Origin of the sequence: Micromonospora sp. HM5-17, assembly GCF_003762835.1 — a bacterium.
Taxonomy (GTDB): Bacteria; Actinomycetota; Actinomycetes; order Mycobacteriales; family Micromonosporaceae; genus Plantactinospora.
This window is the reverse complement of sequence record NZ_RJWA01000001.1, coordinates 1,035,132-1,090,735: the sequence shown is the minus strand read 5'-3', so window position 1 is coordinate 1,090,735 and position 55,604 is coordinate 1,035,132. Positions and strand designations below refer to the sequence as shown.

The window sequence follows — 55,604 nt, the reverse complement described above, 5'->3', positions numbered from 1 at the left end:
GGGTCCATCCTGCGACAGGACGCGCTACTGGCGTGTGACGGTCTCCCGTGGCAACGGGGACAGGGCCGCGCCCACCCGCTCTACGAGCAACGCCATCTCGTAGCCCACCTGGCCCACGTCGCAGTTCCGGGCGGCCAGAACGGCCATCGAGGAGCCGTCGCTGATGGACATCAAGAACAGGTAGCCACTGTCCATTTCGATGACGGTCTGCAGGACGCCGCCGGCGCTGAACATCCGCGCGGCGCCGTCGGTCAGGCTGACCACGCCGGAGGTGATGGCCGCGAGCTGGTCGGCCCGGTCCGGCGGCAGGTCACGTGAGGAGGCGAGGAGCAGACCGTCCGCCGAGACCGCCACCACGTGCGCGATCCCCGCGACGCTGTCGGCAAAGTTGGTGAGCAGCCAACTCATGTCCTGCATCGCTGCTGGCCTGTTCATCCGCTCGTCTCCTTGGTTGAGGTCATGCCGTACTGCTCTACGCCGGCCGTCCGGCCGCGCTGGACCCCGCGGTGGTAGGCCGACAGCAGACCGCGTACTTCATCCGGACTCCGCCGGGTCCGCTCCCGGGGCTTGACGTCGACGCCGCCGGGCACCAGCTGCGCCTGCGGCACCCGCTTTGGCAGACCGGACCGGGTGGTACCACCGGTGGTCGGCTGCGCGGCCCGGCTGGCCAGGGCCCAACCCTCGTCGGCAGCCGTCCGCCAGGCACCGGCGGGTGGCGTGGTGGGCTGTGCCGCCGGGGCCGGTGCGGCCGACGGAGTCGATGGTGGAGTGTACGGGGCCGGAGGCGGTGCCGACTGCCCCGGAGTACGGGTGGTCAACGGAGCCCGGCCCGGGGTCGCCGTGCCGGATGACGTCGGGGACGCCGCCGGTGCGGGGGGTTGCTGGTAGCCGTCGGCCGGAACGGTGAAGATCGCGGTGGCGTCCGACCCGTGCGAGCGGAACCAGACCGCCTCCATCTCCCGGAAGATCGGCGCCTCGCCGCTGTCCTCCACGCGGGGGGCGACGCTCGCCGGACTGGTGGCCGGCGAGCCCGCGACCGGCCCCGCCGGCAGGCTGGGACTCGACGTGGTCGCCGGGGTCAGGCTCTGCCCCGCGATCGGACCCGCCGTCCCGGGCGTGCGCTGCGGCAGCGAACCGACCGTCGGGTACGCCAGCGTCGGCGCGCTGACCCCGGATCCGGTGGAGAGGTCCGGCTGCGGCGTGTTCTGGCTCGGGAGCACGGTCTGGTACGTCGGCGTGGGCGTCCCGGACAGTTGTGTCGCGGTCAGCTGCGTCGCCGGCTGGGCGGGCGAGGGCCCGACGTTGACCGGCATCGGCCGCGACGGCTCCGGGGTGGCGGGGGTCTGCCGTTGCGCCGGTACCGCGCTGCGCCACTGGTCGGTCAGGGTCGGGGTACGGGAGGCGCTGGTCGTCGCCAGCTGGTCTGACCAGCCTCCGCTCGGGCTCGGGGCCGCCGTGGCGGCCGACGGCCCGGGTTCGACGGCGAGCGGTTGCCGCGGCCGGCCGAGGATCTGCTCCCGTCCCCGCGGCTTGGGCAGCACGATGACGCTGGACGGCAGGGTCACCTGGGCGACGGTGCCCCCCTCCACGTTGCGCCGCAGGTCGACCCGGATGCCGTGCCGGTGGGCGAGCCGACCGACCACCGCCAAACCCATCAGCCGGAAGGTCGCCACGTCGACGGCGGGCGGCTCGGCCAGCCGACGGTTGAGGGCGTCCATCTGCTCCTCGCTGAGCCCGAGGCCCCGGTCCTCCACCTGGATCAGCACGTAGTCGCGGATCCGCCGGGCGTCGGCGACCACGGTCGTGTGCGGCGGCGAGAAGCGGGTCGCGTTGTCGAGCAGCTCGGCGACGAGCCGGACGACGTCGTTGACGGCGTGCGCCGCGACCGAGATGTCGGGGTCGACCGTGCCGAACTCGATCCGGTTGTAGAGCTCCACCTCAGACTGCGCGGCGCGCAGCGTGTCGATCAGCAGCGCGTCCTCGCGACGGGGCGCGGTGGAGTCGGCACCGGCCAGCACCAGCAGGTTCTCGTCGTTGCGACGCATCCGGGTGGCCAGGTGGTCGAGTTCGAAGAGCTTCGCGAGCCGCTTCGGGTCCTCCTCGCCACGCTCGATCGCGTCCAGTTCGCCGATCATCCGGTCGACCAGCGTCTGGCTGCGGCGGGCCAGGCTGAGGAACATCGCCGAGACGCTGGTCCGCAGGGCCGCCTGCTCGGCCGCGATCCGTACCGCCTCCTTGTGCACGACGTTGAAGGCGAGCGCGACCTGGCCGATCTCGTCCTTGTTGGGCAGCCGGATCGGGTCCCGGACCTGCCGGACGATCTCCTCGACCCCGCCTTCGCCGATCGTGCCGACGTTCTGCAGCCGCTTGACCGCCTCCGGCAGGTCGTGGTTCGCCACCGACAGGGCGCCCTCGCGCAGCCGCCGCAGCGACTGGTTGAGCGAGCGGGCCAGCACGACGGCGAGCGCGATCGCGACGAGCAGGGTGATCAGCACGATCACCGACTCGACGATGGCCTGCTGGACGACCTCGGACCGGGCCTGGTCGGCCTGACGGAGCAGGTCCGCCTCGAGCTGGGTCTCCGCCCAGCGCATCAGGTCGTTGACCGAGCCGATCGCGATCGCGGCGGAGTTGGCGCTCATCGGCGCCCGCTGGCCGACGGACCGGGTCAGTTCCTGGGCGACCTGGTCGGCGAGGAGCACGGCGTCACCGGTGACGGCGCCGTCCAGGACCTCCCGCTGGCGGGCGCTCGCGGAGGCGCTGAAGGCCAGGAGCGCCTCCTGCTGGCCGGTCAGGGTCGCCACGAAGGCGGAGAACTGCTCCTCGTCGAGCTTGCCACCGGCCAGAGCGCTGTAGACCACCGCCTCCTCCTCGGCGACGGCCTCCTTGGCCTGGGCGAGCGCGGAGAGGGTACGGAGGCTGTCCCCGACGGGGCCCTCACCGGAGAGCTCGCCGAGGGCGTCGCCGTACGCGACGAGGGCGCTGACGATCACGCCGTACCGGAGTGCGGCCTCGGCCGGGGCCATCTGCCGCCGGTCCAGCACCTCCTGGCGGGTGCCGTTGAGGGTCGCGAGCCGGTCGTCGATGACGTCGAGCCGGGCCTCGACCGAGGCGGGAATGTCGCTCAGCTCGCCGCGCCGGTCGTTGTAGGCGGCGATCCGCTCGTCGGTGCGCCGAACGAAGGCGTTGTACGCGTCCGCGTTCGCCTTTGGATCGGCGAGCAGCCGCGCCGCCGCCATCCGTTCCTTGTGGATGTCTTGGGTGAGCGCCGAGACGTCGGTGGAGAGCTCGGTGAGCGAGCGCACCACCGTGGCCTCGTACGCGCCCTGTCCAATATCGACCAACCGGATCGATGCCAGCGCGATGACCGCCGCGACCGGCACGACGAGGATCAGCGCGAGTTTCGACCGGATTCGGGCATCCCGTAGCCGCGGGATCCACCGCCGTCGTGCGGTCCCCTCCCGCGGGCCTTTGGCGGGCAGGGTCGTAGGTCCGGTGCTCACGACATCGCCTCCGTCGTTTCTTTACGTGACCCTTCGACCGATGCCTGCTGCAGCGGATCGAGCCGCACGCGGCACGGCCGCGATTTCATCAGAAGAAGGCCGCTTTGGGAAGCGACGGTAGGGTAGCGAAGGTCGGGCATCCCGTGTCCACTACCCTCGGGCCCGACGGATCGAGGAAACAGCAAGTCTCTGATCAGGGCATATATCACGAGAGTGGTCGCTTGATTCTGGAAAGTTACGCTCCACCCGTACCCCCTCTTATCACTATGTGGGATCCATCGTCCCGAAACCGTCCGGGGCTATCCTGCGCTTGACCCAGACGCCCGGCATTGGCAAGGTTTTGCGGGTTTGAAGGCTTCGCGCGAACCGTACGCCAGAACCGCCTCCCGATCCATTGTGGAGGACGGCGTCGGCGACGCGGACAGGCCCCCCGCCGCGCCGCAAACATGGAGGACTGAGTTGAGGCCCATCCGCTCCGCGATACCCGCGTTGCTCGCGTCGGTCATCATGGCAACCTCGTTGACCGGTTGCCAGTTCGGCGACGCCGAACAGGAAACCGGCGAAATCCTGATTGGTGCCGATCTGGAACTTTCCGGCGCAGCGGCACAGGTCGGCAAGGCCTACCAGCGCGCACTGGAACTCAAGGTGGAGCAGGTCAACGAGTCCGGCGTGCTCGGCGGCCGCAAGCTTCGGCTGGACGTCCGGGACAATCGGTTCGACCAGAAGGTGTCCGAGAGCAACATCGGCGAGTTCACCAGCAACCCGGCGACCACCGCCATCATCATGGGCAGCTGCAACGAGTGCGCCATCAGCGCCGCGAAGACGGTGAACGACAAGCGGGTGCCGACCATCGCCCTGGCTCCGGCCAGCGACGTCGCCGCCCCCGCAGCCGAGCGACGGTACATGTTCAAGCTGGGTCCGAACGCCCGGGACAACGCCGCCGCCATCGTCACCGAACTCCGCACCCGCAAGGCGAAGAACGTCGCCCTTCTGCACACCGACGACAAGTACGGGCAGGAGGGTCTGCAGACCCTGACCGCCGAACTGAAAAAGGCAGAAATCGACCTCGTCGGCGCCCGTGCGGTCCAAGCGACCGACACCGACGTCAGCCAGGCGGTCCAGGCGCTGGTCGCGCTGGCGCCGGACACCGTCGTCGTCTGGGCCCCGGCCGAACAGGCCACGCTGGCGAGCGCCAGCCTCGCGGAAGAGGACTTCGAGGGCGACGTCTTCTTCGACGGCGTGGCCGCCGGTGACCTGTTCATCGGCGGCAACTCCCGGGCGGCGGAGAACACCACCATGGTCTTCACCCAGACCATGGCGATCGACGACGTCATCGCGACCACCCCGGCGAAGGCCGCCCGGAAGCAGTGGTTCATGGACTACACCGCCCGGTTTGGCGGCTACTACGGCTACTCGTCGTTCGCCGCCGACGCGGTGCAGCTGATCGTCGACGCGATCAACCGGGCCGAGGCGGAGGACGGCACGCCGGACCGGGACACCATCCGCGCGCTGCTGGAGACGGCGGAGACCGACGGCCTCTCCGGCCCGATCCGGATGACGCCCGAGAACCACTCCGGGCTGATGCCGCAGGCCCTGACCCTGCTGGTGGCCCGCGGCGGCCGCTGGCGGATGGCCGGCTGAGGTGACGGCCCGACCGTGGGGAGCGACGGGCGTTCCCGGCCCGTCCTCCCCACCGGCATCGACCGACGTACCCCGTGACCCGACCCCGGCGGCTCCGGCCGGTGTGCCCGGACGCGGTAGCCCTGCTCGCCGGCCAGGACGCCTCGGGATAGCCTGTCCCCCACTGTCGACGGTGACGAATGAGGTGACTGAGCGATGATCCGACTCACCGGAGTCTCCCGGACCTTCGGCGGTCGGTCCGGATCGGTGGAGGCGCTGCGCGGCATTGACCTGGAGGTCGCGGAGGGCGAGTTCGTCGCGGTGGTGGGCCGCTCCGGCTGCGGCAAGTCCACGATGCTACGGCTGATCGCCGGCCTGATTCCGGTCACGGCGGGCGAGGTACGGGTCGGGGGCACCGTGGTTACGAAGCCCCGCCGGGACATCGCCATGGTCTTCCAGCGTCCGGCCCTGCTGCCGTGGCGTTCGGTCCTGGACAACGTGCTGCTGCCGGTCGAGATCTTCGGCTGGTCCAAGTCCGAGCATCGGGACCGGGCGCGGCAACTGCTGGAAATGGTCGGGCTCAGCGGGTTCGAGAAGCGCCTGCCGCACGAACTCTCCGGCGGTATGCAGCAGCGGGTGTCGCTCTGCCGAGCGCTGATCCAGCAACCCAAGGTGCTGCTGATGGACGAGCCCTTCTCGGCGCTCGACGCCCTCACCCGGGAGGAACTCTCGGTCGAGTTGCAGCGGATCCACATGGAACACTCGGCGACGATCGTCTTCGTCACCCACTCGATCGACGAGGCGGTGCTCCTCGCCGACCGGGTCGTCGTGCTGAGCCCCCGGCCGGGGCGGATCCGCAAGGTACTCGACATCGACATCCCCCGGCCCCGCTCGCTTGGGCGCAACGCGCACTTCGAGGACGTCGCTCGGTGCAGTGCCGAGCTGCACGAACTGCTCCTCGACCACGAGCCCGCCCTGACCGCCTGAGGTCCGGGGTTGTCCCGGCCAAACCGGCCACCGGCCCGGCCGGGACAGCCCGGTCGGGTTCGCGGGGGCGGGCTGGCGCGCCGGTTCGCCGGCCCTACCCCGCACCGACCGACCGCGCCGGACCGGGACGCGGAGCTCGCTCAGGCTATCGGCAGGTAGAGCCGCCCGCCCGCGGCGACGAACTCGTCGGACTTCTCCCTCATCCCCCGCGCCGCGTACTCCTTCAGCTCCTGCGTGATCTTCATGGAGCAGAACTTCGGCCCGCACATCGAGCAGAAGTGCGCCGTCTTGGCGGGGGCGGCCGGCAGCGTCGCGTCGTGGTACGACCGCGCGGTCTCCGGGTCGAGCGAGAGGTTGAACTGGTCCTCCCAGCGGAACTCGAAGCGCGCCTTCGACAACGCGTCGTCCCACGCCTGAGCCCCGGGGTGTCCCTTCGCCAGGTCGGCCGCGTGCGCCGCGATCTTGTACGCGATCACCCCCGCCTTGACGTCGTTCCGGTCCGGCAGACCCAGGTGTTCCTTGGGCGTGACGTAGCAGAGCATCGCCGTGCCGTACATCGCGATCATGGCAGCGCCGATCGCCGAGGTGATGTGGTCGTACGCCGGGGCGATGTCGGTGGTGAGCGGGCCGAGGGTGTAGAACGGCGCCTCGTGGCAGACCTCCTGCTGGAGGTCGACGTTCTCCTTGATCTTGTGCATCGGCACGTGCCCCGGCCCCTCGATCATCACCTGGACGTCGTGCTCCCAGGCGACCGTGGTCAGCTCGCCGAGGGTGCGCAGCTCGGCGAACTGCGCCTCGTCGTTCGCGTCCGCGATCGAGCCCGGACGCAGGCCGTCGCCGAGTGAGAAGGTGACGTCGTACCGGGCGAAGATCTCGCAGAGCTCGGCGAAGTGGGTGTAGAGGAAGTTCTCCTCGTGGTGTGCCAGGCACCAGGCCGCCATGATGGAGCCGCCCCGGGAGACGATCCCGGTGACGCGGTTCACCGCCATCGGCACGTACGCCAGCCGCACCCCGGCATGCACCGTCATGTAGTCGACGCCCTGCTCCGCCTGCTCGACGACGGTGTCCCGGAACACCTCCCAGCTCAGCTTCGCCGGGTCGCCGCCGACCTTCTCCAGCGCCTGGTAGATCGGCACCGTGCCGATCGGCACCGGCGAGTTGCGGATGATCGCCTCCCGGGTCTCGTGGATCCGCTTGCCGGTGGAGAGGTCCATCACGGTGTCGGCGCCCCATCGGGTCGCCCAGGTCAGCTTCTCCACCTCCTCCTCGATCGACGAGCTGACGGCGGAGGTGCCGATGTTGGCGTTCACCTTCACCAGGAACCGCTTCCCGATGATCGCGGGCTCGCACTCGGGGTGGTTGACGTTGAGCGGCAGCACCGCCCGCCCGGCCGCGATCTCCGCCCGGACCACCTCGGCCGGCATCCCCTCCCGGATGGCGACGAACTCCATCTCGGGGGTGATGATCCCGGCCCGGGCGTACCGGAGCTGGGTCGGCCGGGCACCGTCGCGGCCGGCCAGCGGGGTCCCGGCGCCCCGGACCGGGGCGACGTCGCCCCGCTCCGCGATCCACGTACCCCGCAGCGGGGGCAGCCCCTCGGCAGGGTCGGATCCCGGACCCGACGTGTCGTAGAGCCGCACCGGCGGTTCGTCCCCGGTCAGCTCCACCTCGGCGAAGGGGACCCGCAGGTCCGGTCGGCTCCCCTCGACGTACACCTTGCGACGAGCCTTCACGCGTCCAACCTCCCTACTGAGGGACCCACCGGGTCCGCCTGGTCGTCCCCGCTGGACCACCCGTGGTGGTCCAGCGGTCCGTGGCCGCCGCCCAGGTCCCACCTGCGGGCCCCGCGCAACGCCCGGCTGACGTACTGCTTGGCGAAGGCGACGGCCGCCGGCACCGCGTCGCCGAGGGCGAGCCGGGCGGCGATCGCGGCCGAGAACGAGCACCCGGTGCCGTGGGTGTTCCGGGTCGCCACCCACGGCCCGCGCAGCAGTCGCACCTCGGTGCCGGTCCAGAAGGCGTCGACCGCGGCCTCAGGTTCCCGCCCGGTGTCGCCTGCCGCGGCATCGCCGCCGGTTACCACCACGTACCGGGGGCCCCGGTCCGCGAGCAGCCGGGCCGCCTCCGCCATCTCCGCCACCGTGGTGACCGGCCGACCGAGCAGCGCCGCGGCCTCCGCCCGGTTCGGGGTCGCCACCAGCGCGTACGGCAGCAGCCGGGCCACCGCGTCGGCCGCGCCGAGCCGGTGCCCGCTGGTCGAGACCAGCACCGGGTCGACCACGAGGTTCGGCAACAGGCCGGCCCGGGCGGCCTCGGCCACCGCCTCGGCGACCGCCACACCGCCGAGCATCCCGGTCTTCACCGCCACCGGCGGCAGGTCCTCGACGAGCGCGGTGAGCTGCTCGGTCACCATCTCGGCCGACACCGGCGAGACGGCGCGGACCGCGCGGGTGTTCTGCGCGGTGACCGCGGTCAGCACCGAGGTGCCGTAGACCCCGAGTGCGGCGAAGACCTTCAGGTCGGCCTGGATCCCCGCCCCCGCCCCGGAGTCCGAGCCGGCCACGGTGAGCACCACCGGCGGGGTCATCCGGCCCACCTCCCGTCAACCGTCGTCTCGGCCACCGCGGCGACGAGGCTCCGAACCAGCCCGGCCGGGTCGTCGGCCCGCATCACCGCCCCCATCACCGCCACGCCGGCCACCCCGGCGGCGTGACAGGCCGCGACCCGTTCCGGGGTGTCGACACCACCGAGGGCGAGCGCCGGCACCGGCGTACGGGTGACGAGCCGGGCCAGCCCGGCGGGCTCCAGCGGCGGGCCGTACCCGGGCTTGGACAGGGTCGGGAAGACGGGCGACAGGGTGACGTAGTCCTCGGTCGAGAGCCGGCGCAGCTCGGCCTCGTCGTGGCAGGAGCGGCCGACCAGCGGCAGCGCCGGCGGCGGGTACGGCCCGGCGGCGGCCAGATGCACGGCGTCGCCGTCCAGCGGGTCCGGCCCGGCGACCAGCAGCGTCCCACCGACCGGGGCGAGCAGTTCCCGCAGCCGCCGGGCCAGCGCCAGCCGTTCGGCGCGGGGCAGGTCCCGTTCGCGGAGCAGCACCCACCGCGCCCCACCCGCGACCGCGGCCCCGATCACCTCGGGCAGCGGCTGTCGCGCCTGCCGCCGGTCGGTGACCACCACGATCCCGCGCGGCGTACCCCCGTCGCCGCCGCGCGGGGCGTCCTCGTGGCTCCCGCCCCCGCCGGTCTCCCGGGTCGCGCCGGGAATTCCCGGACCGGCACCCCCGCCGGGAATCCCGAAGCCGGCGACCGCGTCCCTCCGGTCGACGGTGGCGGTCGTGCCGCGGGCGCCCCCGCCCCGCCGGCTCACAGCTCCGGCCGCCCTTCGTCCGGAGTGGACGCCAGGGCGTGGAACCGGCGCGGGATCCGACCCGCCCCGGCGGCGAGCCGTCCCGCCTCGACGGCGTGCCGCATCGCGGTCGCCATCCGTACCGGATCCGCCGCCCGGGTCACCGCGCTGGCCAACAGCACCGCGTCACACCCCAGCTCCATCGCCAGCGTCGCGTCGGAGGCGGTGCCGATACCGGCGTCCAGGATCACCGGTACGTCGACGCTCTGCCGCAGCAGCCGGAGCTGGTGTGGATCGGTGATGCCCAGCCCGGAGCCGATCGGCGCACCCGCCGGCATCACCGCGGCGCAGCCGAGGTCGGCGAGTCGCCGGGCCAGCACCGGGTCGACGGTGGTGTACGGCAGTACGGTGAACCCGTCGGCGACCAGCCGTTCGGCGGCGGCGACCAGCTCGACGGCGTCGGGGAGCAGGGTTCGGTCGTCGCCGATCACCTCAAGCTTCACCCACGACGTTCCGAACGCCTCCCGGGCGAGTCGCGCCGTCGTCACCGCCTCGGCGGCGGTACGGCAGCCGGCGGTGTTCGGCAGCAGCCGTACGCCGCACCGGGTGAGGACGTCCAGCAGGCCGCCGCCCATCGTCGCGGTGCTGTCCACCCGACGCAACGCCACCGTGACCAGCTCGGTCCCGCTGGCCCGGATCGCCTGCTCCAGCAGGTACGGGCTGCTCACCCCGCCGGTGCCGAGGATGAGCCGGGACCGGAACGTCTCCCCACCGAGGACGAACTCGTCGGCGGCCGTGGCGGGCGGCCGTTCCACCGTCGTCACCGCGCTCACCCGCCCTGGGCCGCGGTCAGCACCTCGACCCGGTCGCCGTCGCGCAGCACCCGGGCCGCCCAGCCGGCCCGTGGCACGACCTCGCCGTTCACCGCGACCGCCACCCCGCGACTGTCCGGGGTCAGCTCGGTGACCAGCTCTGCCAGGGTGGTGGCACCGGGCAGTTGGCGTCCGACTCCGTTCACGGTCAGCTCCATGGTTTCCTCCCGGCTCGGGACGACTCAGGTTCGGCACCCCCGCCGGCCCCGACCGGGTCGCAGGTCGAACCGGTCATGTCGAACCGGTCCGGGGCGAGCGGGGCGAGCAGCGGGTCGGCCACTCCGGTGGCCAGCAGGTCGGCGACCAGATCCGCGGTGAGCGGGGTCAGCACGATGCCGTTGCGGTAGTGCCCGGTCGCGACCAGCACGTCGGGCCGCCCCGGCAGCGGACCGACCAGCGGCGCGTTGTCCGGCGTGCCGGGACGCAGCCCGGCGCGGGCCTCCACCAGTGCGTACTCGTCCAGCTCCGGCAGCACGTCGGAGGCGGCGCGGAGCAGCTCGAGCACGGCGCCGGCGGTGACGTCGAGGTCGCCGCGCTCCTCGACGGTGGCCCCGACCACCACCTCCCCGTCGGTCCGGGGCACCAGGTAGACGGAGCGCCCGTCGGCGTAACCCCGGATGACGTGGCGGAATCCCGGTGCGGCGCCGCCGGGCGCCCGCAGCCGCAGGATCTGCCCCTTGACCGGCCGGACCGGTACGCCGGTGAGGGCGGCCGTGCCGCAGCCGGCGGCCACCACCACCCGGCCGGTCGCCGGTAGCTCGGCGAGCGCGGCGACGGGCTGGGTCACCATCCGGACCCCGGCCGCCTCGACCGCGGCCCGCAGCGCCGCCACCAGGCGACGCGGGTCCACCTGGTGGTCGTCGGGGGCGAGCGCGCCCCCGCGCAGCCGGGGCGCCAGCAACGGCTCCCGGGCCCGCAGCTCCGCCGGCCGCAGCGGTGTCACCGGCAGGCCGAGGTCCCGCTGGTACGTCCAGAGCCGCTCCGCCTCGGCGAGGTCGTCGCTGGTGAGGGCGACGAAGAGGGTGCCCTCGGTGCGGTAGCCGAGTTCCCTGCCGGTCTGGTCGGCCAGCTCGGCGGCGAAGTCGGGCCAGCGCGCGGCCGCGGCGACCAGCAGGGCGGTCAGCGTCCGCTCGCCGAAGTGCGCCTCGGTGACCGGGGCCAGCATGCCGGCCGCCACGTACGCGGCACCCGAGCCGGGGGCCGGGTCGTACAGCGTGACCTGCATGCCCCGGATGGCGCAGCGCCAGGCGACCGCCAACCCGATCGGGCCGGCGCCGACCACCGTGACGTCGGGTCGCCGGCGGCTCAGCATGCCGCCACCCCGGCGGAGTGCGCGCCAGCGCCTCCACCGGGTGGCGGACCGGGATCGGATCCGGTCGCGGCGACCGGAGCGGGATCGCCGCTCGGACGACCGGGGACGGCATCCAGCGCGGCGAGCAGCTCGGCGGTGGCCCGGGCCGGGTCGGCGGCCTGGGAGAGGGCGCCGACCACGGCCACGCCGTACGCTCCGGCCGCCCGCAGTGCCGGGACCCGGGCGGCGGTGATCCCACCGATCGCGATCACCGGGACGGAGACCGCCGACGCGACCCGGCGGACTCCCTCCGGGCCGATCGGTGCCGGGAGACCGTCCTTGGTGGCGGTGGCGTGGCAGGGCCCGACGCCGAGATAGCTGGCCCCGGCCGCCACCGCCGCGATCCCCGCCTCCCGGTCGCGGGCGGTCGCGCCGAGCACCGCCGCCGGGCCGAGCAGCCGCCGGGCGACGTCGACGGGCAGGTCCCGGGCGCCGACGTGCGCCCCGGCGGCCCCGACCGCGAGCGCCACGTCCAGCCGGTCGTTGACCAGGCAGGTCGCCCCGACCGGAGCGCAGAGCGCGAGGATCTCGCCGGCCAGCTCGTACGCCGTCCGGTCGTCGACGTCGTCCTCGACCCGGACCTGGACGACCAGTTCGGGGCCGGCCACCGCGAGTGCGGCCCGCACCGTCGAGAGTGGATCCCGACCGGGCCGGGTGTCGGTGATGAGATGAAGTCGGCCGAGAGACGGCATGGCAACGCTCCTCCCTGCGCCGGCATTACCCGGATCAGGTTCGACGGTCGGGGGCTCTAGCCCCCCTCTCAGCCCGGTACACCGGGCTCCCGTGGGTTACTTGTCGGCGACGATACGCGCTCGGTAACGCTGCCGTAAAGAGTCGTGACCCGACGCACACGCGACGGACGACGAGATCAGGGCCGGCGTGGGGGGCTCCCCTGGCCCGCACGGCTCGGGGCGCCCCCGGCCCTGCGGCGGGTCAGAGGAGGGCGCGCAGCGCGGCCAGGTCGTCGGGCGAGGGCCGCCAGCGGCCGGCCGCCGCGTTGGCGCGTACCTGCTCGGCGGTGGTGGCACCGGCGATCACCGAGGTCACCCCGGGCTGGGCGGCCAACCCGCCGATCGCCACGTCCAGCATGGACAGCCCGCGCTCGGCCGCGTACTTCTCGATGGCCTCGATGGTGTCCCACGGGGCGGAAGCCAGCCGCTGCACGTACCGCGGGGCCGTGCCGGCCAGCCGGCTGCCCTCGGGTGGTGCGGCGCCACGCTTGTACTTGCCGGTCAGCAACCCGTCGGCGAGTGGAAAGAACGGCAGCACACCCAGCCCGAAGCGCTGGGCCGCGGGTACGACCTCCGCCTCGACGTCCCGGTGCAGCAGGCTGTACTCGTTCTGAGCGCTGATGAAGGGCGCCCAGCCGTGGGTTCGGGCCGTCCAGGCCGCGTCGGCGATCTGCCAGCCGGCGAAGTTGGAGTTGCCGAGGTAGCGGACCTTGCCGGCCCGGACCAGGTCGTCGAGGGCGCTCAACGTCTCCTCGATCGGCGTACCCGGATCGGGTTGGTGCATCTGGTAGAGGTCGATCCAGTCGGTGCCGAGCCGGCGCAGCGACGCCTCCACCGCCCGGACGATGTACCGGCGGGCGCCCCGGGCGCCGTGGTCCGGCCCGTTCAGTCCGCCCATGTCCATGCCGAACTTGGTCGCCACCACCACGTCGTCGCGCCGGCCGCGCAGCGCGGCTCCGAGAAATTCCTCCGACCGGCCCTTCGGCTCGCCGTAGATGTCGGCGGTGTCGAAGAAGTTGATCCCGACGTCCAGCGCGGCGTCGACCACCGCCCGGGTCCCCGCGGCGTCGAGCTTCCGGCCGAAGTTGTTGCAGCCGACGCCGACCACGGACACCACGAGGCCGGAGTCGCCCAACCGGCGATAGGTCATCTCACTCATAAGATCAACTCTACGCGCGCCGCGAGTCGGACGGCCGCTTCCCGCCGTTTTCGACGGCGGATCAGCCCCGACGCGCCGACCACCGGCGGTCCGGCGACGCCGCGGACGTCCTCCCAGTATCCAGGCAGGAACGAGAGGTGCATCGCCCACCCGACGACAATTCACGTCACCACCCGTCGAGAATTGCCGGATACACCCTGACCGCCGTTCCGGCGCGCCCGGCGTGATGCCGTCGGCGGACGTGACCTGGACACGGGATCAAACGCGTCGAGAATCCCCGGACAGCCGTTCCGGCAATTCGTCGACACCATTTCCGAATCCGACTCGCGAAATCGCCTCACGACACGGCGAATCGCCGTACGGCGACGTGGCGAGCATTTTCCGGAGGCTGCTATATGGTGGGCACGAATGCGACGACCATTTGACTCCCTGCCCTTCCCCGATTGTTGCGGCGACGCTCGGAGGCGTGGGTTCCCATGGCGGTGACCGGCCGATTCGACCATTCCGGTGCGGACCTCCCGCGGGTCCCGGCGCAGCTTTCCCGGGACGACAGCCCGGGCCTCGACGTCACGGTCGTCCTGCCCTGCTACAACGAGCAGGCGCACGTTCTGGCGGAGGTGGAACGGATCACGGCGGCGTTGGACGCCAGCGGCCTCCGGTACGAACTGATCGCGATCGACGACGCGTCGACCGACGACACCCTGCGGATCCTGCGCGAGGCGAGCCCGCGCTTCCCGCACCTGCGGGTGCTGGCCTTCCACCGCAACGGCGGCTCCGGCACCGCCCGCCGGATCGGCACCCAGCAGGCCCGCGGCAACGTCGTGGTCTGGACCGACGCCGACATGACCTACCCGAACGAGCGGATCCCGGAACTCGTCCGACTCCTGCTCGCCCAGCCCCAGGTCGACCAGGTCGTCGGGGCGCGGACCAGCGAGCAGGGCAGCCACCGGCTCCTGCGGATCCCCGCGAAGTGGCTCATCCGGAAGATCGCCGAATGGCTCGCCGGCACCCGGATTCCCGACCTGAACTCGGGGCTACGGGCCTTCCGCCGGGACGTCTCGCTGCCGTACCTCCGGCTGCTGCCGCCCGGATTCTCCTGCGTCACGACGATCACGATGGCGTTCCTGCACAACCAGCACGAGGTGCAGTACGTCCCGATCGAGTACGCACGCCGGTCCGGGACGTCCAAGTTCCACCTCGTCCGGGACGCCTACCGCTACCTCCTGCAGGTGCTGCGCATGGTGATGTACTTCAACCCGCTCAAGGTGCTCATGCCGCCCGCGCTGTGGCTGCTCGCCATCGGCACCGCCAAGATCGGGTACGACCTGGTCGTGCACCCGGTCCGGATCGCGACCAACACGGTGCTGCTGCTCTGCGCCGGGCTGATCATCGCCGCGGTGGCGCTGCTCGCCGACCTCATCGTCCGGTCCAGGGTCGACTGGCCGAGCGGGAGTCGCCCGTGACCACCGCCGACACCGGCCCGGGGCCGGCCACCGGCACGCCGGCCAGCCCCGGCGCCACCGCGACCTCGCCACCGCCGGCCGGACCGAGCCGCGCGTCGGGCGCGGCCAGCCACGGCGAGCCCGGTTCCCGGCCCGGCCACGACGAGCCCGGCCCGCGGCGCCGGCGCGATGACCGACGCGGGTGGTACGCCGTCGCCGCCCTGACCGGCCTGGTCGCGCTGACCTGGCTGCCCCGCCTCGACGCGCCGTTCGGCGACGACCACCTGGGCCGGATCGTCGGGCGCTACGCCCTGCACCTGCGAAACGTCCAGGAGCGGGGCCTGCTCGGCTCGCACTTCGGCGCCGACTGGGAGCCGTACGCCCCACTGCCGTACGCCCACCATCCCCCGCTGCTGAACCTGCTCACCGTGCTCTCCGGGCTGCTCCCCGGAGACGGGGAGTACCAGGTGTGGCTACCGCCTTACCTGCTCGCCCTGCTGATCATCCCGTCCGGGGCCGCGCTGCTGCGCGGGTTCGGGATCCGGTGGAGCGCCGTCCTGCTCGCCCTCGGGCTGATGGTGGCCACGACCTTCTACTGGGTCTACGGCCCGCTGATGATCGACCTGGGCCCCATCCTGGCGCTCTCCGCCGGGATCGTCCGGCTCCGCCGGCAGCCCGAACCATCCCGCCGGCTGGTGGCCGCCACCTGTGTCGCCGCCCTGCTCAGCGCGCTCGTGTCCTGGCCCGGCGTCACGCTGGCGGCGCTGCTCGGCGGCTGGCTGCTCATCGCCCGGCGCCGCCTCGACCGGGTGGTGCTCCTGGTCGGCGTCAGCGTGCTGGTCGGAGTCGCGGTGAGCCTCGCGTTCGTCGTCGCGGTCACCGGGCTGACCCTGCTCAGCGACCAGGTCGAGCTGCGCAGCAGCGGCAGTGGTTACACACCGCGGCAGTTCCTCCACCAGCAGTGGCGGTACGCCCGCGGTCTGCTTCCGGTCTGGTACCTCATCGCGCTACCGCTCGGCGGACTCGTCGGGCTACGCGACCGACGCACCCGTGGCTACCTGGCGCTCGCCGTCGCCTTCACCGCCGCCTGGATCCTGGTGTTGCACAACGGCGCGTTCATCCACACGTACTGGTCGTACCCGGTCCTGGTGGTCGGCCTGGTGGGGATGGGCGTCCTGCTCGACCGGCTCGCCGCCGTACCCGCCGTGGCGGTCGCCGTCCGGAGGTGGATCCTGGCGCTCACCTGCGCCGGACTCGCGGCGTACCTCGGGATGCTGGTCCTCGGTCCGGTCGGGCAGCGGCTCGTCGCCGAACCCGCCCGGGCCGGTCGACTCGTCGCCGAGCACCAACCCCCGTCCGGCCAGCGGTACGCCTGGGTGGTCGGCAGTCGGCTGAACACTCCCCGCTGGCTCGCCTACTACTGGGACCTGCAGCCGAGGCTCCTCACCCGTGCGGAGCTGTTCGCCGCCACCGCCCGCCCCGACGAACTGGTGCTGATGGATTTGGCGAGCCGGCCAGCCTGGCTGCCGGAATCCGTCGCGGCGGACGCGGTGGCTCGGGACGGGCGCTACGCCCTGGTCCCGGTCGCCGCTGTCCGGGCCGCCGTGGGCGCGCGCTGAGCCGGGACGGTCAGAGGGCGACCGCCGCCGGCGCGCGGCGCCAGGGTTGCCGTGGTCGACCACGACCGGTTCCGGTGGGGGCGGGGTCACTCCGGGCGGGTGGCGACCGCGACCAGACCAGGCCCACGATCCGGTCGAATCCGCTGGAGCGCGGCGAACGGCGCCACGGCCAGCTGGATCACGCCGCCCGCGAGCTCGCCGCGCGGTTGGAGGAGGCGCCCGGACCGGGAGGTTCGCTCCTCGGCCGTACCGTCCGGGGCGTCGCCCCCGCGGCCGGCCCAGCGATTCCGCACCGCGTCGAGCAGGTAGCCGAGCGGCCACCCGTAGTGGACGATCCGGATCCGGGTGGCGCCGGCCTCGGCGAGCCGCTGCCGAAGCTGGTCGGCCGAGTACCGCCGGTGGTGCCCGACCAGGACGTCCCAGGAGCCGAATCGTTTCGGGTCGGCCGGTACGGAGAGCAGCAGCCTCCCGCCCGGCCGGACCAGCGGTAGCCATTCGGCCAGCGCCGCCGCGTCGTCGGCGAGGTGTTCCAGCACCTCGAACGCGCAGACCAGGTCGTACCGTCCCGGTGTCGGGGCCTGTCGGTGGTCCCCGTTGCACACCGTCCCGCCCAACGGGGCGATCCGTTGCCGCGCGACGTCGAAACTACGCGGGTCCGGTTCGACGGCGGTGTACGTCGCCATCCGGGCCAGCCGGGCGCCGATGGAGCCGAGACCGCAGCCCAGCTCCAGGATGGTCTCGGGCCGCTGTTCCGCGATGATCCGGCGGACGATCTTCCAGCGCAACGCCGCCCGGGGCGGCAACGGCGGATCACCCACCTGGCTCGACATCCGACGACCTCCTCTCGGCCCGGTGGTCAGCATGGTCCCGGCCGGCCCCCCAGGGTTGTCACGCCGCCCGGGGAGGCTGGGTCGGCTGGGGAGGCCGGGGCGCCCGGGAACATCTCGTCGCCCGAGGCGACCGCGCCGCCGGGGTACGGGCACGGCGGTGCCCCGGTGACGGCGAAGCGCTGCCGCAGCGGCGCGACGACGGTCGCCGGATAAAACCGGTCGAGGGCCCGGCGCCGGGCGGCCGCGCGGAGGTGGGCGACCCGGATCGGGTCGTCGGCGAGGGCCCGTAGTGCGGCGGCGAGCGCCTCCGGATCCCCCGGCGGGACGAACACCGCTGCGTCGCCCAGCGCCCGCCGCTGCGGTCCGGTGTCCGAGGTGACGATCGCGCATCCCGCCGCCGCGCCCTGGAAGACCTTGGTCGGCACCACCCGGAGCGCCTTGCCGCTGTCGCCGAAGATGCCGAGCGAGACCTGGTGTCGGGCGACACATCGGGGCAGCTCGGTGGCGGTGATCCAGTCGTACCAGGTGATCCGGGGATTGCCGGCGGCGGCCCGCCGGCAGGCCGAGAAGTCCTGGCCGGTGCCCACCATGGTCACCTCGATCCGCTCGTCGTCGGCGAGCCGGGCCAGCGCGGCGCCCACGGTCACCGTGCCGTGCAACGGCGTGAAGAGCCCGACGAAGATCACCCGCAGCCGCGCCGGTACCGGCCCGGGATCCCCGTCCCGGCGCCGGTCCCGACGGGGTTGGATCCGGTGACCCGCGACGGGATTGAGCCTGACCGCCCCGGGTGGGTCGCCGGGTCCCACCCTCACGCCCGGAGCTTCCGCGTCGTCCTCCCGGCCACCGGCGGAGCCAGCACGCCCACCCGCGGCGAACCACTCGGTTCCGGCGCCGACCGGCACCACCACCTCCCGGCCCCGGGCATGCGCCGGCAACGCGGCCGCCTGCTCCTCGGTGTCCACCACCACGACGTCGGCCCGCCGGAGCGCGGCGTCGTCGATCATCCGCATCAACCGGTCCCGGATCCCGCCGCGCTCGGCCAGGTTCCGGTCGCGCGCGGTACCGACCGCGGAGGCGAGATGGTCGAGCACGATCGGCGTCCGCCGGAACAGCCACCGGGCCAGGTGGACGTCGAAGTGCCCGAGGTAGCCGACCAGGACGCCGTGCACCGCCTCCGCGGAGCCGCGGCGGATCGCCCGTCTGTGGCGCCGCGATCGCAGGGCGAGCAGCAGCCAGCACCGGGCCAGTTGCCCGACCAGCAGGGGCAGCCGCCACGGCTGTCGGAGGACGGCGACCCGGCCGGCGGTGTCCAGCGGCAGCGGTACGTTCAGCTCGACGACCTGGTCACCGGCGGCCCGCAGACCCTGCACGAGTACGCCGATCCGGGGATGCCGGCGTACGTCGTAGCTGCCGAAGACCAGCCACCGCACGGCAGCAGGGTAGCCTATCGTGCTGCGGTCAGCACATTCCGTGGTCATTGCCGGCGAGTCACCCGCCCGCCGGCCAGGGCGTCCGCGGGCGCGCCAGGTCCACCGGCGACACCTCGGCGGCCGACTCCGGTGTCCCCGCCCGCTCCGGCCGACGCACCCGCTCCGCCAGCAGCGCCACCAGTGGACAGAGCAGGTCGACCACCGTCATCAGCAGCCGGGAGACGACGGCGGCGACCAGTGCCACCGGTACGGCGACGGCGCCGGCCAGGAGGAGCGGCAACGCGGCCTCCCGCGTCCCGACCCCGGCCGGCGCGACCGAGAGCAGGAACCCGAGGCACCACGAGCCGGCGAAGGCACCGACCGCGACCACCGGCAGCGCCGGTCCGGTCGCGCCGGCGTCGTACATCACGAGCCACAGGTGCACGCCGTAGGCCAGCCAGCTCAGCACCGACCAACCGAGGGCCGACCCGATGCCCCGGGCCGACAGCGGCTGCGGCATCGGCGGGCGACGGGCCACCCGCAGCAGCCAGGCGAGGAGGCGGTTCAGCACCGGTGGCCAGAGCGCGACCAGCACCGGCGACCCGACCCCCAGGGTCCACCAGACGGTGTCGACGGTCCGCCCACCGAGCACGGGCAGGGTGACGGCGGTGAGCAGCAGACCGGTGCCGAGGGTGATCAGCATGACCAGCAGAGCCGCCGCCGCCGACGCCCGCCCCGGCACCCCGTACGCCCGGCCGAGCCGGGTCTGGAGCAGAATCGGCCAGACCTTGCCCGGTAGGTACTTAGCCAGCTGCCCGACGAAGAAGATCCGTGCCGCGCCGGTGACCGGCATCCCGGCTCCGAGATCCGTCAGGATCGCCCGCCAGGCCAGGAAACCGCAGCCGTACGCCGCCACGGCGGCCAGTCCGGCGAGCGCCAGCGTGGCGGCCGACAGGTCGCCGAGGACCCCCCGGACCTCATCCCACCGGCCCGCCACCGCCCGGCCGAGATACCCGAGCAGGACGGCGGTGGCCACGACCTGAGCCGTCCGACGCAGTACGTTACCGCCGGCCGCACGGAGGGACATAGCACCGACGATAATCGAGCCAACACTCTCCGCGACTGCGCCACGCGCGACCGGACCGGCTCGTGGCCGGCCGGCCAGGCCACGTCCGGTCGGCGTCCGCCGGTCAGTCCACGTCCCAGACCGGTTCCGGCGTCTCGACCACCTCGCCGTCGCCGCGGAAGAGCAGGAACCGGTTGAAGGAGCGCGCGAACCAGCGATCGTGGGTCACCGCCAGCACGGTGCCCTCGAACGCCCGGAGCCCGGCCTCCAACGCCTCGGCCGAGGCCAGGTCCAGGTTGTCCGTCGGCTCGTCGAGCAGCAGCAGCGTCGCCCCCGACAGCTCCAACAGGAGCACGAGAAAGCGCGCCTGCTGCCCGCCGGAGAGGGTGCCGAACCGCTGGTCCCCCTGACCGGCCAGCTCGTACCGGTTCAGCGCCCGCATCGCGGCGTGCCGGTCCAGCCCGGGCCGGTGCTCGTCGCCGTGCCACAGCACGTCCACCAGCGTCCGGTCCATCAGGTCCGGCCGGTCGTGGGTCTGCGAGAAGTGGCCGGGCCGGACCCGGGCGCCGAGCCGGGCCACCCCGCCGTGCTTCACCGGCTCCAGGGCGGACAGGCCGCCGAGCGGCACGGTCGCGGGATCGGGGTCGGTGCCGCCCCGGGCCAGCAGGCGCAGGAAGTGGGACTTCCCCGTCCCGTTGGCGCCGAGGACGGCGACCCGGTCGCCGTACCAGACCTCCAGGTCGAACGGGAAGGTCAGATCCTCCAGCTCCAGTTGCTCACAGACGAGCACCCGCTTGCCGGTCCGGCCGCCGGTGAGGCGCATCCGGATGTCCTGTTCCTTCGGCGGCAGGGGTGGCGGGCCAGCCTCCTCGAACTTGCGCAGCCGGGTCTGCGCCGCCTGGTACCGCGAGGCCATGCCGTCGTTGTAGGTCGCCTTCTGCTTCAGCGTCGCCACCAGCTCGCGGAGCTTCTGGTGCTCCTCGTCCCACCGCCGGCGCTGTTCCTCCAACCGGTCGTGCCGGGCCATTCGGGCCGCGTGCCAGCTGTCGAAGCCACCCGGATGTACCCAGGCGCTGCCCCCCTCGACCGCCACCACCCGGTCCGCGGTCTGGGAGAGCAGTTCCCGGTCGTGCGAGACGTACAGCACCGACTTGGTCGACTCGCGCAGCCGGCGCTCCAACCACCGCTTCCCCGGTACGTCGAGGAAGTTGTCGGGCTCGTCGAGCAGCAGCACCTCGTCGGTGCCCCGGAGCAGCAGTTCCAACGCGAACCGCTTCTGCTGTCCACCGGAGAGGGTCCGCACCAGACGGGATCGGCTCTGCTCCCACGGCAGGTCCAGCACGATCGTGGCGACCGTGTCGAAGAGCACCTCGGCGTCGTAACCACCGACCTCGCCCCAGGCGGCCAGCGCCTCGGCGTACGCCAGTTGGGCCTTGCGCGCCGCCGTGCTGAACTTGCCGCGCGCCTCGGCCGCGTGCAACGCCGCCTCCGCCTCGGCCAGCGCCTTCCCCGCCGTTCGCACCGGCGGTGGCGCCAGGTCCTGCAGGGTCGTCTCGTCACCGATCATGCCGATGAACTGGCGCATCACGCCGAGCCCGCCGGAGCGGGAGATGGTGCCGGTCCGGACCGGGAGATCACCGGCGATCATCCGTAGCAGCGTCGTCTTGCCCGCACCGTTCGGCCCGACCAGCGCGATCTTCGCCCCCTCGCCGACCCGGAACGACACGTCGGCGAAGAGCTCCCGACCGTCGGGCAGGGTGTGCCTGACTCCGACGACGTCCACGTATCCCACGGCGGGATGGTGCCGAAGAGTCGGGCCACTGGCTACCGATTTTCTGCGGATAGTCCCGTTCGCGCGGCCGGTCCTGTCTCGCCCGGCGGGATCGTCCCCGCTGGTCCGGGCGTGACCGGTCGGCCCGGCCGCCCCGGACGGTGTCAGCGGGTGACCCGCAACACCCGGTAGCCCTTCTGGCTGGCATGCCGGCCGACCCGCCACCCGGCCTCGTCGAGCCAGCGTTGCAGCGAGTCACCCCCGAGATGCCGGGCCACGACCAGCCACGCCACGCCGTCGGGGGTCAGCCGGGGCAGCCACCGCCCCAGCATGTCGTGCAGGTCCGACTTCCCGATTCGGATCGGCGGGTTCGACCACAGCTCGGCGAAGGAGACGTCGGCGGGGACGTCGTCCGGGGCGCAGACCCGGATCCGGTCGGCGAGCCCGAGCCGGGCGGCGTTCTCGGCGGTCAGCTCGCGGGCCCGCGCGTTGACGTCGACCGCCCAGACGGTGGCGGCCACCGCGCGGGTGGCGAGCACGCAGGCGATCGGCCCGTACCCGCAGCCCAGGTCGAGCAGGGCACCGGTGGTCGCCGGCCCGGGCAGGTCGGCCTTACGCAGGAGTACGGCGGTGCCGGGGTCGAGCCGGTCCGCCGAGAAGACCCCGGAGGACGAGGTCAGGGTGTAAATCCGGCCCTCGACCGTGAACGTCACCTCGCGGCGGTGCGCCTCGGCGGTGGGCTCGGTGCTGAAATAGTGGTCCCCGGTCACGCCACGCATTCTTGCCTACCGGCCCGTACGCCCGGCCGATGGCCACCCCACCGACCGTGATCAGCTTTCGAGGCAGATGTCTCCTCTTTCACCAACCGTGATTCGTCGGCGGAGGCGGGCCTCCGGCGACGTCCGTTACCCTGTGCGACATGGTTTACGGGCACGGGCCTCGATCGGGCGACGGAGCGCCACGGTCACCACGGGATCCCGCCGCCCCCTCCCCGGCGGACCCGGCACCATCGTCCGTACGGGTCGGCCGGCGCCGAGCCCGCGACGACGAGACGCCAGCCGACACCGACTCCTCTCGGCTCTCCCTCGGTGAGCCCGGCCCGGTCTCCGCACCGTACGGCGGGCCGGTCGACGGACCCCGCCGTCCGCGGCACGGGGTGCCGGACGACCCCAGCCCGGCCAGCGGCTATCCGGGGATCGCCCACCGGGATCGGCAGCCGCGTTCCTCCGCCGGTGGGCGCCACCTGGCGAATCCTGGCGACCCGCGTCCGGAGGTCGGGGTGCCGTCCCGCCCCCGGCACAGCGCGGACGCCGAGGCCGGTCCCGGCCGTGGTGACGCCGTGCGCCGCGGCCGCCGCGCCGCCCCCGACGGCGACGGGCCCGTGGAGCGGTCTGTCCCAGCTGGACGTTCGGGGCCCCGCGGCCGGAGCACGCCCGAGGTCCACACCGGACCGGGCTGGCCGGTCGTCGACGCGGGACCGCAGGCCACCGGGGCCCCGGTGCTCCCCGGTGGACGGTCCCCGGCCGTCACGGACCGTTCACATGCCGCCGAGCCGCCGCGGGTACGGCGCGGCACCGGGTCGTTCGGCGGCGAGCCTCGACGCGGTGGCGGGCCGCTCGGTACCGCCGAGTCGTCTCGTGCCGCAGGGTCTCTCCGTGGCGCGGAAGCGGCCCGGGGCGGTGACGCGCCGCGTGTCGTGCCGGAGCCGCCCACGCCGACCGGCCGACACCACGCCCGACCCGATCCGGCCAGCCCCGCCGGACCGCCCGCCCACCCGGAGGTCCGGATTCCCGGGACTCCCGACGCCCGACCGGGTCTGATCCCACGGCAACGGCGCGCCCCCGCGGTGGAGTCCGTGGTGGGGCCCGCTCCCCGGCCCGGGCCCGCGCCGGTACCCACCGGCCGTCGCCGGACCGCCGACCGGACGACGCCGCCCCCGGTCTCCGGGCCCGTCCCCGGACGGCACGGTGCCGGTACCCCCCGGCCGGGACCGGCGCCCGAACGCCTGGGCGTACGTCCCGGGCCGACGGACGATCCCGGTCGTGGTGAGGCGGCCCGAGATCCCCTCACCGAACGCCGGCCCACCACCTCGGCACCGGCGGCCTCGCGCCACCCGACGTCGCCGGGCCGGCCCCACCCGGGAAGCCCGCGTCCCGCTGACCCGCTCCCCCCGGGAAGCCCGGTTCCGGGCGCGACACCGCGCCGCGACGGGGACACCGACCGCCGCGGCCAGGCACCACCCCGCGGACGGCAATCCGGCTCCTCCCGCGTGTCGGTGTCGGAGCGGAGGCCGGGCCCGGCCGGCGATGCGTCCCCCGCACCGCCCTCGGCACCGCCCGCCCCGGCCCGTCCCGGCCCCCGCACGGTCCCGCCCGCCAAGCCGCGCTCGGCCCCACCGGGCGGGCCCCACTCCGCTCCGCCCACCAGTTCGCCCCCGGCCGGGCCGCGCTCGACGCCACGTGCCGGGACGTCCGGCGGGTCGCGGCCCTCCACGCCGGACGAGGTCGGCGAGCCGCCCCGTCCGCCACACCGGTCCACCGCTGCGGTCTCCGCGGCCTCGGCTCCGTTATCCACCACGACCGACGCTGCGGCTCCGGCCGCCACCCCGGCGGCCTCCGACCCCGTCGCCACGGCCCGGAGCCGCTACCAGATGTCCAAGCGGACCTGGCAGTGGGTCATCGGTTCGCTCGGCGTCCTCGTGCTACTCGGCCTCTGCGGGCTCAGTTCCTACTTCGTCATCGCCGACCAGGGGTACGGCCAGGGCGCCCGCCCCGCCGACAGCGCGGTCGCCGCGAACGGCCCCCGGGACATCAGTTCCCGGACCGTCGACCCGACACCGCTCACCGTGGAGGAGGTCTTCCCCGGCAAGGAGATCGTCGTCGACGCCGATGACGCGCCGTACCCGATCCTCAAGACGCAGGCCTCGGAGGACTGCGCGCTCGTCGCCGACGGTGAGATCCGGGAGCTGCTGTTGAGCCTGGGCTGCAGCCAGTTCGTCCGGGCCACCGTGCTGTCGCCGCCGGAGACCTTCGTCGCCACCGCCGGCATCGTGAACCTCGCCGACGCGGCCGGCGCGTCGTCGGCCCACGAGAAGATCAAGCCGATCGTCAGCAGCGAGAAGGGTCGCTTCCTCGGCATGCCGGCCGGGCGGAACACCGACAGCATCGAGGCTCGGACCGCCCAGGTCGGCTGGCACGTCCGCGGGCACTACCTGATCTACTGCGTGGTGGCCAAGGTCGACGGAGGGAAGATCAGCAGCGAGGATCCGTTCGCCCGTCAGATCCTCTTCGACATGGTCGAGGTCTACCTGCGCGGCAAGGTGCTGGACCGGCGGGTGACGGCGACCGCCGATCCGGCGGCCAGCACCGACGCCGCATCGTCGGACTGAGAACCCCCGCTCAGGCGGTCGCCGGCAGCCGCAGGCGGCGGGTCTGCCGGGCCCGCTCCGCGTACTCGGCAGGATCCCGGGGGTAGCCGACCTCGACCAGGGTGAGCCCGTGCGGGGGCGCCACCGTCACCTCACTCGCCCGTTCACGGCGTTCGAGCAGCCCGCCCGGCCAGTCCACCGGGCGTCGGCCATCCCCGGCCGCCAGCATCGCGCCGACCAGGCTCCGCACCATCGCCTGACAGAACGCGTCGGCCTGCACGGTGGCGACCAGCAGGCCGTCCGGCTCCCGCCGCCAGTCCAGCCGGGTCACCTCCCGCACCGTCGTGGCGTGCTCCTTCCGGCGGCAGTACGCCGCGAAGTCGTGCTCGCCGACCAGCCCCGCCGCCGCCCGGTTCAGCGCCGCCAGGTCCAGCGGCCGGGGCCAGGCCAGGACCTCGTGCCGCCGCAGCGGATCGGCACCGTACGGGGCGTCCGTGACCCGGTACTCGTACCGTCGGAAGATCGCCGAGAATCGGGCGTCGAAGTCGGCCGGCACCTCGGTGATGGCGCGCACCCGGACGTCGGAGGGAAGCAGCCGGGCGAGCCGGTGCAGCAGACTCCCGGCGTGCCGCCGCCAGACCTCGGTCGGCACGTCGACGTGGCAGACCTGCCCGGTGGCGTGCACCCCGGCATCGGTACGTCCGGCCACGGTCAGCCCGGTCGCCCGGCCCGCGCCGAGGAGCGTCGCCAGCGCCTCGGTCAGCACCCCGGCGACCGTACGCCGACCGGGCTGGACGGCCCAGCCGGAGAAGCCGCTGCCGTCGTACGCGACATCCAGTCGCAGCCGGGTCTGTTCCGGTACCTCGTGCTCCACGGATCACCTCGTCTTCGCTGAGAAATGCCGCGGCCCGACACCCCCGAGGGAATGTCGGGCCGCGCCTGTCTCGTCGTCAGGACTTCGAGGTGTCCGCCTCGTCGGTGTCCTCGCGGGCCGCCGCGGTGTCGCCGGAGACCGACTCCGGCGCGTCGGCGTCCTGGTCGGCCGCGGACGCCGGGCGGGTCTCGGTCGACGTCGGAACCTCCTCCGCCGGAGCCAGCGCCTCGACCTTGTCCTGCTGCGCCGCCTTGCGGGCGGCCTTCCGGGTGGGCGCGGCCGGCGTCGTCGCCTGCTCCTCGACCAGCTCGATGATCGCCATCGGGGCGTTGTCACCCTTGCGGGGGACCGTCTTCACGATCCTGGTGTAGCCGCCGTTCCGGTTGGCGTACCGGGGGGCGATCTGGTCGAACAGCTGGAAGACCACGTCCTTGTCTCGCACCACGGTCAGCACCCGGCGACGGCTCGCCAGGTCGCCGCGCTTGGCCTTGGTGATCAGCTGCTCCGCGAGCGGGCGCAGCCGCTTGGCCTTGGCTTGGGTCGTGGTGATTCTGCCGTGCTGGAACAGCGCGGTGGCCAGGTTGGCCAGGATCATCCGCTCGTGCGCGGGGCTACCGCCGAGGCGGGGGCCCTTGGTGGGCGTGGGCATTCTTGGTGCTCCTCAGTAGTGGGCGGCCGGATCTCCAGCTAGCCCCGGATCAAAGCTGCTCGGTCTCGCGGTAGTCGTCGGTGTCGTAGTCGGCCTCGCCGAAGGTGTCCACGACGTGCGCCGGGTCGAAGTTGGGCGCCGAGTCCTTCAGACCCAGTCCCATACCGGCGAGCTTCATCTTGACCTCGTCGATCGACTTCTGACCGAAGTTCCGAATGTCGAGAAGATCAGCCTCGGTACGTCCGATCAGCTCACCGACGGTGTTGATGCCCTCGCGCTTGAGGCAGTTGTACGACCGGACGGTCAGGTCCAGCTCCTCGATGGGCAGCGCCAGGTCGGCGGCGAGCTGGGCGTCCTGCGGCGACGGGCCGATGTCGATACCCTCGGCGCTCTCGTCCAGCTCGCGGGCCAGCCCGAAGAGCTCGACCAGGGTGGAGCCGGCGGAGGCGAGCGCCGTACGCGGGCCGATCGACGGCTTGGTCTCCACGTCGATGATCAGCCGGTCGAAGTCGGTCCGCTGCTCGACCCGGGTCGCCTCGACGCGGTACGTCACCTTCAGCACCGGCGAGTAGATCGAGTCGACCGGGATCCGGCCGATCTCCGCACCGGCCTGCTTGTTCTGCGCCGCGGTGACGTAACCCCGCCCCCGCTCGACGGTCAGCTCCATGTCGAGCCGGCCCTTGCCGTTCAGGGTCGCCAGCTTCAGGTCGGGGTTGTGCACAATGACCCCGGCCGGTGGCTGGATGTCTCCGGCGGTCACGTCGCCCGGGCCCTGCTTGCGCAGGTACATGCTCACCGGCTCGTCGTGGTCGGAGCTGACGCAGAGTTCCTTGATGTTCATGACGAGCTCGACCACGTCCTCCTTGACACCGGGGATCGTGGTGAACTCGTGCAGCACACCGTCGATCTTGATAGAGGTCACCGCCGCGCCCGGAATGGACGACAGCAGCGTCCGACGCAGCGAGTTGCCCAGGGTGTAGCCGAAACCCGGCTCGAGCGGTTCGATGGTGAACCGGGAGCGGGTCTCGTTGATCGACTCCTCGGTGAGGGTCGGCCGCTGGGTGATGAGCACTTCTTTCTCCTTGGGTCGGGGCGCCCGCCATATGACGCCCGAACTGTGGGGCCCGGTGGTGGCCGGCGACGACCACCACCGGGGGTGTGCCCAGAAACTACTTCGAGTAGAGCTCGACGATCAGCTGTTCCTGGACCTGCGTGTCGATCACCGACCGCGTCGGCAGCGAGTGGACCAGCACCTTCAGCTGGCTGGGGATCGCCTCCAGCCAGGCCGGCACCGGCTTCGAGCCGGCCTCGGCCTGCGCGACGAGGAACGGGGTCAGCTGCTTGGACTTCTCCCGGACCTCGATGATGTCGTGCTCCTTGACCCGGTACGACGGGATGTCCACCTTCTTGCCGTTCACGGTCAGGTGGCCGTGCTTCACGAGCTGCCGCGCGTGGTCCCGGGACTTGGCCAGGCCGGCCCGGTACACGACGTTGTCGAGGCGCGACTCCAGGATCTGGAGGAGGATCTCGCCGGTCTTGCCCTTCTTGGCGACGGCCTCCTCGTAGTACCCGCGGAACTGCTTCTCCAGCACGCCGTACACCCGGCGGGCCTTCTGCTTCTCCCGAAGCTGGAGCAGGTACTCGGTCTCCTTGGTCCGGCCGCGGCCGTGCTGCCCGGGCGGGAAGGGCCGGGACTCGAACGGGCACTTCGGGCCATCGCACTTGCTGCCCTTGAGGAACAGCTTCATCTTCTCCCGCCGGCAGCGGCGGCAGTCGGGACCGGTGTAACGAGCCATCTGTGTCTACTACCTCTCAGACCCGGCGACGCTTCGGCGGACGGCATCCGTTGTGCGGCTGCGGCGTGACGTCGGCGATCTGGCCGACCTCCAGGCCTACGGCCTGCAGCGAACGGATGGCGGTCTCCCGGCCGGAGCCGGGACCCTTGACGAAGACGTCGACCTTCCGCATGCCGTGCTCCATCGCCCGCCGCGCGGCCGCCTCGGCGGCGAGCTGGGCGGCGAACGGAGTCGACTTGCGGGAACCCTTGAAGCCGACCTGGCCCGCGGAGGCCCAGGAGATGACGGCACCGGTCGGGTCCGTGATGGAGACGATGGTGTTGTTGAAGGTGCTCTTGATGTGCGCCTGCCCGTGGGCGACGTTCTTCCGTTCCTTGCGCCGGACCTTCTTGACGGCGGCCCCGGCGCGAGCCTTCGGTGGCATAAGTCTGTGCGCTCCTAGTTGATTTCCCGGTACAGGTACGAGCCCGGCCGACGGACGCCGACCTGTCGTCTGGCTCAGATCTACTTCTTGCCGGGCTTCTTCTTACCGGCGACGGTCCGCTTCGGGCCCTTCCGGGTCCGGGCGTTGGTACGAGTCCGCTGACCACGGACGGGCAGGCCCCGGCGGTGCCGGATGCCCTCGTAGCAGCCGATCTCGACCTTGCGGCGGATGTCGGCAGCGACCTCGCGGCGCAGGTCGCCCTCAACCTTGTAGTTCGCCTCGATGTGGTTCCGGAGCAGCACCAGCTCCTCGTCCGTGAGGTCCTTGGCGCGCTTGTCCGGTGAGATTCCGGTGGCGGCGAGCGTCTCCTTGGCCCGGGTCCGACCGACGCCGTAGATGTAGGTGAGCGCGATCTCCATCCGCTTGTCGCGGGGCAGATCGACACCGACTAGCCGTGCCATGTGCGGGCGTACTCCTCGTGGTTTCTCGCGGAGGTCTGGACCCGCCCCACCCCGCCTGCCCAAATCGGCGGGCCCCGGCCTCCGACCGGGGGTGAACCACGACTGCGGTCACGCTAGGTGATCTCGCTGCTCGCGGCTGGGACGAGCTTGTACTTGTGTGTTCGGATCTACGACCCGGGCCGTCACACGGCTCCGCCGGCGCACCTGCGCGGCCGGCGAATACGGTTCAGCCCTGGCGCTGCTTGTGGCGCGGGTCGGCGCAGATCACCATGACCCGCCCGTGCCGGCGGATCACCCGGCACTTGTTGCAGATCGTCTTGACGCTCGGCTTGACCTTCACGGTTGCCTTACTTCCCATCTGTACCCGGCAGCGTGACACCGCCGAGCCTCGAGGACGGACATGGATGTCCGGCCGTCGTCAGGCGAAGCCTCCGGACCGGCGAGCGGCCCGGCGACGTTCACTTGTAGCGGTAGACGATGCGCCCGCGGCTCAGGTCGTACGGCGAGAGCTCGACGACGACCCGGTCCTCAGGCAGGATGCGGATGTAGTGCTGCCGCATCTTGCCGCTGATGTGAGCCAGCACCTTGTGGCCGTTGGCGAGCTCGACCCGGAACATCGCGTTCGGGAGCGGCTCGATGACCCGGCCCTCCATCTCGATGGCTCCGTCTTTTTTCGGCATGTCCTCCGCTGTCCTGACGTCGGTTACTCCGGACGGCTCACAGCGTCTTTCCTGGGGGTCCCAGGCCAGCCGCGGGCTCCGACTCCCACCGAAGCGCGGATGGGCATGCCGGAGCGGACGCTGTGCGCCGATCAGCCAGTGTACGCCCGCCAGCGCAGCAGCGCCAACCCGAGGTGCCTCGGGTTGGCTGACCGGACGAAAACCGACTGTGTCGAACCCGACTGTATCAGGCAGGCTCCTCGGTACGGCCCTGCTCGATCTGGCGATGTGCGACCCGGTGATGATCGATCTGACGGTCCGTCCCCTTCGGGTCCGTCTGCCCGATCTTCCGCTTGCTCCGGCGCCGGTCCGCCCGCCGCGCCCGGTCGGCGGCCCGCCGCTGCGGCTCCCCGGCCAGCAGCCCCGTGACGGTCCGCACCAGCAGCACCACTCCCCAGAGCCCGGCGACCCACCCGGGCCAGAAGTAGAGCAGGTCCGCGGACATCACCGAGATGACGGCCCAGATCCCGACGACCGCCCCGACGGCGGAGAGGTAGGTGCCCCAGATCTCCCCGAGCCAGCCCCGGACCGCGCCCGGGTACGAGCCAGCGGCACCGGACCGCGCCGGAGTCGACTCCGCCCCGTCGACGGTAGCCAGCTCGGCCCGGCCGGGCGGCACGGTTCCCGGCAGGTCCGCCAGCAGCCCGTCCAGCTCGCCGTACGTCTTCGCGGCGTAGGCGCGCTGGAGCCGCTCGTCGTACTCGTGCAGGTCGAGCCGGCCTGCGTTCAGCGCGTCCCGAAGCTGCTCGGCCACCATTTCCCGGTCCGCGTCCGCAGCCCGCATCCGATCCCGCCGCTCCATGCCTCCGAGCATGCCACCGCCGGTCCACCCGCCGTTGGCTCGCGTGTCGGGAACCACGGCGAAGCCCTCACCGCCCGGATGGTTCAGCCCACGGCGACGGACCCGCCGCATCCCGCGCGGTTCAGTCGACGGCGGCGGTGCGGGCCGGCTCCCGGGCGGTCACCAGGTCACCGAGCCGTGCGCGGCCGCCGTCCGGCGCCGTCAGCACCCAGACCCCGTCCTCCAGCAGCGCCATCGAGTGCTCGACGTGGGCCGCGACCGACCCGTCCCGCGTGACCACGGTCCAGCCGTCCGCCAGCTCCACAGTCCGGGGCGAGCCCATCGTGATCATCGGCTCGATCGCCAGTGCCATTCCGGCGACCAGGCGGGGGCCACGGCCGGGTCGCCCGTGGTTGAGCACGTGCGGGTCCTGGTGCATCTCCGTGCCGATGCCGTGCCCGCCGTACCCCTCGACGATGCCGTACGGCCCGGCAGCTCGGACGGTCCGCTCCACCGCGTACGAGATGTCGGTCAGCCGGCCCCGGCGGCTCAGCATGCCACGGGCGGCCGCGGCGATCCCCGCCCACATCGCGTCCTCGGCGACCTCGGCCATCCGAAGCAGCTCCGGCCGGACCTCGCCGACCCCGACCGTGATCGCGGCGTCTCCGTGCCAGCCGTCGAGGATGGCCCCACAGTCGAGCGAGACCAGGTCACCCTCCCGGAGCACCTGCTCGGGCGAGGGGATCGCGTGAACGACCTGCTCGTTGACGGAGGAGCAGATCGTCGCCGGGTAGCCGTGGTAGCCCTTGAACGAGGGGACGGCGCCGGCCTCGCGGATCACCGACTCGGCGATCGCGTCGAGCTCGGCCGTGGTCACGCCGGGCGACACCGCCGCACGCATCTGGGCCAGTGCGGCCGCGACGACGAGCCCGGCGGCCCGCATCTTCTCGATCTGCTCCGGGGTCTTCAGCTGGATGTCCAGCTGGTGACGGCGCATACGACCAGCCTATCCGCCGTACGAGCGCAAGGCGTCGATGGCCCGGACCGTGACGTCCTCCACCGGGCCGGTCGCGTCGATACCGACGAGCTTGCCCTGCGCACCGTAGTAGTCGATCAGCGGCGCCGTCTTGCTCGCGTACTCCCGCAGCCGTTCGGCGATCGTCTCCGCCCGGTCGTCGTCGCGCTGGAACAGCTCCGAGCCGCAGCGGTCACAGATGCCGGCCACGGTGGGCGCGTCGAACTCGATGTGCCACACCTTGCCGCAGCCCCGGCAGGTACGCCGGCCGGAGAGCCGCCGGATCACCTCGTCGTCGTCGACGACCAGTTCCAGCACCAGATCCAGCGCGGTACCCAGATCGGCGAGGAGCTTGTCCAGCGCCGCCGCCTGCGGGGTGGTCCGGGGGAAGCCGTCGAGCAGGAACCCCTCGGCCGCGTCCGGCTCGGCGAGCCGGTCCCGCACCATGTTGATCGTCACCTCGTCGGGCACCAGCTTGCCGGCGTCCATGTACCGCTTCGCCTCGACGCCGAGCGGGGTGCCCTGGCTGACGTTCGCCCGGAAGATATCCCCGGTCGAGATCTTGGGCACGGCGAGGTGGGCGGCGATGAACTCGGCCTGGGTCCCCTTGCCCGCCCCGGGGGGACCGACCAGAACGAGTCGCATCTACCGCAGGAACCCTTCGTAGTTCCGCTGCATGAGCTGGCTCTCGATCTGCTTCACCGTCTCCAACCCAACGCCGACCAGGATCAGCACGGCGGTGCCGCCGAACGGGAAGTTCTGGAACTGCTGGTTGTCCAGCCAGATGAAGAAGAAGTTCGGCAGGACCGCGACCGCGCCCAGGTAGAGCGAGCCGGGGAGAGTGATCCGGCTCAGGATGAAGTCGAGGTAGTCCGCGGTGGGCTTGCCCGGCCGGATGCCCGGCACGAACCCGCCGTACTTCTTCATGTTGTCCGCGACCTCGGTCGGGTTGAACGTGATCGAGACGTAGAAGTAGGTGAAGAAGATGATCAGCAGGAAGTAGACGCTGATGTACGTCGGGCTGTCCGGCTGGACGAGGTGGTTCTGGATCCAGGTCTGCCAGTTGTTCAGGTTGTTCTGGTCGAAGAACTGGAGCAGCAGGGACGGCAGGTAGAGCAGGGACGAGGCGAAGATCACCGGGATCACGCCGGCCTGGTTCACCTTGAGCGGGATGTAGGTGGAGGTGCCGCCGTACATCCGCCGACCGATCATCCGCTTGGCGTACTGGACCGGGATCCGCCGCTGGGCCTGCTCGATGAAGACCACCAGGGTGATGACGACCAGCACCAGGACGAGAACCAGGGCGAACATCCCCCAGCCCTTGTTGTTCTTGATCGTCCAACCCTCGCTGGGGAGGCGCGCCGCGATCGAGGTGAAGATCAGCACCGACATCCCGTTGCCGACACCCCGGTCGGTGATCAGCTCACCCAGCCACATCACCACACCGGTGCCGGCGGTCATCGTGATGACCAGCACGGTCACGGTCAGCCAGGTCGGCAGCCCGGTGCCCTCGGGGATGATCGGGAACTCCTGGCACATGCCGTTGAAGAGCTGCCCGGAGCGAGCCAGCGCGACGAACGCCGAGGCCTGCAGGATGCCCAGGCCGAGCGTCAGGTAGCGGGTGTACTGCGTGATCTTCGCCGTACCGGCCTGACCCTCCTTGCGCAGCTGCTCCAGCCGCGGAATCACCACGGTGAGCAGCTGAAGGATGATCGAGGCGGTGATGTAGGGCATGATGCCCAACGCGAAGACCGACAGCGAGAGCAGCGCACCGCCGGAGAAGAGGTTGAGCAGGTTGAAGACCCCGTTGCCCTCCCCCGTCTCCATGGTCTGGAGGCACTTCTGCACGTTGCCGTACGAGACACCCGGGCTGGGCAAGGTCGCCCCGAGCCGGTAGATCGCGATGATGGCTACTGTGAACAGCAGCTTCTTGCGCAGGTCAGGCGTGCGGAACGCACTGAGAAAGGCGGAGAGCAACTTCTTCCTCCTGCGCGAGGCGGGCCGCCGCGGGTGCGTGGCGGGACGGGGTGTGGCTGTCGGGCGATCGACCCGATACCCATAGCTGGGATCGGACTCTAACAGTCCGGCGGGCTCTCGGGCAGATCCACCCGGGGAACATTCACCGGTTCCGATATTAACGGGGCAGCGGAGCCCCCCAGTAGACCAGGGCGCCCGCCCGTCGCGCGAGAACTGGGCGAGCGCCCCGACCTGCCGTCTTACAGCTCCGTGACCGAGCCGCCAGCAGCGGTGATCTTCTCCTTGGCCGACGCGCTGAACGCGTGCGCCGAAACCTGGAGGGCGACCCCGCCCAGATCCCCGTCGCCGAGGACCTTGACCGGCTGGCCCTTGCGGACGGCACCAGCCTGGGCCAGCTCCGCCGGGCCGACCTGCCCGCCCTGCGGGAAGAGCTCGGCGAGCCGGTCCAGGTTGACCACCTGGTACACGACCTTGAACTTGTTCTTGAAGCCCTTCAGCTTCGGCAGCCGCATGTGAATGGGCATCTGCCCACCCTCGAAGGCGGCCGGGATGTTCTTCCGGGCCTTGGAACCCTTGGTGCCTCGACCCGCGGTCTTCCCCTTCGAGCCCTCACCGCGACCCACCCGGGTCTTCTCGGTCCTGGCTCCGGGGGCCGGACGCAGGTGGTGGACCTTGATCGTCATCAGTCGACCTCCTCGACCTTCACGAGGTGGCTCACGGTGAAGATCATGCCCCGGATCTCGGGACGGTCCTCCTTGACCACCACGTCGTTGATCCGCTTCAGGCCGAGCGACCGCAGCGACTCACGCTGCTTGTGCTTGGCCCCGATGACGGACCGGACCTGGGTCACCTTCAGTCGTGCCATCAGGACGCCACCCCCGCCTGGGCCGCGAGCATCGCGGCCGGAGCCACGTCCTCGACCGGCAGACCGCGACGCTTCGCGATCGCCTCGGGCGACTCCAGCGCCTTCAGAGCCGCGACCGTGGCGTGCACGATGTTGATCGGGTTGGACGAGCCGAGGCTCTTGGAGAGCACGTCGTGGATCCCCGCGCACTCGAGGACGGCGCGCACCGGGCCACCCGCGATGACGCCCGTACCGGCGCTGGCCGGCTTGAGCAGGACGATGCCGGCGGCGTCCTCGCCCTGTACGGGGTGCGGGATCGTGGTGGCGATCCGCGGCACCTTGAAGAAGTGCTTCTTGGCCTCCTCGACGCCCTTGGCGATCGCCGCGGGCACCTCCTTGGCCTTCCCGTAGCCGACCCCGACCGTGCCGTCGCCGTCGCCGACGATCACCAGAGCGGTGAAGCTGAAGCGACGACCACCCTTGACGACCTTGGCGACACGGTTGATGGCGACGACCCGCTCCAGATGCGGCGTCTTCTCGGCGGGCGCGCTTCCACGACCGCCCTCACGGCGGTTGTCGCGGCGACCACCCTCGTTGCCACCGGACCCGCCGCCACGGCGCTGTTGACCTGGCATCAGCAGCCTTCCTCTCTTCTCGTGACGGGTCTAGAACTCGAGCCCGGCTTCGCGCGCGGCGTCGGCCAGGGCGGCGATCCGCCCCGCGTACTTGTTGCCACCGCGGTCGAAGACGACCTTGGAGATGCCGGCGGCCTTGGCCCGCTCGGCGATCAGGGCGCCTACCTTGGCCGCCTGGGCGCTCTTGTCGCCCTCCGTGCCCCGGATCGACGGGTCCATCGTCGACGCGGAGACCAGGGTGTGGCCCCGGCTGTCGTCGACGATCTGCGCCACCATGTGACGCAGCGACCGGGTGACGACCAGACGCGGACGCTCGGGCGTGCCGACGACCTTCTTGCGGACCCGGAAGTGCCGACGCGCCCGCCCGACGGCGCGCTGAGCGGCGACGCCGCGGCGGCGCTTGAGCAGCGTGGCGGTCACTTCTTACCTGCCTTTCTCCCAACCTCGCGGCCGGCGGATGACCTCGCCCTGGGCATCACGGTCACTTCTTGCCCGCCTTTCCGGCCTTGCGGCGGATGACCTCGCCCTGGTACTTGATGCCCTTGCCCTTGTACGGCTCCGGCGGACGGATCTTCCGGATGTTCGCGGCGACCTCGCCGACCCGCTGCTTGTCGATCCCGCTCACGTGGAACAGCGTGGGCCGCTCGACAGTGAAGGTAATCCCGTCCGGAGCCTTCACGTACACCGGGTGCGAGAACCCGAGCGCGAACTCCAGGTCACTGCCCTTGGCCGTGACCCGGTAACCCGTACCGGAGATCTCCAGGGTCTTACGGTAACCCTCGGTCACCCCGACGATCATGTTCGCCACCAGGGTACGGCTGAGGCCGTGCAGCTCCTTGGCCCGCCGCTCGTCGTTCGGCCGCGTGACGTGCAGCTGACCGTCCTCGCCCCGCTCCACCGAGATCGGCTCGGCCAGCGTGTGTGACAGCTCACCCTTCGGCCCCTTGACCTTGATGGTCGGGCCGTCGATCGTCACCTCGACACCGGCCGGTACCGGGATCGACTTACGTCCAATACGCGACATTATCGATCATTTCCTTCGCTCGCGACTGCGGGGCTCCGCTTCGCTGCGCTCCTCGCGCTCACGGCATGCCTCCGTTACCACACGAAGGCGAGGACTTCCCCGCCCACGCTCCGCTTGCGGGCCTGCTTGTCGGTCAGCAGCCCCTGGGACGTCGAAATGATCGCCACGCCCAGCCCGCCGAGCACCCGCGGGAGCGCGTCCGCCTTGGCGTACACCCGCAGGCCGGGCTTGGACACGCGCTTGATACCGGCCAGGCTCCGCTCCCGGTTCTGGCCGTACTTCAGCTCGACGACCAGCCGCTTGCCGACGCTGCCCTCCTCGGGCTCCTCGACCGACCAGGAGGCGATGTACCCCTCGGACTTGAGGACCTCGGCGATGTTCGCCTTGATCTTCGAGTAGGGCATCGTCACCCGGTCGTGGTACGCCTGGTTGGCGTTGCGCAGACGCGTCAGCATGTCTGCGATCGGGTCGGTCATCGTCATGGATCTCGTCAGCCTTTCTCGCCGGGGTTCCCGGGGCGTCGGCCCGGGCCTGCGGCGTTGCGATCCTCGTCCCGCTCACTCGGGACGCGGCTGGGCCCTACCAGGGCGCTCCACCGGGTTCGGACGGAGCGCAGCGTCACCAGGAAGCCTTCGACACACCGGGCAGCTCGCCCCGGTGCGCCATCTCCCGGATGCACACCCGGCAGAGACCGAACTTGCGGTAGACCGCCTTCGGCCGACCGCAGCGCTGGCAGCGGGTGTACGCGCGTACCGAGAACTTCGGCTTCGCGGCGGCCTTGAGGATCAGCGCCTTCTTGGCCATCTCAGTTCTCCTTGTTCAGATCCGTCACGGCGGCCTCAGTTCTCCTTGAACGGGAAGCCCAGCAGCTTGAGCAGGGCCCGGCCCTCGTCGTCGGTCTTGGCAGTGGTGACCACCGTGATGTCCATGCCTCGCACGCGATCGATCTTGTCCTGGTCGATCTCGTGGAACACCGACTGCTCGGTCAGCCCGAACGTGTAGTTGCCGTGCCCGTCCAGCTTGCGCCCGTCGAGGCCGCGGAAGTCCCGGATCCGGGGCAGCGCGATCGAGAGCAACCGGTCGAGGAACTCCCACATCCGGTCGCCCCGGAGGGTGACCTTCGCGCCGATCGGCATGCCCTCGCGGAGCTTGAACTGCGCGATCGACTTGCGGGCCCGCCGAATCTGCGGCTTCTGGCCGGAGATGGTCGCCAGGTCGCGGACGGCGCCCTCGATCAGCTTCGCGTCCCGTGCGGCCTCGCCCACGCCCATGTTGATGACGACCTTCACCAGGCCGGGCACCTGCATCGGGTTGCGGTAGCCGAACTGCTCGCGCAGCTGGGCCACGATCTCGTTGCGGTACCGCTCCTTGAGCCGCGGCATCGTCTTGGTCTCGGTTGCCGTCATCACAGGTCCTTACCGGTGCTGCGCGCGATGCGGACCTTCTGGCCGTTCTCGTCGATCCGGTACCCGACCCGGGTCGGGTTACCGTCGGAGTCCAGGACCATCACGTTCGAGACGTGGATGGGAGCCTCCTGGGTGACGATGCCACCGGTCTTCGCACCGCGCTGGGTGGTGCGGATGCGGGTGTGCTTCTTGATCCGGTTCACGCCCTCGACCAGGACCTTGTTCTGCCGCGGGTAGGCCGCGATGACCTTGCCCTTGGCGCCCTTGTCCTTGCCGGCGATGACGACGACCGTGTCGCCCTTCTTCACCTTCACGGCTACAACACCTCCGGCGCGAGCGAGATGATCTTCATGAACCGCTTGTCCCGCAGTTCACGGCCGACCGGGCCGAAGATACGGGTGCCGCGCGGGTCGCCGCCGTCCTTGATGATCACGGCCGCGTTCTCGTCGAACCGGATGTACGAGCCGTCCGGCCGCCGCTTCTCCTTCGTGGTACGGACGACGACAGCCTTGACGACGTCGCCCTTCTTCACGCCGCCGCCCGGGATCGCGTCCTTGACCGTGGCCACGATGACGTCGCCGATGCTCGCGTACCGCCGACCGGAGCCGCCGAGCACGCGGATGCACAGGATCTCCCGCGCACCCGTGTTGTCGGCGACCCGCAGTCGCGACTCCTGCTGAATCACGTCAATCTCCTATGTCTGCCAGTTCTCGGCCTCTGGCGCCCCGGCCGTCTCGCGGCCACGGTCCGTGCCGACCGAGCTTGGCGGAACTCTGAGAGCCTTGCGGTACGGCTCTTACTTGGCCTTCTCGAGGATCTCCACGACCCGCCACCGCTTGGTGGCGGACAGCGGACGGGTCTCCATGAGCAGCACCCGGTCGCCCACACCGCACGCGTTCTGCTCGTCGTGCGCCTTCAGCTTGCTGGTGCGGCGCATGACCTTGCCGTACAGCGCGTGCTTGACCCGGTCCTCGACCTCGACGACCACGGTCTTGTCCATCTTGTCGCTGACCACGTAGCCCTCGCGGACCTTACGCCGACCGCGCGGCTTCGCGGTGGTAGCGGTCTCGTCGCTCATGCCTTCCCCTCGCTGCGCTCGCTCATGATGCAGTCACCTCGTCCGGCGCGGCCGACAGCCCCAGCTCGCGCTCGCGCATGATCGTGTAGATCCGGGCGATCTCCCGACGGATGACCTGCAGCCGGCGGTTGTTGTCCAGCTGCCCGGTCGCTGCCTGGACCCGCAGGTTGAACAGCTCCGCCTTGGCCTCCCGCAGCCTGCTGACCAGCTCCTCATCGGAGAGCTCACGCAGCTCGCTGGCCTTCACGCCCGCGGCCATCAGCTTTCACCCACTTCGCGCGTCACAATGCGGCACTTCATCGGGAGCTTGTGGATCGCGCGACGCATCGCCTCCCGCGCGACCTGCTCGTTGGGGAAGGACATCTCGAAGAGCACCCGCCCCGGCTTCACATTGGTCACCCACCACTCGGGCGAGCCCTTACCGGAACCCATCCGGGTCTCGGCCGGCTTCTTGGTCAGGGCCTGGTCCGGGAAGACCGTGATCCAGACCTTGCCGCCACGCTTGATGTGCCGGGTCATCGCGATACGGGCGGATTCGATCTGCCGGTTGGTCACGTACGCGGGCTCGAGCGCCTGGATTCCGAAATCGCCGAACACGACGCGGTTGCCGCCCTTCGACACGCCACTGCGGCCGGGGTGGTGCGGCTTGCGGAAGCCCTTCGGGGGCTTACGCGGCATCAGCATCTGTCAGCCCTCCTGCGCTGAGCTGTCCGTTCCGGCGGAACCCGCCGGAGTCGCCGTGGCGACGGCCGCCGCGGCGCTGTCGTTCGTCGCCTCGGTGGACGCGCCGGAGATCTCCGCCGCCGCAGCCCGCCCGGCCTCGGTCCCGCCCGGGGTCGTGCCGGCGGAGCCGGAGCGTCCGCGACGCGGCCGCTCGGGACGGTCGCCGCGCTCGCGACGCGGACGCGCCGCGCCCGCCTCGGCCGGGGTCTCCCGGCCGGGCACGGCGTCGCCCTTGTAGATCCAGACCTTCACGCCGATCCGGCCGAAGGTGGTCCGGGCCTCGAAGAAGCCGTACTCGATGTTGGCCCGCAGCGTGTGCAGCGGCACCCGACCCTCGCGGTAGAACTCGGTGCGGCTCATCTCCGCACCGCCGAGCCGGCCGGAGACCTGCACCCGGATACCCCGCACGATCGGGTTCTTCATCGCCGACTGCATGGCCTTGCGCATCGCCCGCCGGAAGCTGACCCGGCTGGAGAGCTGCTCCGCCACGCCCTGCGCGACGAGCTGCGCGTCCGACTCCGGACTCTTCACCTCGAGGATGTTGAGCTGAACCTGCTTACCGGTCAGCTTCTCCAGCTCCGCGCGGATCCGGTCCGCCTCGGCCCCCTTGCGGCCGATGACGATGCCCGGGCGAGCGGTGTGGATGTCGACCCGTACCCGATCCCGGGTTCGCTCGATGTCGACCTTGGAAATGCCCGCGCGCTCCAGGCCCTTCGACATCATCCGACGGATCTTGACGTCCTCGGCGATGTAGTCCTTGTAGAGCTTGTCCGCGTACCAACGGGACTTCCAGTCGGTCGAGATGCCGAGCCGGAACCCGTGCGGGTGAACCTTCTGCCCCATTACTCGGCACCCTCCGTCTTGCTCTTCGATTCGGCGGCCCCGGTCTCGGCCGCCGGCGCGGCGGTAGCCGGCGTGGCCTTCTTCGTCGGCGCGGCCTTCTTCGCGGCCCGCCGGGCCGGCGCAACCGGCGCCACGGCCTCGACCGCGATGGTGATGTGGCTGGTGCGCTTGCGGATGCGGTACGCCCGGCCCTGCGCCCGGGGCCGGAAGCGCTTCATGGTTGGGCCCTCGTCGACGTACGCCTCGCTGACGAGCAGCGCGTCGGGGTCCAGCCGCTCGTTGTTCTCCGCATTGGCGATCGCGCTCGCGAGCACCTTGTAGACCTGCTCACTCGCCGCCTGTGGCGCGAACTGCAGCACCGTGAGCGCCTCTTTCGCGGGCAGACCGCGGACGAGGTTGACCACCCGACGCGCCTTGTTCGGCGAGATGCGCACGTATCGCGCAACCGCCCGCGCGCCCGGAAGCACCGGAGCGTCGCCCTTTACTGGCATCGCTGAAACCCCTTGATCCTTTATCCGTGGTCGGCGACTCAGCGCCGGCGGCTCTTCCGGTCGTCCTTCTCGTGACCCTTGAACGTGCGGGTCAGCGCAAACTCACCGAGCTTGTGCCCGACCATCGCCTCGGTGATGAACACCGGGACGTGCTTGCGCCCGTCGTGCACCGCGATCGTGTGCCCGAGCATCTCCGGGATGATCGTCGAGCGGCGCGACCAGGTCTTGATGACGTTCTTCGTGCCCTTCGCGTTCTGAGCTTCCACCTTCTTGAGCAGGTGGTCGTCGACGAACGGGCCCTTCTTCAGGCTGCGAGGCATGTCTACCCAACTCCCTTAGCCGCGCTTGCGGTTGGCGTAGCGACGGCGGACGATCAGGCGGTCGCTCGGCTTGCCCTTACGACGGGTGCGGCCCTCGGGCTTACCCTGCGGGTTCACCGGGTGACGACCACCGGAGGTCTTACCCTCACCACCACCGTGCGGGTGGTCGACCGGGTTCATCGCCACACCGCGCACGGTAGGGCGCCGGCCCTTCCACCGCATCCGGCCGGCCTTACCCCAGTTGATGTTGGACTGGTCGGCGTTGCCGATCTCGCCGATCGTCGCCCGGCACCGCACGTCGACCCGCCGGATCTCTCCGGACGGCATCCGCAGCGTGGCGTACGACCCCTCGCGGCCCAGCAGCTGGATGCCGACGCCGGCCGAGCGGGCCAGCTTGGCGCCGCCGCCCGGGCGCAGCTCCACGGCGTGGATGGTGGAACCGATCGGGATGTTGCGGAGCGGCAGGTTGTTGCCGGGCTTGATGTCGGCGGTGGGGCCGGACTCCACCGAGTCGCCCTGTCGGAGGTCCTTCGGCGCGATGATGTAGCGCTTCTCGCCGTCGGCGTAGTGCAGCAGAGCGATCCGGGCGGTGCGGTTCGGGTCGTACTCGATGTGCGCGACCTTCGCCGGCACGCCGTCCTTGTCGACCCGCTTGAAGTCGATCAGGCGGTACTGCCGCTTGTGCCCACCGCCGTGGTGCCGCGCGGTGATCCGGCCGTGGGCGTTGCGCCCGCCCTTCTTGGGCAGCGGGACCAGCAGCGACTTCTCCGGCGTCGACCGGGTGATCTCGGCGAAGTCGGCGACGCTGGCGCCACGCCGGCCCGGCGTCGTCGGCCTGTACTTACGGATAGCCATTGTCTATACCCCTCAGCTGACCGGGCCGCCGAAGGCCTCGATGCGGTCACCGTCGGCCAGCTTCACCATCGCCCGCTTGGTGTTCTTGCGCTTGCCCCACCCGGTCCGGGTCCGCTTGCGCTTGCCCTCGCGGTTGAGGGTGTTGACCGAGATGACCCGGACGTTGAAGATCTGCTGGATCGCGATCTTGATCGCCGTCTTGTTGGCGTCCGGGTGCACCAGGAAGGTGTACCAGTTCTTGTTGAGCTCGCTGTAGCTCTTCTCCGAGATGACCGGGGCGATGATGATGTCCCGCGGGTCGGCGATCGTGGTCACTTCTCGCTCTCCTCACCCTGCGCCCCACCGCGGCGGCCCAGGAACTCGTCCAGGGCCTCCCGGGTGAAGACCACGTCGTCGGCGACCAGCACGTCGTACGTGTTGAGCTGGCCGGCCTCCAGCAGATGCACACTCGGCTCGTTGCGCAGCGACAGCCAGTTCAGCTCGTCGGTGCCGCTCAGCACCACCAGCACCCGCTTGGCCTGGGTGACCTTGCGCAGGGTCGCGATGGCGGCCTTCGTCGAGGGCTTCTCGCCGGCGACGAAGGTCTCCACCACGTGCACCTGCCCGTTGCGGGCCCGGTCGGAGAGGGCGCCCCGGAGGGCGGCGGCCTTCATCTTCTTCGGGGTCCGCTGGCGGTAGTCCCGGGGAACCGGTCCGTGCACGACGCCACCGCCGGCGAACTGTGGGGCGCGGATCGAACCCTGCCGGGCCCGACCGGTGCCCTTCTGCTTGTACGGCTTCTTGCCGCCACCGGAGACCTCGCCCCGGGTCTTGGTCTTGTGCGTGCCCTGCCGCGCGGCGGCGAGCTGCGCGACCACGACCTGGTGCATCAACGCGATGTTGGCCTGGACGTCGAAGACCTCCGAGGGCAGCTCGACCGAGCCGCTCTTGGTGCCGTCGACGGCCAGCACGTCAACCGTGCTCACTTGGCACCGCCCTTCTTCGCGGCGGCCTTGGCCGCGGATCGGACCAGTACGAGTCCGTTCTTGGGACCGGGGATGGCGCCGCGCACCAGCAGCAGGTTGTTCTCGGGGTCCACCGCCTGGATGGTCAGGTTCTGCACGGTGTACCGCACGCCGCCCATCCGACCGGCCATCCGGACGCCCTTGAAGACCCGGCCCGGGGTGGCGCAGGCGCCGATCGAGCCGGGCGAGCGGTGCTTGCGCTCGACACCGTGGCTCGCACGCAGACCGCCGAAGCCGTGGCGCTTCATGACACCGGCGAAGCCCTTGCCCTTGGTCCGGCCAGTGACGTCGACCAGGGTGCCCGGGGTGAACGTCTCGACGGTCACCTCCTGGCCCAGCTCGTAGTCGGCGGCATCGGTGGTACGCAGCTCGACGATGTGCCGGCGGGGCGCGACGTTCGCCTTGGCGAAGTGGCCGCCGAGCGGCTTCTTGACCTTGCGCGGGTCGATCGCGCCGTACGCCAGCTGGACCGCGGAATAGCCGTCCTTCTCGGGGGTGCGGACCTGGGTCACGACGCACGGCCCCGCCTGCACCACCGTCACCGGGACAACGCGGTTGTTGTCCCAGACCTGGGTCATGCCGAGCTTGGCGCCCAGGATGCCCTTCACTTGCCTGTCCATTCGTCCGGTCCCTACAGCTTGATCTCGATGTCGACGCCAGCCGGCAGGTCGAGGCGCATGAGCGAGTCGACCGTCTTGGGGGTCGGGTCGATGATGTCGATCAGACGCTTGTGCGTGCGCATCTCGAAGTGCTCGCGCGAGTCCTTGTACTTGTGCGGCGAACGGATCACGCAGAAACGGTTGATCTCCGTGGGCAGCGGCACCGGGCCCGCGACCTGAGCCCCGGTACGCGTCACCGTCTCAACGATCTTGCGCGCCGAGGAGTCGACCACCTCGTGGTCGTACGCCTTGAGCCGGATGCGGATCTTCTGTCCCGCCATGGTGGCCTCTGTTCCTTCTCTCGCCTTGTCCGTCCCGCCCGGTTGCTGCCACGGAGCCCGCCCCCGGGAAGCGGGATGTTCCATGCCGGGCTCGGGCGCTGCCCTACTCCCGTGCTATCCGACCCCCGCGGTCGGGCGTGTCGCGCCCTGGAGCCAGACTCCACCCCGGACGACCGAGGCGGTCCCGCCCCGTGCGGGAAGTTCGAGGGCGCCGGGAGTGGATCGCCACACCCCGGACACCCAGCGAGGGTGGCTGACTGCCGGGCAGTCAGCCACCCCGCCGGTACGCAACCTGACCAGTATGCCGTACTACCGCACGGCAACGCCAATCGGGGTCACCAGGTCACTTGATGATCTTGGTGACCTGACCGGCACCAACCGTCCGGCCACCCTCGCGGATCGCGAACTTCAGACCCTGCTCCATCGCGATGGGCTGGATCAGCTTCACGGTCATCGAGGTGTTGTCGCCCGGCATGACCATCTCGGTGCCCTCAGGCAGCGTGACGACACCGGTGACGTCGGTGGTCCGGAAGTAGAACTGCGGCCGGTAGTTCTGGAAGAACGGCGTGTGCCGGCCACCCTCCTCCTTGGAGAGGATGTAGACCTGGGCCTCGAACTCCGTGTGCGGGGTGGTCGTGCCCGGCTTGACCACGACCATGCCGCGCTCGACCTCCTCGCGCTTGACACCCCGCAGCAGCAGACCGACGTTCTCGCCCGCGCGGGCCTCGTCGAGCAGCTTGCGGAACATCTCGATACCGGTGACGACCGTCTTCTGCGACTTGTCGCGGATACCGACGATCTCCACCTCCTCGTTCGGCTTGAGCACGCCACGCTCGACACGGCCGGTAACCACGGTGCCACGGCCGGTGATCGTGAAGACGTCCTCGATCGGCATGAGGAACGGCTTGTCGGTGTCCCGCTCCGGCTGCGGAATCGCGGTGTCGACCGCGTTCATCAGCTCCATGAGCTTCTCGGTCCACACCGGGTCGCCCTCGAGCGCCTTCAGCGCCGACACCCGTACGACCGGGAGCTCGTCGCCCGGGTAGTCCTGCGACGAGAGCAGCTCGCGGACCTCGAGCTCGACCAGCTCGAGAAGCTCCTCGTCGTCCACCATGTCGCTCTTGTTCAGGGCGACGACGATGTACGGCACGCCGACCTGGCGGGCCAGCAGCACGTGCTCGCGGGTCTGCGGCATCGGGCCGTCGGTCGCCGCGACCACCAGGATCGCGCCGTCCATCTGGGCGGCACCGGTGATCATGTTCTTGATGTAGTCGGCGTGACCGGGGCAGTCGACGTGCGCGTAGTGCCGCGCCTCGGTCTGGTACTCGACGTGCGCGATCGAAATCGTGATACCCCGGGCCTTCTCCTCCGGCGCCTTGTCGATCTCGTCGAACGGCGTGTACGGGTTCAGGTCCGGCATCTTGTCGTGCAGGACCTTGGTAATGGCCGCCGTCAGCGTCGTCTTACCGTGGTCGATGTGACCAATGGTGCCGATGTTGACGTGCGGCTTAGTCCGCTCGAACTTCGCCTTCGCCACTGGTGTCCTCCTGTGGACTTCTTGGTTCGTACGCCCGGCGCGCCATCCGGCGCTTAGGACTCTGTCGACAGCCTTTCCGGCCGGCCATTTCCGGTCGGGAAGTTGTTGATGGGTCTTGCGGCGGTGAAACCTTCAGGCCCGGTCTCGCAGCCCGGCCCGTGAACGCCGCGGGCGAGATTACTCGTCCGCGGCCTCCGCGGTATCACCGGCCCGGCGTCAGGCAGATCTCGCTTCCGCGATCACTCACCCGTCGCCTTCGCGATGATCTCCTTCGCCACGTTCGCGGGAACCTCGGCGTAGGAGTCGAACTGCATGCTGTAGCTAGCCCGGCCCTGGGTCTTCGACCGCAGGTCGCCGACATAGCCGAACATCTCCGACAGCGGCACCAGGGCGCGGACGACGCGGGCTCCCCCGCGCTCCTCCATCGCCTGGATGATGCCCCGGCGGGAGTTGAGGTCGCCGATCACGTCACCCATGTTCTCTTCAGGAGTGGTGACCTCGACGGACATCATCGGTTCGAGGAGCGTCGGGTCGGCCCGGCGGGCCGCCTCCTTGAGCACCATCGAACCAGCGATCTTGAACGCCATCTCGGACGAGTCGACCTCGTGGGCCTGCCCGTCCACCAGCGTCAGCTTCAGGCCGACCAGCGGGAAGCCGGCGAGCACGCCGTACTGCATCGCGTCCTGGGCGCCGGCGTCGACCGAGGGGATGAACTCCTTCGGCACCCGGCCACCGGTCACCACGTTGGCGAACTCGTAGGTCGGCGAGTCGTTGGAGAGGGGCAGCGGCTCGAGATCGACGATGACCCGGGCGTACTGGCCGGAACCACCGGTCTGCTTCTTGTGGGTGTACTCGACCCTCTCCACCTTGCGGCGGATCGTCTCCCGGTACGCCACCTGCGGCTTGCCGATGTTCGCCTCGACGTTGAACTCGCGGCGCATCCGGTCGACCAGGATGTCCAGGTGCAGCTCGCCCATACCGGAGATGACCGTCTGCCCGGTCTCGTTGTCGAGCTTGACCCGGAACGTCGGGTCCTCCTCGGCGAGCCGCTGGATGGCGTTGCTCAGCTTCTCCTGGTCCGCCTTGGTCTTCGGCTCGATCGCCACCTCGATGACCGGCTCGGGGAAGGTCATCGACTCCAGGATGACGGGGTTGGCCGGGTCGCAGAGGGTGTCACCGGTGGTGGTCTGCTTGAGACCCTGCACCGCGATGATGTCGCCAGCCTGGGCGGAGCTGCGCTCCTCCCGCTTGTTGGCGTGCATCTGGTAGATCTTGCCGATCCGCTCCTTGCGGTCCTTGGTCGAGTTGATGACCTGCGCACCAGACTCGACCTTGCCCGAGTAGACCCGCACGTAGGTCAGCTTGCCCAGGTGCTTGTCAGTCTGGATCTTGAAGGCCAGGGCGGCGAACGGCTCGCTGGCGTCCGGCTTGCGCTGCATCGGGGTCTCGCCGTCGGTCGCGGTGCCCTCGATCGCCGGGATGTCCATCGGCGACGGCAGGTAGTCCACGACCGCGTCCAGCATGGGCTGGATGCCCTTGTTCTTGAAGGCCGAGCCGCAGAGGACCGGGTTGACCTTGCCGGCGATGGTGGCGCGACGGATACCGGCCTTGATCGCCTCGATGGAGAGCTCCTCGCCCTCGAGGTACTTCTCCATCACCTCGTCGTCGACATCGGCCAGCGTCTCCAGCAGCTTGTCGCGCCACTCGGCGGCCTGGTCGGCAAGATCGGCCGGAATCTCCTCGACCGTGTAGTCCTCGCCCTTCTGGGTCTCGCCGCGCCAGGTCAGCGCACGCATCCCGATCAGGTCGACGACACCGATGAAGTCGGCCTCCGTGCCGATCGGGATCTGGAGGACCAGCGGGGTGGCGTTGAGCCGGTCGATCATCATCTGCACGCAGCGGAAGAAGTCCGCGCCGGTGCGGTCCAGCTTGTTGACGAAGCACATCCGGGGGACGTGGTACTTGTCGGCCTGGCGCCAGACGTTCTCCGTCTGCGGCTCCACGCCGGCGACCCCGTCGTAGACGGCCACCGCACCGTCGAGCACCCGCAGCGACCGCTCCACCTCGACGGTGAAGTCGACGTGCCCGGGGGTGTCGATGATCTGGATCGTGTGGCCCTTCCACTCACACTTGGTGGCGGCGGAGGTGATGGTGATCCCCCGCTCCTGCTCCTGCTCCATCCAGTCCATGACGGCGGCGCCCTCGTGGACCTCACCGATCTTGTACGTGATACCGGTGTAGAACAGGATCCGCTCGGTGGTCGTGGTCTTACCGGCATCGATGTGCGCCATGATGCCGATGTTGCGTACCTTGGCGAGCGCGTCTGCGGCGGCCACTTCAATCCCTACTTGTCGTCGTCTCGTCGGCGTAATCGCGACCTTCGCGGCCCCGGCGCGGCGAACCGCGCGGGACCCGCTCGGTCGTTACCAGCGGTAGTGCGCGAAGGCCTTGTTGGACTCAGCCATCTTGTGGGTGTCCTCACGCCGCTTGACGGCGGCGCCAAGACCGTTGCTTGCGTCGAGCAGCTCGTTCATCAGCCGCTCGACCATGGTCTTCTCCCGACGGGCACGGGCGTAGGTGACCAGCCAACGCAGCCCGAGCGTGGTGGCCCGGGGGGGACGCACCTCGACCGGCACCTGGTACGTCGCGCCACCGACGCGGCGGCTGCGGACCTCCAGGGTCGGCTTCACGTTGTCCATCGCGCGCTTCAGGATGACGACCGGGTCGGTACCGGACTTCTCCCGGCAGCCCTCGAGCGCCTGGTACACGATGCGCTCGGCGAGCTGACGCTTCCCGCGCAGCAGGATCTTGTTCACCAGCTGGGTGACCAGCGGGGAGTTGTACACCGGGTCCGGGGCGATCGGCCGGCGCGGAGCGGGGCCCTTACGCGGCATGTCAGCTCTTCTCCTTCTTCGCGCCGTAACGGCTACGCGCCTGCTTGCGGTTGCGGACGCCCTGGGTGTCGAGCGAGCCGCGAATGATCTTGTATCGCACGCCCGGGAGGTCCTTCACCCGGCCGCCCCGGACCAGCACGAGGGAGTGCTCCTGCAGGTTGTGCCCCACACCGGGGATGTACGCGGTCACCTCGATCTGGCTGCTGAGCTTCACACGAGCGACCTTGCGCAGCGCAGAGTTCGGCTTCTTCGGGGTGGTGGTGTACACGCGCGTGCACACGCCGCGTCGCTGGGGACTCCCCTTCAGCGCCGGCGTCTTGGTCTTGCTCGTCTTCGCCTGGCGGCCCTTGCGGACCAGCTGCTGGATCGTGGGCACCGGGTTTCTCCGCTCCCTTCGGTCACCTGTGGCGACCGCGCCGTGTCATAGCCGCCCTCGCGAGTGGCTCTCCTACATTCCAACCAGGGCCGTCTTGCGACGGTCCCGGCACCCGCGGTCGGGCGTGTCGCCCCCTCGCGGGCTCCGGCACCTCGATTCGGCGCCGGATTCCAGCTCGTCGGCACGCTGCCGCGTCCCGACCTGTTCGACGTTGCCGTGTCGCTACTCGGTGGCGGATGCCAGCCCGAGCGCACGCACGAGTTGCCCGGGCATGCCCGGGCACGAGAGGAAAGAGTACCTACCCTGGGTGGGCACGTCAAAACAGGTCCCCGATGGTTGTCAACCACCTCCGGTGGGGATCCGTCCGTCGTGTCGCTCCCGCGCAGGCACTACCACCGTCAGTGTACCGGCTGGGTCGGCGTCCCGGCTCGTCGGCCCGGCAACCGGGCCGGCCGTACGACCTGACCCGCACGCCACCGGCGGTCGCCCGTTCGCCGTGATCCCGGCGGCACTCGGACAGGGGCCCGGATCAGGCCTGGAGCAGCACCGCCACCGCAAGGGCCAGCAGGGTCAGCGCGAGGCCGACCCCGCCGCAGCTCATGCCGGCGATGGCCAGGCCCCGCCCGGTGAACCGGGCGGCGGACGACCCACGGGCGGGGTCCGCCGGGCCCGACGCCGGCCGAGCCGCCGGCTCCGGGCTCGGCCCCGCGCCCGCCGTCGAGAACGGCGCGCCGGTCACCGGGGACCCGGCCGGTCCGGTCGTGACGGGGACGGGTCCGGGCGGCGACGGTGGACCGGGACGCCGGGTCTGCCGCCGCCCGACCTCGCCGAGCGCCACCGCGGCGAGACCGAGCAGCCCGGCCAGCACCGCGAAGGCACCCGCCACCCAGCCACCCCACCCCGGTTCGGCCCCGGCCAGCCCGAAGCAGCCGACGACGAAGGCGACGAGGACCGAACCGATGCCGGTGCTCAACGCCGCGACGGCCGGCCCCGAGGTGATCGCGGGCACGTCCAGCTGGACCACACCGAAGGGCGTACCGGGAACCGGATCCACCCGGCGGGGAGGACGCCAGGACTCCCTGGGCGGCGCCGGCACCGCCGGCCGGCCCTGCCCCCACGGCGGGGCCGGCGGCGGTCCGACCGGTCCCGGGTACGCCGGCAGCCCGCTGCCCGACGGCACCGGGTATCCGGGGGAGTACGTCGTCACCGGGCCGGCCGACGATGCCGTCGGGTACGGCCCACCGGGTCCCGGCGGATACGGCCCGCCCGTCCCGAACGACGACGGGGCGCTTGAGGCGACCGGGGCGGACGACGGCGACGGTGCGGCGCCCGGCGTGAAAGGCGCAGGTGAGGAGGCCGGACCACCCGCGACGGACGGACCCGCCGGACGCGCCCACTCGCTGACCGGCGCGGCTGGCCACCCCGACTGTTCGCTCGGCAGGGTGTACGACGACCCGGGATGTCGCGGTTCGGGGCCGATGGACGGCGCGGCTCCCGCCGTACGGTCCGCAGCCGGCGGTTGTGCCTCGTCCGTCACGCCCATCCCCCCTGACCACCGGACCGGCTCGGAGCGTACCGCCCAGGGGCCGGTCCGTCACCGGCCGGACGCCCTCGCGTCTGCCAAGCGACAGGCTACCGTCAGCGGCCACCAATGGGGCGCGCGGCGAGCCGGCCCGCCGGACGCACGGCGTACGAACCGACACGTGGACCGCGTACGACGACGGACGCCGACTCACGCACCGGGTGGGCACCGCGCACCGGCCGGGACGGCGCGGCGGCTCCCCGACCGACACACGACACGAGCCGGTCGGGTGTCCGGCGACGGCTTCCTCCGGGCGGGGCGGGACCCGGGCGGCTGCCCTCAGTCGACGCCGGGTGCGAAGTCCTGGCCGGTCGGGGCCTCGGCGAGGTTCAGCACACCGATGACGGTCACCACCACCAGCGTGGTGAGTGCCAGCACCAGTCCGGCCCAGGCCAGCCGCTCACCACACCGCAGCCACGCGGCGCCGGTGAGGTAGCCGCCCGAGGCGTACGCCTCCCGGCGCGCCTGCCGGACGAGCAGCATCGCGACCGTGGCCGGCACGACACCACCGACGAACGGGCCGGTCAGCAGCGCCACCAGGCCGAGGGCGAAGACCGCGCGAGACTTGGTCGAGCGCACCGGGTCCGGGTCGAGCGGATGGCGCAGCGCCGGACCGGAGGCACCCACCGGCATCGTCGTCACGATCCCAGCCTACAAACCGGCCAGGCCTGCGCCAGACGCACGGCGCCCCGTACGTCGTCGGGTGACGACGTACGGGGCGCCCGAGGCGTTCCGTCAGCGGTACGACCCGAAGTCGAAGTCGTCCAGCGGCACCGCCTGGCCGCTGGCCGGCCCGAACCCGTAGTCGGTCTCCGGGTAGCCGGTCATCGAGTAGACCTTGGCCTTCGCCTCCTCGGTCGGCTCGACCCGGATGTTGCGGTACCTGCTGATGCCGGTACCGGCCGGGATGAGCTTACCGATGATCACGTTCTCCTTGAGACCGATGAGCGAGTCGCTGCGCGCGTTGATCGCCGCGTCGGTCAGCACCCGGGTGGTCTCCTGGAAGGAGGCCGCCGAGAGCCAGGAGTCGGTGGCCAGCGAGGCCTTGGTGATACCCATCAGCACCGGACGCCCGGCAGCGGGCTCGCCGCCCTCGGCCACGAGCCGGCGGTTCTCCGCCTCGAAGACCGCCCGGTCAACCAGCACACCGGGGAGGAACTCGGTGGAGCCCGAATCGATCACCGTCACGCGCTTGAGCATCTGCCGGATGATGATCTCGATGTGCTTGTCGTGGATGAGCACACCCTGCGACCGGTAGACCTCCTGCACCTCCTGGGTCAGGTGGACCTGGACCGCCCGCGGGCCGAGGATCCGCAGCAGCTCGTGCGGGTCGATCGTGCCCTCGGTGAGCTTCTCGCCGACCTCGACGTGATCCCCGTCGTGGACCCGCAGCCGAACCCGCTTGGAGATCTTGTCGTGGACGATCTCGTCGCTGCCGTCGTCCGGCACGATGATGATCTTCCGCGACCGCTCGCCGTCCTCGATCCGGATCCGGCCCGGGCTCTCGGCGATCGGCGCCTTGCCCTTCGGGACCCGGGCCTCGAAGATCTCCTGGACCCGGGGCAGACCCTGGGTGATGTCCTCACCCGCGACACCACCGGTGTGGAAGGTCCGCATCGTGAGCTGGGTACCCGGCTCACCGATCGACTGCGCGGCGATGATGCCAACCGCCTCGCCGACGTCCACGGTCTTGCCGGTCGGCAGCGAACGGCCGTAGCACGCGGCGCAGACGCCCAGCTTCGACTCGCAGGTCAGAACGCTGCGCACCCGGACCGTGTCGATGCCGGCGGCAATCATCTTGTCGACCAGGATCGAGTTGATGTCCGCACCCCGCTCCGCCACCAGGTTGCCGTCGGGGCCCTTGATGTCGTCGGCCAGGGTACGGGCGTGCACGCCGGTCTCCACGTGCTCGTGCACCACCAGCTTGCCGTCGACCTTCTGGGCGATCGGCATCGTGATCGCCCGGTCGGTGCCGCAGTCCTCCTCGCGGATGATGACGTCCTGCGACACGTCCACCAGACGGCGGGTCAGGTAACCCGAGTCGGCGGTCCGCAGCGCGGTGTCGGCAAGACCCTTCCGGGCACCGTGGGTGGAGATGAAGTACTCCAGCACGGAGAGGCCCTCCCGGTAGCTGGCCTTGATCGGCCGCGGGATGATCTCACCCTTGGGGTTGGCCACCAGGCCACGGATCGCCGCGATCTGGCGGAGCTGGAGCAGGTTACCGCGGGCACCCGAGTTGATCATCTTCCACAGCGGGTTCTCCTGCGGCAGCGCGCTCTCCATGTCCTTGGCGACCTCGGTGCTCGCCTTGGTCCAGATCTCGATGAGCTCGAGGCGGCGCTCCTCGAGCGTCATCAGACCGCGCTGGTACTGCTTGTCGATCCGCTCGGCTTCCTTCTCGTACCGCTCCAGGATCTCCCGCTTGCGCGGCGGCGCGATGACGTCCTCCATGCCGATCGTCACGCCGGACCAGGTGGCCCAGTGGAAACCGGACTCCTTGAGCCCGTCGAGCGTGGCGGCGAGGGCCACCTTCGGGTACCGCTCGGCGAGGTCGTTGACGATCGCGGAGAGCTGACCCTTGCGGATCTCGTAGTTCACGAAGCGGTAGCCCTGCGGCAGGGTCTCGTTGAACAGCACCCGACCCAGCGTGGTCTCCACCGTGATCGGATCGCCCGGGGTCCAGCCCTCCGGCGGCGTCCACCGGGGCGCGCCGGGCCCGTTGTCGACCTCGGTGATCCCCCGCAGCCGGATCTTCACCGGGGCCTGCAGGTGGAGTTCGCCGTTGTCGAAGGCCATCCGCGCCTCGGCGTCCGAGCTGAACACCCGACCCTCACCCACCTCACCCGGGGTCAGGTGGGTGAGGTAGTAGAGGCCGATGACCATGTCCTGGGTGGGCATGGTGACCGGCTTGCCGTCGGCCGGCTTGAGGATGTTGTTCGACGAGAGCATCAGGATCCGCGCCTCGGCCTGAGCCTCGGCCGACAGCGGCACGTGCACCGCCATCTGGTCGCCGTCGAAGTCCGCGTTGAACGCGGTGCAGACGAGCGGGTGGATCTGGATCGCCTTACCCTCGACCAGCTGCGGCTCGAACGCCTGGATGCCGAGCCGGTGCAGGGTCGGCGCCCGGTTCAGCAGCACCGGGTGCTCGCCGATGACCTCCTCCAGCACGTCCCAGACGACCGGCCGCTGCCGCTCGACCATCCGCTTCGCGGACTTGATGTTCTGCGCGTGGTTGAGGTCCACCAGCCGCTTCATCACGAACGGCTTGAACAGCTCCAGCGCCATCTGCTTGGGCAGACCGCACTGGTGCAGCTTCAGCTGCGGACCGACCACGATCACGGAACGGCCCGAGTAGTCGACCCGCTTGCCCAGCAGGTTCTGCCGGAACCGGCCCTGCTTGCCCTTGAGCATGTCCGAGAGCGACTTCAGCGGCCGGTTACCCGGGCCGGTGACCGGACGACCGCGGCGGCCGTTGTCGAACAGCGCGTCGACGGCCTCCTGGAGCATCCGCTTCTCGTTGTTGACGATGATCTCGGGCGCGCCGAGGTCGATCAGCCGCTTGAGCCGGTTGTTCCGGTTGATCACCCGGCGGTACAGGTCGTTCAGGTCGCTGGTCGCGAAGCGGCCACCGTCGAGCTGCACCATCGGGCGCAGGTCCGGCGGGATCACCGGTACGCAGTCCAGCACCATGCCGAGCGGCGAGTTACGGGTGTTGAGGAACGCCGCGACCACCTTCAGCCGCTTGAGCGCCCGGATCTTCCGCTGCCCCTTGCCGGTCCGGATGATCTCGCGGAGACCCTCCGCCTCCGCCTCCAGGTCCAGGTTCTGGACCAGCGCCTTGATCGCCTCGGCGCCCATCCCACCGGTGAAGTACTCGCCGAACCGGTCCCGCAGCTCCCGGTAGAGCAGCTCGTCGGTGATCAGCTGCTTCGGCTCCAGCTTGCGGAAGGTCTCCAGCACCTCGTCCAGACGGTCGATCTCGCGCTGCGCCCGGTCGCGGATCTGGCGCATCTCGCGCTCGCCGGCCTCCTTGACCTTGCGCCGGACGTCCGCCTTGGCACCCTCGGCCTCCAGCTCGGCCAGGTCGGCCTCGAGCTTGGCGGCCCGCTTCTCGATCTCGGAGTCGCGGCTGTTCTCGGCCTGCCGCTTCTCGGCCAGGATCTCGTTCTCGATGGTGGGCAGGTCGCGCTGCCGCGCCTCGGTGTCGACGCTGGTCACCACGTACGACGCGAAGTAAATGATCTTTTCGAGATCCTTCGGCGCCAGGTCGAGCAGGTAGCCGAGCCGGCTCGGCACGCCCTTGAAGTACCAGATGTGCGTCACCGGGGCCGCCAGCTCGATGTGCCCCATCCGCTCACGACGGACCTTGGAACGGGTCACCTCGACGCCGCAGCGCTCGCAGATGATGCCCTTGAACCGGACCCGCTTGTACTTACCGCAGTAGCACTCCCAGTCCCGCTGCGGACCGAAGATCTTCTCGCAGAAGAGCCCGTCCTTTTCCGGCTTGAGGGTGCGGTAGTTGATCGTCTCAGGCTTCTTGACCTCGCCGTGCGACCACTGCCGGATGTCGTCGGCGGTCGCGAGGCCAATCCGCAACTCGTCGAAGAAGTTGACGTCGAGCACGTTATATGTCCCTCGTGTCGTGTCGTTCTGCCGCTGCTAGCTCACCGGGGGCTGGAGGTCTGGGGCGGCGTGACCCGTACGGGGATCACGCCTGACCGCCCGGAGCGGGTCGCACCGCCCCAGACCCGCCACGCGCCTTACACCTCTTCGACCGAGCTCGGCTCGCGCCGGGACAGGTCGATACCGAGTTCCTCCGCAGCCCGGAAGACCTCGTCGTCGGTCTCGCGCATCTCCAGAGCCACACCGTCGCTGGAGAGCACCTCAACGTTGAGGCACAGCGACTGCAGCTCCTTGAGCAGCACCTTGAAGGACTCCGGGATGCCCGGTTCCGGGATGTTCTCGCCCTTGACGATCGCCTCGTAGACCTTGACCCGGCCCAACACGTCGTCGGACTTGATCGTCAACAGCTCCTGCAGGGCGTACGCGGCGCCGTACGCCTGCATCGCCCAGCACTCCATCTCGCCGAACCGCTGGCCACCGAACTGCGCCTTACCACCCAGCGGCTGCTGAGTGATCATCGAGTACGGGCCGGTCGACCGAGCGTGGATCTTGTCGTCGACCAGGTGGTTCAGCTTGAGGATGTAGATGTAGCCGACCGCGATCGGGTCCGGCAGCGGCTCGCCGGAACGGCCGTCGAAGAGCCGCGCCTTGCCGCTACGCC

Annotated in this window: 60 protein-coding genes, 1 pseudogene and 1 riboswitch (1 of these 62 only partly in view); of the genes and pseudogenes, 5 read left to right on the top strand and 56 right to left on the bottom strand. The window is 71.0% G+C overall.

The window, feature by feature from the left end:
* Positions 1 to 24: 24 nt before the first annotated feature.
* Together EF879_RS05015 and EF879_RS05010 are read right to left on the bottom strand one after the other, a co-directional pair.
* A complete protein-coding gene (locus EF879_RS05015) occupies positions 25 to 435 on the bottom strand; it encodes a roadblock/LC7 domain-containing protein (RefSeq protein ID WP_123555008.1) in 411 nt (136 codons plus the stop codon).
* Entirely contained in the window at positions 432 to 3,503 is a 3,072-nt protein-coding gene (locus tag EF879_RS05010) for a nitrate- and nitrite sensing domain-containing protein (protein WP_123555006.1), read from the bottom strand. Before EF879_RS05010 ends, EF879_RS05015 begins: the two co-directional genes overlap by 4 nt.
* Before the next feature lie 459 nt (positions 3,504 to 3,962).
* Here EF879_RS05010 and EF879_RS05005 point away from each other — a divergent pair, with 459 nt between their 5' ends.
* Positions 3,963 to 5,144, top strand: a complete 1,182-nt coding sequence (locus tag EF879_RS05005; RefSeq protein WP_123555004.1) for an ABC transporter substrate-binding protein — start codon at positions 3,963 to 3,965, stop codon at positions 5,142 to 5,144.
* 195 nt (positions 5,145 to 5,339) lie between these two features.
* The gene (locus EF879_RS05000) at positions 5,340 to 6,110 is read left to right on the top strand and encodes an ABC transporter ATP-binding protein (RefSeq protein ID WP_123555002.1); all 771 of its coding nucleotides are present in this window, start codon (positions 5,340 to 5,342) and stop codon (positions 6,108 to 6,110) included.
* A gap of 140 nt (positions 6,111 to 6,250) precedes the next feature.
* Here EF879_RS05000 and thiC read toward each other — a convergent pair whose 3' ends face one another.
* The 8 genes and pseudogenes from thiC to EF879_RS04960 form a co-directional block, all read right to left on the bottom strand.
* Positions 6,251 to 7,843, bottom strand: coding sequence for a phosphomethylpyrimidine synthase ThiC (thiC, locus tag EF879_RS04995; protein ID WP_123555000.1), 1,593 nt, complete (start codon positions 7,841 to 7,843; stop codon positions 6,251 to 6,253).
* Positions 7,840 to 8,697 carry a bifunctional hydroxymethylpyrimidine kinase/phosphomethylpyrimidine kinase gene (gene thiD, locus EF879_RS04990; RefSeq protein ID WP_123555438.1) on the bottom strand — a complete coding sequence of 286 codons (858 nt, stop codon included), beginning with the start codon at positions 8,695 to 8,697 and terminating at the stop codon, positions 7,840 to 7,842. Before thiD ends, thiC begins: the two co-directional genes overlap by 4 nt.
* On the bottom strand, positions 8,694 to 9,290 hold the full coding sequence (locus EF879_RS04985; RefSeq protein ID WP_233604252.1) for a thiamine phosphate synthase: 597 nt from the start codon (positions 9,288 to 9,290) through the stop codon (positions 8,694 to 8,696). The genes thiD and EF879_RS04985 overlap by 4 nt, the downstream gene beginning before the upstream one ends.
* 182 nt (positions 9,291 to 9,472) lie before the next feature.
* A complete protein-coding gene (locus EF879_RS04980) occupies positions 9,473 to 10,270 on the bottom strand; it encodes a thiazole synthase (RefSeq protein ID WP_123555434.1) in 798 nt (265 codons plus the stop codon).
* Between the two features lie 14 nt (positions 10,271 to 10,284).
* The gene (gene thiS, locus EF879_RS04975; protein WP_123554998.1) at positions 10,285 to 10,485 is read right to left on the bottom strand and encodes a sulfur carrier protein ThiS; all 201 of its coding nucleotides are present in this window, start codon (positions 10,483 to 10,485) and stop codon (positions 10,285 to 10,287) included.
* Positions 10,476 to 11,639 carry a glycine oxidase ThiO gene (gene thiO / locus EF879_RS04970; RefSeq protein ID WP_123554996.1) on the bottom strand — a complete coding sequence of 388 codons (1,164 nt, stop codon included), beginning with the start codon at positions 11,637 to 11,639 and terminating at the stop codon, positions 10,476 to 10,478. The genes thiS and thiO overlap by 10 nt, the downstream gene beginning before the upstream one ends.
* A 113-nt stretch (positions 11,640 to 11,752) precedes the next feature.
* Positions 11,753 to 12,370, bottom strand: a pseudogene (gene thiE, locus EF879_RS04965) (thiamine phosphate synthase); the annotation flags it as partial.
* A riboswitch (TPP riboswitch) is annotated at positions 12,365 to 12,473 on the bottom strand. (Overlaps the previous pseudogene by 6 nt.)
* 138 nt (positions 12,474 to 12,611) lie before the next feature.
* Positions 12,612 to 13,568 carry an aldo/keto reductase gene (locus EF879_RS04960; protein ID WP_199736124.1) on the bottom strand — a complete coding sequence of 319 codons (957 nt, stop codon included), beginning with the start codon at positions 13,566 to 13,568 and terminating at the stop codon, positions 12,612 to 12,614.
* A 476-nt stretch (positions 13,569 to 14,044) separates the two neighbouring features.
* Between EF879_RS04960 and EF879_RS04955 the strand changes: the two genes are divergently transcribed.
* Both EF879_RS04955 and EF879_RS04950 read left to right on the top strand, forming a co-directional pair.
* Complete coding sequence (locus EF879_RS04955) at positions 14,045 to 15,031, top strand: glycosyltransferase family 2 protein (RefSeq protein WP_123554992.1); 987 nt, start codon at positions 14,045 to 14,047, stop codon at positions 15,029 to 15,031.
* Complete coding sequence (locus EF879_RS04950) at positions 15,028 to 16,629, top strand: hypothetical protein (RefSeq protein ID WP_123554990.1); 1,602 nt, start codon at positions 15,028 to 15,030, stop codon at positions 16,627 to 16,629. Before EF879_RS04955 ends, EF879_RS04950 begins: the two co-directional genes overlap by 4 nt.
* An 86-nt stretch (positions 16,630 to 16,715) precedes the next feature.
* On the opposite strand, the gene EF879_RS04945 is transcribed toward EF879_RS04950, so the two are convergent.
* The 5 genes from EF879_RS04945 to EF879_RS04925 all read right to left on the bottom strand — a co-directional run bounded on the left by EF879_RS04945 (position 16,716) and on the right by EF879_RS04925 (position 22,475).
* Complete coding sequence (locus tag EF879_RS04945) at positions 16,716 to 17,459, bottom strand: bifunctional 2-polyprenyl-6-hydroxyphenol methylase/3-demethylubiquinol 3-O-methyltransferase UbiG (protein ID WP_158624111.1); 744 nt, start codon at positions 17,457 to 17,459, stop codon at positions 16,716 to 16,718.
* 26 nt (positions 17,460 to 17,485) lie between these two features.
* The gene (locus EF879_RS04940) at positions 17,486 to 18,889 is read right to left on the bottom strand and encodes a glycosyltransferase (protein ID WP_199736123.1); all 1,404 of its coding nucleotides are present in this window, start codon (positions 18,887 to 18,889) and stop codon (positions 17,486 to 17,488) included.
* Positions 18,890 to 18,947: 58 nt separating this feature from the next.
* Positions 18,948 to 19,955, bottom strand: a complete 1,008-nt coding sequence (locus EF879_RS04935; protein WP_123554986.1) for a lysylphosphatidylglycerol synthase domain-containing protein — start codon at positions 19,953 to 19,955, stop codon at positions 18,948 to 18,950.
* A 103-nt stretch (positions 19,956 to 20,058) separates the two neighbouring features.
* The gene (locus tag EF879_RS04930; protein ID WP_123554984.1) at positions 20,059 to 21,726 is read right to left on the bottom strand and encodes an ABC-F family ATP-binding cassette domain-containing protein; all 1,668 of its coding nucleotides are present in this window, start codon (positions 21,724 to 21,726) and stop codon (positions 20,059 to 20,061) included.
* 143 nt (positions 21,727 to 21,869) lie between these two features.
* Entirely contained in the window at positions 21,870 to 22,475 is a 606-nt protein-coding gene (locus EF879_RS04925; RefSeq protein ID WP_123554982.1) for a class I SAM-dependent methyltransferase, read from the bottom strand.
* A gap of 1,880 nt (positions 22,476 to 24,355) precedes the next feature.
* Between EF879_RS04925 and EF879_RS04915 the strand changes: the two genes are divergently transcribed.
* A complete protein-coding gene (locus EF879_RS04915; protein WP_123554977.1) occupies positions 24,356 to 25,093 on the top strand; it encodes a hypothetical protein in 738 nt (245 codons plus the stop codon).
* 10 nt (positions 25,094 to 25,103) lie between these two features.
* Here EF879_RS04915 and truA read toward each other — a convergent pair whose 3' ends face one another.
* The 41 genes from truA to rpoB all read right to left on the bottom strand — a co-directional run.
* A complete protein-coding gene (gene truA, locus EF879_RS04910) occupies positions 25,104 to 25,946 on the bottom strand; it encodes a tRNA pseudouridine(38-40) synthase TruA (protein WP_123554975.1) in 843 nt (280 codons plus the stop codon).
* 76 nt (positions 25,947 to 26,022) lie between these two features.
* Positions 26,023 to 26,595, bottom strand: coding sequence for a 50S ribosomal protein L17 (gene rplQ / locus EF879_RS04905; protein ID WP_123554973.1), 573 nt, complete (start codon positions 26,593 to 26,595; stop codon positions 26,023 to 26,025).
* Positions 26,596 to 26,644: 49 nt separating this feature from the next.
* A complete protein-coding gene (locus EF879_RS04900) occupies positions 26,645 to 27,667 on the bottom strand; it encodes a DNA-directed RNA polymerase subunit alpha (RefSeq protein ID WP_123554972.1) in 1,023 nt (340 codons plus the stop codon).
* A 97-nt stretch (positions 27,668 to 27,764) separates the two neighbouring features.
* Positions 27,765 to 28,391, bottom strand: coding sequence for a 30S ribosomal protein S4 (gene rpsD, locus EF879_RS04895; protein WP_123554970.1), 627 nt, complete (start codon positions 28,389 to 28,391; stop codon positions 27,765 to 27,767).
* Positions 28,392 to 28,407: 16 nt separating this feature from the next.
* Positions 28,408 to 28,815, bottom strand: coding sequence for a 30S ribosomal protein S11 (gene rpsK / locus EF879_RS04890; protein WP_030329919.1), 408 nt, complete (start codon positions 28,813 to 28,815; stop codon positions 28,408 to 28,410).
* 80 nt (positions 28,816 to 28,895) lie between these two features.
* Entirely contained in the window at positions 28,896 to 29,276 is a 381-nt protein-coding gene (gene rpsM / locus EF879_RS04885; protein ID WP_123554968.1) for a 30S ribosomal protein S13, read from the bottom strand.
* A 226-nt stretch (positions 29,277 to 29,502) separates the two neighbouring features.
* Entirely contained in the window at positions 29,503 to 29,616 is a 114-nt protein-coding gene (gene rpmJ / locus EF879_RS04880) for a 50S ribosomal protein L36 (protein ID WP_123554965.1), read from the bottom strand.
* Between the two features lie 118 nt (positions 29,617 to 29,734).
* On the bottom strand, positions 29,735 to 29,956 hold the full coding sequence (gene infA / locus EF879_RS04875) for a translation initiation factor IF-1 (RefSeq protein WP_123554963.1): 222 nt from the start codon (positions 29,954 to 29,956) through the stop codon (positions 29,735 to 29,737).
* Between the two features lie 226 nt (positions 29,957 to 30,182).
* Complete coding sequence (locus tag EF879_RS04870) at positions 30,183 to 30,779, bottom strand: DUF1707 domain-containing protein (RefSeq protein ID WP_123555429.1); 597 nt, start codon at positions 30,777 to 30,779, stop codon at positions 30,183 to 30,185.
* Positions 30,780 to 30,918: 139 nt separating this feature from the next.
* On the bottom strand, positions 30,919 to 31,773 hold the full coding sequence (gene map / locus EF879_RS04865) for a type I methionyl aminopeptidase (RefSeq protein WP_123554961.1): 855 nt from the start codon (positions 31,771 to 31,773) through the stop codon (positions 30,919 to 30,921).
* A 9-nt stretch (positions 31,774 to 31,782) separates the two neighbouring features.
* Complete coding sequence (locus EF879_RS04860; RefSeq protein ID WP_123554959.1) at positions 31,783 to 32,436, bottom strand: adenylate kinase; 654 nt, start codon at positions 32,434 to 32,436, stop codon at positions 31,783 to 31,785.
* Entirely contained in the window at positions 32,437 to 33,768 is a 1,332-nt protein-coding gene (gene secY / locus EF879_RS04855; RefSeq protein WP_123554957.1) for a preprotein translocase subunit SecY, read from the bottom strand.
* A 239-nt stretch (positions 33,769 to 34,007) separates the two neighbouring features.
* Positions 34,008 to 34,451 (bottom strand): 50S ribosomal protein L15, encoded by a 444-nt coding sequence (rplO, locus tag EF879_RS04850; protein ID WP_123554955.1) that lies wholly within the window; start codon positions 34,449 to 34,451, stop codon positions 34,008 to 34,010.
* Positions 34,451 to 34,633: a 50S ribosomal protein L30 gene (rpmD, locus tag EF879_RS04845; RefSeq protein WP_123554953.1), complete on the bottom strand. Its 183-nt coding sequence runs from the start codon at positions 34,631 to 34,633 to the stop codon at positions 34,451 to 34,453. Before rpmD ends, rplO begins: the two co-directional genes overlap by 1 nt.
* Positions 34,633 to 35,247 carry a 30S ribosomal protein S5 gene (rpsE, locus tag EF879_RS04840; protein WP_123554951.1) on the bottom strand — a complete coding sequence of 205 codons (615 nt, stop codon included), beginning with the start codon at positions 35,245 to 35,247 and terminating at the stop codon, positions 34,633 to 34,635. Before rpsE ends, rpmD begins: the two co-directional genes overlap by 1 nt.
* 30 nt (positions 35,248 to 35,277) lie before the next feature.
* Positions 35,278 to 35,655, bottom strand: coding sequence for a 50S ribosomal protein L18 (rplR, locus tag EF879_RS04835; protein ID WP_233604251.1), 378 nt, complete (start codon positions 35,653 to 35,655; stop codon positions 35,278 to 35,280).
* 73 nt (positions 35,656 to 35,728) lie between these two features.
* Positions 35,729 to 36,271, bottom strand: a complete 543-nt coding sequence (rplF, locus tag EF879_RS04830) for a 50S ribosomal protein L6 (RefSeq protein ID WP_123554947.1) — start codon at positions 36,269 to 36,271, stop codon at positions 35,729 to 35,731.
* 74 nt (positions 36,272 to 36,345) lie between these two features.
* On the bottom strand, positions 36,346 to 36,753 hold the full coding sequence (rpsH, locus tag EF879_RS04825; RefSeq protein WP_123554945.1) for a 30S ribosomal protein S8: 408 nt from the start codon (positions 36,751 to 36,753) through the stop codon (positions 36,346 to 36,348).
* 136 nt (positions 36,754 to 36,889) lie between these two features.
* The gene (locus EF879_RS04820; RefSeq protein ID WP_007073023.1) at positions 36,890 to 37,075 is read right to left on the bottom strand and encodes a type Z 30S ribosomal protein S14; all 186 of its coding nucleotides are present in this window, start codon (positions 37,073 to 37,075) and stop codon (positions 36,890 to 36,892) included.
* Positions 37,076 to 37,110: 35 nt separating this feature from the next.
* The gene (rplE, locus tag EF879_RS04815; protein WP_123554943.1) at positions 37,111 to 37,680 is read right to left on the bottom strand and encodes a 50S ribosomal protein L5; all 570 of its coding nucleotides are present in this window, start codon (positions 37,678 to 37,680) and stop codon (positions 37,111 to 37,113) included.
* Positions 37,677 to 37,991: a 50S ribosomal protein L24 gene (rplX, locus tag EF879_RS04810; RefSeq protein WP_123554942.1), complete on the bottom strand. Its 315-nt coding sequence runs from the start codon at positions 37,989 to 37,991 to the stop codon at positions 37,677 to 37,679. Before rplX ends, rplE begins: the two co-directional genes overlap by 4 nt.
* A gap of 2 nt (positions 37,992 to 37,993) precedes the next feature.
* On the bottom strand, positions 37,994 to 38,362 hold the full coding sequence (gene rplN / locus EF879_RS04805; protein ID WP_123554940.1) for a 50S ribosomal protein L14: 369 nt from the start codon (positions 38,360 to 38,362) through the stop codon (positions 37,994 to 37,996).
* Positions 38,363 to 38,473: 111 nt separating this feature from the next.
* Entirely contained in the window at positions 38,474 to 38,755 is a 282-nt protein-coding gene (gene rpsQ, locus EF879_RS04800) for a 30S ribosomal protein S17 (RefSeq protein WP_123554938.1), read from the bottom strand.
* Positions 38,756 to 38,777: 22 nt separating this feature from the next.
* Entirely contained in the window at positions 38,778 to 39,014 is a 237-nt protein-coding gene (gene rpmC, locus EF879_RS04795; RefSeq protein WP_123554936.1) for a 50S ribosomal protein L29, read from the bottom strand.
* Positions 39,014 to 39,439, bottom strand: coding sequence for a 50S ribosomal protein L16 (gene rplP, locus EF879_RS04790; protein WP_123554934.1), 426 nt, complete (start codon positions 39,437 to 39,439; stop codon positions 39,014 to 39,016). The genes rpmC and rplP overlap by 1 nt, the downstream gene beginning before the upstream one ends.
* A gap of 3 nt (positions 39,440 to 39,442) precedes the next feature.
* Positions 39,443 to 40,321 (bottom strand): 30S ribosomal protein S3, encoded by an 879-nt coding sequence (gene rpsC, locus EF879_RS04785; protein ID WP_123554932.1) that lies wholly within the window; start codon positions 40,319 to 40,321, stop codon positions 39,443 to 39,445.
* On the bottom strand, positions 40,321 to 40,812 hold the full coding sequence (gene rplV / locus EF879_RS04780) for a 50S ribosomal protein L22 (RefSeq protein ID WP_123554930.1): 492 nt from the start codon (positions 40,810 to 40,812) through the stop codon (positions 40,321 to 40,323). Before rplV ends, rpsC begins: the two co-directional genes overlap by 1 nt.
* A 38-nt stretch (positions 40,813 to 40,850) precedes the next feature.
* Positions 40,851 to 41,132 (bottom strand): 30S ribosomal protein S19, encoded by a 282-nt coding sequence (gene rpsS, locus EF879_RS04775; RefSeq protein ID WP_123554928.1) that lies wholly within the window; start codon positions 41,130 to 41,132, stop codon positions 40,851 to 40,853.
* A gap of 15 nt (positions 41,133 to 41,147) precedes the next feature.
* Positions 41,148 to 41,987 (bottom strand): 50S ribosomal protein L2, encoded by an 840-nt coding sequence (gene rplB / locus EF879_RS04770; protein WP_123554926.1) that lies wholly within the window; start codon positions 41,985 to 41,987, stop codon positions 41,148 to 41,150.
* Positions 41,988 to 41,999: 12 nt separating this feature from the next.
* Complete coding sequence (gene rplW / locus EF879_RS04765) at positions 42,000 to 42,302, bottom strand: 50S ribosomal protein L23 (protein ID WP_123554924.1); 303 nt, start codon at positions 42,300 to 42,302, stop codon at positions 42,000 to 42,002.
* A complete protein-coding gene (gene rplD / locus EF879_RS04760; RefSeq protein WP_123554922.1) occupies positions 42,299 to 42,952 on the bottom strand; it encodes a 50S ribosomal protein L4 in 654 nt (217 codons plus the stop codon). Before rplD ends, rplW begins: the two co-directional genes overlap by 4 nt.
* Positions 42,949 to 43,611, bottom strand: a complete 663-nt coding sequence (gene rplC / locus EF879_RS04755) for a 50S ribosomal protein L3 (protein ID WP_123554920.1) — start codon at positions 43,609 to 43,611, stop codon at positions 42,949 to 42,951. The genes rplD and rplC overlap by 4 nt, the downstream gene beginning before the upstream one ends.
* Before the next feature lie 11 nt (positions 43,612 to 43,622).
* A complete protein-coding gene (gene rpsJ / locus EF879_RS04750; RefSeq protein ID WP_007073037.1) occupies positions 43,623 to 43,931 on the bottom strand; it encodes a 30S ribosomal protein S10 in 309 nt (102 codons plus the stop codon).
* Between the two features lie 343 nt (positions 43,932 to 44,274).
* The gene (gene tuf, locus EF879_RS04745; RefSeq protein ID WP_123554918.1) at positions 44,275 to 45,468 is read right to left on the bottom strand and encodes an elongation factor Tu; all 1,194 of its coding nucleotides are present in this window, start codon (positions 45,466 to 45,468) and stop codon (positions 44,275 to 44,277) included.
* 239 nt (positions 45,469 to 45,707) lie between these two features.
* Positions 45,708 to 47,804 (bottom strand): elongation factor G, encoded by a 2,097-nt coding sequence (gene fusA / locus EF879_RS04740; RefSeq protein WP_123554916.1) that lies wholly within the window; start codon positions 47,802 to 47,804, stop codon positions 45,708 to 45,710.
* Positions 47,805 to 47,891: 87 nt separating this feature from the next.
* Positions 47,892 to 48,362, bottom strand: a complete 471-nt coding sequence (gene rpsG / locus EF879_RS04735; protein WP_123554914.1) for a 30S ribosomal protein S7 — start codon at positions 48,360 to 48,362, stop codon at positions 47,892 to 47,894.
* 1 nt (position 48,363) lies between these two features.
* Positions 48,364 to 48,738: a 30S ribosomal protein S12 gene (gene rpsL, locus EF879_RS04730; protein WP_123554912.1), complete on the bottom strand. Its 375-nt coding sequence runs from the start codon at positions 48,736 to 48,738 to the stop codon at positions 48,364 to 48,366.
* 529 nt (positions 48,739 to 49,267) lie between these two features.
* A complete protein-coding gene (locus tag EF879_RS04725) occupies positions 49,268 to 49,945 on the bottom strand; it encodes a phage holin family protein (protein ID WP_123554910.1) in 678 nt (225 codons plus the stop codon).
* Between the two features lie 654 nt (positions 49,946 to 50,599).
* Complete coding sequence (locus tag EF879_RS04720) at positions 50,600 to 50,953, bottom strand: hypothetical protein (RefSeq protein WP_123554908.1); 354 nt, start codon at positions 50,951 to 50,953, stop codon at positions 50,600 to 50,602.
* Between the two features lie 102 nt (positions 50,954 to 51,055).
* Positions 51,056 to 54,943 (bottom strand): DNA-directed RNA polymerase subunit beta', encoded by a 3,888-nt coding sequence (locus tag EF879_RS04715; RefSeq protein ID WP_123554906.1) that lies wholly within the window; start codon positions 54,941 to 54,943, stop codon positions 51,056 to 51,058.
* Between the two features lie 137 nt (positions 54,944 to 55,080).
* Positions 55,081 to 55,604 carry the 3' end of a DNA-directed RNA polymerase subunit beta gene (rpoB, locus tag EF879_RS04710; RefSeq protein ID WP_123554904.1) on the bottom strand. The gene runs 2,908 nt beyond the window's last position, so the window shows 524 of its 3,432 coding nt (coding positions 2,909–3,432); its start codon lies beyond the right edge, outside the window; its stop codon occupies positions 55,081 to 55,083.

Excerpts from the sequence above, each read along its gene's own strand:
- rplC (WP_123554920.1), bottom strand. The coding sequence starts at position 43,611 with ATGGACAGGCAAGTGAAGGGCATCCTGGGCGCCAAGCTCGGCATGACC.
- rplV (WP_123554930.1), bottom strand. The coding sequence starts at position 40,812 with ATGCCAGTAAAGGGCGACGCTCCGGTGCTTCCGGGCGCGCGGGCGGTT.
- EF879_RS04960 (WP_199736124.1), bottom strand. The coding sequence starts at position 13,568 with ATGAGTGAGATGACCTATCGCCGGTTGGGCGACTCCGGCCTCGTGGTG.
- EF879_RS04860 (WP_123554959.1), bottom strand. The coding sequence starts at position 32,436 with ATGCGACTCGTTCTGGTCGGTCCCCCCGGGGCGGGCAAGGGGACCCAG.
- EF879_RS04820 (WP_007073023.1), bottom strand. The coding sequence starts at position 37,075 with ATGGCCAAGAAGGCGCTGATCCTCAAGGCCGCCGCGAAGCCGAAGTTC.
- rpsD (WP_123554970.1), bottom strand. The coding sequence starts at position 28,391 with ATGGCTCGTTACACCGGTCCCGACTGCCGCCGCTGCCGGCGGGAGAAG.
- infA (WP_123554963.1), bottom strand. The coding sequence starts at position 29,956 with ATGCCGAAAAAAGACGGAGCCATCGAGATGGAGGGCCGGGTCATCGAG.
- EF879_RS04720 (WP_123554908.1), bottom strand. The coding sequence starts at position 50,953 with ATGCCGGTGGGTGCCTCCGGTCCGGCGCTGCGCCATCCGCTCGACCCG.
- rplO (WP_123554955.1), bottom strand. The coding sequence starts at position 34,451 with ATGACGATCAAGGTCCACCACCTGCGTCCGGCCCCCGGAGCCAGGACC.
- rpsG (WP_123554914.1), bottom strand. The coding sequence starts at position 48,362 with ATGCCGCGTAAGGGCCCCGCTCCGCGCCGGCCGATCGCCCCGGACCCG.
- EF879_RS04955 (WP_123554992.1), top strand. The coding sequence starts at position 14,045 with ATGGCGGTGACCGGCCGATTCGACCATTCCGGTGCGGACCTCCCGCGG.
- rpsE (WP_123554951.1), bottom strand. The coding sequence starts at position 35,247 with ATGCCAGGTCAACAGCGCCGTGGCGGCGGGTCCGGTGGCAACGAGGGT.
- rpsK (WP_030329919.1), bottom strand. The coding sequence starts at position 28,815 with ATGCCACCGAAGGCTCGCGCCGGGGCCGCCGTCAAGAAGGTCCGGCGC.
- rpsJ (WP_007073037.1), bottom strand. The coding sequence starts at position 43,931 with ATGGCGGGACAGAAGATCCGCATCCGGCTCAAGGCGTACGACCACGAG.
- EF879_RS05015 (WP_123555008.1), bottom strand. The coding sequence starts at position 435 with ATGAACAGGCCAGCAGCGATGCAGGACATGAGTTGGCTGCTCACCAAC.
- thiS (WP_123554998.1), bottom strand. The coding sequence starts at position 10,485 with ATGGAGCTGACCGTGAACGGAGTCGGACGCCAACTGCCCGGTGCCACC.
- rpsC (WP_123554932.1), bottom strand. The coding sequence starts at position 40,321 with ATGGGGCAGAAGGTTCACCCGCACGGGTTCCGGCTCGGCATCTCGACC.
- rplQ (WP_123554973.1), bottom strand. The coding sequence starts at position 26,595 with ATGCCCACGCCCACCAAGGGCCCCCGCCTCGGCGGTAGCCCCGCGCAC.
- EF879_RS04870 (WP_123555429.1), bottom strand. The coding sequence starts at position 30,779 with ATGCGGGCTGCGGACGCGGACCGGGAAATGGTGGCCGAGCAGCTTCGG.
- rpmC (WP_123554936.1), bottom strand. The coding sequence starts at position 39,014 with ATGGCCGCGGGCGTGAAGGCCAGCGAGCTGCGTGAGCTCTCCGATGAG.
- rplB (WP_123554926.1), bottom strand. The coding sequence starts at position 41,987 with ATGGCTATCCGTAAGTACAGGCCGACGACGCCGGGCCGGCGTGGCGCC.
- EF879_RS04935 (WP_123554986.1), bottom strand. The coding sequence starts at position 19,955 with ATGTCCCTCCGTGCGGCCGGCGGTAACGTACTGCGTCGGACGGCTCAG.
- rplF (WP_123554947.1), bottom strand. The coding sequence starts at position 36,271 with ATGTCGCGTATTGGACGTAAGTCGATCCCGGTACCGGCCGGTGTCGAG.
- rpsS (WP_123554928.1), bottom strand. The coding sequence starts at position 41,132 with ATGCCTCGCAGCCTGAAGAAGGGCCCGTTCGTCGACGACCACCTGCTC.
- EF879_RS04915 (WP_123554977.1), top strand. The coding sequence starts at position 24,356 with ATGTCCAAGCGGACCTGGCAGTGGGTCATCGGTTCGCTCGGCGTCCTC.
- thiD (WP_123555438.1), bottom strand. The coding sequence starts at position 8,697 with ATGACCCCGCCGGTGGTGCTCACCGTGGCCGGCTCGGACTCCGGGGCG.
- thiO (WP_123554996.1), bottom strand. The coding sequence starts at position 11,639 with ATGCTGAGCCGCCGGCGACCCGACGTCACGGTGGTCGGCGCCGGCCCG.
- EF879_RS05000 (WP_123555002.1), top strand. The coding sequence starts at position 5,340 with ATGATCCGACTCACCGGAGTCTCCCGGACCTTCGGCGGTCGGTCCGGA.
- EF879_RS04945 (WP_158624111.1), bottom strand. The coding sequence starts at position 17,459 with ATGTCGAGCCAGGTGGGTGATCCGCCGTTGCCGCCCCGGGCGGCGTTG.
- rpmD (WP_123554953.1), bottom strand. The coding sequence starts at position 34,633 with ATGGCACGACTGAAGGTGACCCAGGTCCGGTCCGTCATCGGGGCCAAG.
- rplP (WP_123554934.1), bottom strand. The coding sequence starts at position 39,439 with ATGCTGATGCCGCGTAAGCCCCCGAAGGGCTTCCGCAAGCCGCACCAC.
- rpsQ (WP_123554938.1), bottom strand. The coding sequence starts at position 38,755 with ATGAGCGACGAGACCGCTACCACCGCGAAGCCGCGCGGTCGGCGTAAG.
- rpsH (WP_123554945.1), bottom strand. The coding sequence starts at position 36,753 with ATGACGATGACCGACCCGATCGCAGACATGCTGACGCGTCTGCGCAAC.
- map (WP_123554961.1), bottom strand. The coding sequence starts at position 31,773 with ATGCGCCGTCACCAGCTGGACATCCAGCTGAAGACCCCGGAGCAGATC.
- rpsM (WP_123554968.1), bottom strand. The coding sequence starts at position 29,276 with ATGGCACGGCTAGTCGGTGTCGATCTGCCCCGCGACAAGCGGATGGAG.